Source organism: Paenibacillus polysaccharolyticus, from assembly GCF_023714295.1.
Classification (GTDB): domain Bacteria; phylum Bacillota; class Bacilli; order Paenibacillales; family Paenibacillaceae; genus Paenibacillus; species Paenibacillus polysaccharolyticus_A.
On sequence record NZ_JAMAUN010000014.1, the window covers coordinates 1 to 57,671 of the forward strand.

A 57,671-nucleotide genomic window follows, 5' to 3' on the forward strand; every position below is an offset into this window, starting at 1 on the left:
CTGTGGCTCCGGTTACTCCAGCAATACCGGTTGCACCCGTTACTCCTGTTTCCCCAGTGACACCAGATATTCCTGTCGCCCCTGCACTTGCTAATAACGTATAGTCTGGAGAGGTGCCCGGCGTGCCCGTTGGCGAGGCTACATTGGTGACATACGTACTACCGTTGAACGTAACAACCTGACCGGCTGGATACGTTGGGGCTAATGCTGGGTCAAATGCCACGATGCCGCTTAACCCTACGCCGGTAGCTCCCGTGGTCCCCGTTATTCCCGTACTACCAGTTACCCCTGCCCCAGTAGCCCCTGTTCCTCCTGTGGCTCCTGCACTTGCTAATAACGTATAATCCGGGGAAGTGCCCGGCGTGCCCGTTGGCGAGGCTACATTGGTGACATACGTACTGCCGTTGAACGTGACAACCTGACCGGCTGGATACGTCGGGGCTACTGCTGGGTCAAATGCCACGATACCGCTTAATCCTACACCAGTCGCTCCCGTTGTACCCGTAACTCCTGTTGATCCTGTAGCGCCTGATGGCCCTGCTCCAGCAAGTAATGTATAATCTGGGGAACTTCCTGGTGTACCTGTCGGTGAAGCGACATTTGTAATAAACGTACTACCATTGAATGTGACCACTTGACCTGCTGAATACGTTGGCGCAACAGCCGGATCAAATGGTACAACTCCCTCCAAACCTATACCTGTTGCTCCGGTGGAGCCTGCTCCTGCAAGCAACGAATAATCTGGGGAACTTCCTGGTGTACCCGTTGGCGCAGCGACATTCGTAATATATGTGCTACCATTAGACGTTACAATCTGACCTGCTGGATATGTTGGCGCTTGAGCAGGATCGAAAGGTACAATCCCAGTGAGCCCCACACCTGTAGCGCCGGTAGCCCCTGTTGGTCCTGCACCAGCGATTAATGTATAATCAGGTGAATTTCCAGGCGTACCTGTTGGTGAAGCGACATTTGTGATATAGGTACTGCCATTGAACGTCACCACTTGGCCTGTTGAATAGGTTGGCGCTTGTGCTGGGTCAAAGGTGATAGCACCGTTAAGACCCACCCCAGTAGCTCCTGTAACCCCTGATGCAGCGATCAATGTATAGTCCGAAGATGTACCTGGTGTACCTGTCGGACCTGCCACGCTCGCAATATAAGTACTGCCATTATAAGTAACCACTTGACCTGCAGCATATCCAGGTGCAAGAGCCGCATCAAAAGCAACAGCTCCAGAAAGTCCTACACCTGTTGCCCCGGTTGTGCCCGTAGAACCAGCGGCAAGTAAGAGCGTGTAATCAGGTGAACTTCCAGGTACACCCACCGGGCCATTTACGTTAGCCACATAAAGACTTCCATCATAACTAACTACCTGGCCTTGCGCGTAAGTTGATCCAGCTGCAGGGTTAAACGTTGTAATATTGTTTAATCCTACTCCAGGAATTCCTGTCGCGCCTTGTGGACCCTGTGGACCCTGCGGGCCTATAGGGCCGACAGCACCCACAGATCCAGCTGGTCCTGCTGCACCTGTTGGACCAGTAGCTCCTCTCAATCCAGGAACTCCAGGGACCCCTGGTACGCCCGGAGCACCGGGAGGACCTGCTGCCCCCGTAATCCCCACCGTACCAAAAGTCGTTGTGGCTCTGCTTAACGAGATCGATATGGAACGAATTAATCCGACTAACCGATCCTTTACTTCGGAAGGTACCTCCAAAAGCAACGTTACACTCAACAAGTCATCCAACAGATTTTGCAAATTCCCTGAAAGATTAATTAAAGCAACAGGAATGACTTCAGAAGAAGCAATGGTAAGTTCTAATACAGCTTGAAGCTCCGCTTTCACCCCAGCACGAAACTCAGATTCGTTAACAAATGTAAGTAATTGACGTAATCCGTTCTGCAGCGCAAGTATATTTGCCGCACTCGGCTGACTAATTGCAGCGGGAATGGTTACAGCAAGAGAACGAAGAATCGACTCATATTGCTCAAGTTCACTAGCTGTTATGGGTATAAACGGCGAACCTGCCCGGAATGATCTCCCTTCTAAAAACGCTTTGATATTTACTCTTTTACGTCCATCGGACATACTTTAATCAATCCTCCTTAGACATCTTATTTTTCAATCTTATGAAGGAGGAGTTCAAAAATTATCTTGGACATTTTTTTGCGGACAAAAAAGGATACGACCTTGTTCCACGTTGAACAAGATTAAACGGAATACTTCAACAAAAAAACACCCTCTATCAGAGGGTGTTTCGGCACATTTTGTTTAAAATCAACCTATTTCGAAGATTCTACCGGAAATTGTAATATAAACTCCGTACCTTCACCAAGCACACTATTGACATGAATCGTGCCCTGATGAGCATCTACGATGTTTTTTACGATCGCCAGCCCAAGCCCAGTTCCCACGCTCTCTCCCCGTACTCGGGCTTTATCCGCTTTATAAAAACGTTCAAAAATAAAAGGCAGGTCTGATGTAGGAATACCCACCCCCTGATCTTTTACACTCACTCTGGCAAAAGGAGCACGTAAATTAGTGACAAGCTCAGCAGAAATTTTTACACTTTTACCAACAGGTGTATGTCTAAACGCATTATCCAGTAAATTCGTGAATACTTGCTCTAACCTGTCTTCATCTGCTTGTTGAAGTGAGATCATCTGCTGTTTACATTCGAATTGAAGTTGAATCCCCTGTTCCTTCGAGCGCACCATAAATTTGCGATAAATGCGTTCGAGAAGTTCGCCGAGTTCAACTTCCTTCATGTTCATATCGGTATGCCCTGCATCCATACGGGCCAAATCAAGTAGATCCTTTACCAGTCTACCCATCCGCAGTGACTCATCGTGAATGACTTGAATCAGTTCTTCACTCTCTTCAGGCGATGTTGCCATCCCGTCAAGTAAAGCCTCACTGTATCCTTGCATCATGGATAACGGTGTACGAATTTCATGAGATACATTGGCAACAAAGTCCCGACGCATCTTCTCCATTTTCACTTCTTCGGTAACATCTCTCAAGACAGCCACCGCCCCCCGCACCACACTATCTGCATACAAAGGGGCCATTTGCACCGACCATACTCCTTGTTGCACGTGTACATTGGAGTTCTGGTCCCCTCCTTGCTCCATCACCAGTCTGAATAAGGGTACAAGCGGTTCAGGAACATCCCGAGAAGGATTAACAGACGGAAACCCGTCCAAGCCTTCATCCTCCTGAGCCCAATCGAGAGCATACCAGGCCTGCATAATTTTCTCACCGGGCGGATTCGTCAAGATAACCTTGCCCTCACCATCAAAAGTAATCACGGCATCCGTCATGCTTCGTAGCACACTCGCCAAATGTTCCTTCTCATGATTCAAATTTCGAATAGTATCTTCCAATTGAACAGCCATGTGATTAAACGTATTTGCCAGTTCACCAATTTCGTCATTCGTACGGAGAGAAAGCCTCGTTCCATAATTACCTTTGCGGATGGCGTTTGCTGCTTGAATTAACTGCTGCATCGGCTGTGTAATTTTGGTGAACAAAAATAATGCGAAAAACGTTGTCAAACTGAATCCAACAATGCAAATATAAGTAAATAACCTTTTAATGTCTCTAGACTCAGATTCAGCAAAGTTTGTATCAATGTAGGGCAGCAAAAATAGACCCAACGCGATAAGTACACAACCCACAAGGCATATAATCGTTATCCATAACTTTCCAACCAGTGATCTCCAGAAAGCAAAGTTATTTCGGTACTTCCAGTTTATAACCGACACCCCACACGGTTGTTATCATCGCTGCCGATTCAGGTGATACCTTGTTCAGCTTCTCGCGGAGACGCTTCACATGGGTATCCACGGTACGAAGATCACCAAAAAATTCATAATTCCATACATCCTTGAGCAATTCTTCTCTGGAGAAAACCTTATCCGGAGATGTTGCAAGGTAATGCAACAACTCATATTCTTTAGGTGTCAAACTGATCTCTTCACCACCCGCAGTCACGCGGTGTGCATCATGCTCAATAACAAGATGTGGAAATACAATGTTGTTGCTTGAATTGCTCTCCTTCGAAAGATACGCTGTTGCCGAAGAGCGACGCAGAATAGCCTTCACCCGGTAAATCACCTCACGCGGACTGAATGGCTTTACCACATAATCATCTGCCCCTACTTCAAAACCTTGTACACGGTTAATCTCTTCCCCTTTTGCGGTAAGCATCAATACAGGGGTAGATTTTACCTGACGAAGCCGAGTGCAGACCTCAACACCATCCATACCTGGTAGCATAACATCCAGCAAAATCAGACCGTAATCTCCGGCGGTTGCTTTACGAAGCGCTGTTTCGCCATCCTCTGCTTCATCAATTTCATAACCTTCTTTTTCAAGATACATTTTAAGCAGTCTGCGGATTCTTTCTTCATCATCCACGACCAGTATACGATTCTCATGTTCTGACATGCCCACTCAAGCCCCTTTACAATAACTCCTTATCACTTCTATTATGTTCGATCTTGCGAACAATATTTGAATACCCGTTTTACGGGAACGGGTATATCATGAATTTACCGTTGTTTTGCCACCACTTTTAACGGACTTTACTAGTCTGCTCCAGCATAGGAATGCAATCCTGCAATAATCAGATTCACACCGACCAGCGTAAACATGACAACCAGGAACCCGAGCACGGCTAGCCAAGCGGACTTCTGCCCCTGCCATCCTTTGGATAAACGTAAGTGCAAATAGACACTATAATACAACCAAGTGATCAGTGCCCATACTTCTTTGGGGTCCCAGCCCCAAAAGCGACTCCAGGCAATTTGTGCCCAGATCATAGCAAAGATCAGAGCTCCCAGCGTAAAAATAGGGAATCCAATCGCAATAGCGCGATAACTGATCTCATCAAGGTCATCTGCGTCAATGCCGTTCATCATCGGCTGCAACGCTTGTCCAAGCGGTCTGCGTACAATTAAGCGAATGATTCCGTACAGAATCAGACCCGTAAGGATCGACCAAATGACCGTATTCAGCTTACGTCCTGCATTCACGCCATTCATCCATGAAGGTGTTTCAAGCAACGGTTCCTTCATTCCAAGGAATGGTTTCAGGCTTTCCACTTCACTATTATATGGAGCAAAAATAGGAGGCATGCGATAAATCACTTTCTCTATTGTACTATTTTCCTCTCCCTTTGTGTCAATGGTGACTGTTTTCTGTACGAAAACGGCCTCATAACCGGAAGCACGGAAGGCAAACACGGTTCCAATAAATCCGATCACCACAACGATGGTAATGAGCGTAAACTCCACCCATCCGCGCTGACGACGAGAAGACTTGTCTTTTCCACTAAAATCAACGGTACGAAGCAAATACATGAATCCCGCAGCAAAACCTACTGCGAAGAACGCTTCACCCAAAGCAGCCAGCGTAACGTGGATCTTCAACCAAATCGATTGTAATGCGGGAATCAATGGTTGAACTTCCTGTGGAAATACGGCTGCATATGCCATAATGATAATCGTGAGCGGAAGTGCAAACAAACCCAGCAGAGATTTGCGGTAAATGGCGTACACAACGATAAACGCTACCATGATCATCATGGATAAAAAGGACATGAATTCGTACATATTACTTACCGGAATATGGCCTGCACCAATCCAGCGGGTGATAAAGAAAACCAAATGTGCTGTCAACGCAACCGTAGATGCGATAAACGCCCGTTTACCCCAACGATTCATATGATCGATCGGATCGCGGTTACTCCATTTCTTTCCCATGACGGCAACAGCATATAACAAAAATGCGGCACAATACAGAAAAAAAGATACGATAAATGCATCGCTGCTGAAATCCAGTATACTCATGCTTGGTTCCCCCCGTTATCCAACGACTTCTCATCCACTTCCAGATTCATCTGTTTCAAAATGCCGGCAACTTCTCGCCTGAAGCCGAACCAGTTTTTGTTGGTATGTCCGCCAAGCGTCATTCGCTCATCGTCGAACCGAATCCAAATGCGGCGATGATGCCAGTAGAAGCCCATGACAAGACCTAGCATGACAATACCAGCCCCTACCCATACAAACGGCATCGCTTTGTCAACGCGTATATTCAGGTAGCTCACCGATTGAATTAGATCTACCTTATCCATACTATCGACCTCCAGTTGTAATGGAAGTTCCCCTCCTACAAGCTGACGGTTGATTTCATCCTGTTGAAAACGCTGCTTGTCAATTTGTTTGGCAAAATATAAATATTGAATCCCTTTCTCCGGCAGGTCTGGACCTTCGATATGAAAAAGGAATGCAGGTGCATTGGGTGAAGGTGATTTTGATTTGGGCACCCCTTTATCATCCAGCGCAAAATCCATAAATTTTTCTTTTACCGTCAATGTATAAGGTCCTGCCTCAAAGGAGCGTTGCGTGTCCATCATATCAATCTTCAAAGAACCGTATACTTCGCCAGTTTTCGCATTAACCAGATCCGGTGTTACCGAGCGAATCGTTGGCGTCAGGTCATAGTCAAACTGGTATGCTTTAAGACCTTGGTAATTCAGTGGCTGATTCACGCGCACATCATGCCTTGCAACCTCTGCAAGCTGAGGTTTTTTGGAGAGATCTGAACAATCGGCTGTGCATTCGTACAATACAACCTTGGTTTCAAACAACTTGGGAACCGTTTTATTCAAATTTTTGAACTGCTCAGGGACCTCATCGTCACTATAAAACTCCACATTAAACTTCTCGTTTTTCAGATACATGGACGTGTTTGGGATTTTTTTGATTTCCCCCTCGGGAAAAGCAACATGTTCGTCCAAATTTAAGCCTGGAAGTCCGCGGGCGAGAACAGCGAGTAGAAAAATGATAAGTCCGATATGAATTACATAAGGGCCCCAACGGCTAAAACGTTGCTTCTCAGCAAGCAAAGCATCTCCCTGAGTGTGAACACGATACCCTTTCTTACGTAACGGCGTAACCGCTTTCTTAATCCACTCTTCAGGGTCCTCTTTCACAGTCCCTTGATACACAAGTCGCTGCCGCGTCAAGAATTGCAAATGTTTCCGTATCCGTTGCTTGTTCAGCGCTTTGTATAGTGGGAGCACGCGATCCAGACTACAGATCACAAGCGATGCTCCGATCATCACTAGCAGTAGAATAAACCACCAGGATTCATATGTATGAGACAGACCGAGGAGATAATAAATATGGCCGAACTGACCATAGGTTTCTTTGTAATAAACCGAAGGATCAATATTCAGAAAAGTACTTTCTTGCGGATAGATCGTTCCTAGCATGGAACCAACGAGCGTAAGCACTATCATATAAACTGCGATTTTAACAGATGAAAAGAAATTCCATATGCGATCAATAATATTGGGATTGCTTCGCTGTGAACGCCGAGCCATCCCATCGTAACGCATTTCTAAAACTTCATTCGATTGAGCGGTTTCCTCCAGAAGCGGCTTACCACATGCCTCGCACAATACGGTCCCTACCGGATTCTGATGACCACACTCACATTTTGTATTTTGAAACACAAGTAGACCTCCTGTCAGGGCTGCTTCGCCAGCTGTGAGATTTGAGCGTCAAGCGTGTCCAAATCCAATTGCCCGATATGAATAGTGGAGATTTTACCCGTTTCAGATACGAAAAACGTTGTTGGCATCGGAGAGATTCCATAATCCCGAACGGAGTTTTTCTCCCGGTCTAACATAATCGGAAATGTAACACCCACCTGCTGCACAAAATTCTCTACCGTCATCTGATCTTCTCCAACGTTGATTCCAACAAATTGAACACCTTTGTCTTTCCACTTGTCAGCCTGAGCTTGAAGTGCAGGCATTTCCTTCACACAAGGCTCACACCATGTGCCCCAAAAATTGATAACCATCGCTTTTCCTTGATACTCATCAGACTTATGAACTTGACCATCTAGCCCTAGCAGTTCAAAAGAAGGGGCTTGATCCCCTTCCTTTGGCTTGCCATTCGAGCCGGATACCGATGTTGTAATCGCGTATCCGCCCAACACCAGGATCAAGCACAAAATAACGATTTGCACCGTTCTTCTTGATTTTCCCATGTGCTGCTCCCCTTTAAAGTGACGATTTCATTGGCTATATAAGTTGAACTAAAGATTTTACACAGCCCACTCCAATGACAGCATAACCTTACAAGCGCTGTTATCCCCAGATTTTTTGAATTGCTTTTTCTAAAGAAGAGAATCCGGTGATAAAGGCGAGCACTTCGCTTTTCAGGTTTTTTCTGTCCTTTCCGTTAACCGTGTAAATGAATTGTTCCACTTATTTAGACTCTTGTCATAGAAACTGTGAACATCCTATGAACAATTATAGCGAATTTCGTCACAAATCTGCGGCGGTTTTATGAAAATTATGTGTCCTCACATTACCTTTTTTTCATTTTTTTGGCGGGTTCGGATTTTGCGAGCGTAATCAGATTGTTGACTTCCTCTTTGGTCAAATTACGAGTCAGTCCTCGTTTCAGATTTTGCAGCAAAATGCCACCGAACGAAATTCGTTTCAGACGTGTAACGGGATGATTGATTGCCTCGAACATACGTCTTACCTGGCGGTTCCGACCCTCATAAATCGTAATGGAGATCACGGACTCTTTGGCTGCCGTATCCACATCTTTGTACTCAACTTCTGCTGGAGCAGTCATACCATCTTCAAGCATAATTCCATTTTTGAGCTTTTCCAGTTCTGTACCATGCGGTACCCCTTTAACTGTTGCTAGATACGTCTTGGGCACGTGATGTTTGGGGTGCGTCAGCAGATGCGCAAATTCGCCATCATTGGTCAAAATAAGCAACCCTTCGGTATCATAATCGAGACGCCCTACCGGATACACACGTTCCTTAACACCTTTCAAATAGTCGGATACAATTTTCCGGCCTTCCGGGTCTGATGCACTTGTAATAACCCCTTTAGGTTTATTGAGCATCAAATACACTTTTTTCTCACTGCGGATCGGTTTTCCATTGACCGTAATGATATCCTCTTCGGGGTTGGCTTTCGTACCCAGTTCGGTTACGACCTCCCCGTTAACTTCCACTTTGCCGGACAGGATCAGTTCCTCACTCTTGCGGCGGGATGCAATGCCTGCCTGCGCGATAATTTTTTGTAATCTTTCCATGTTTGTCATGTCACCTCACACTAATGATACCCATCCAACCGGGAAATCACAAGGATTATCCAATGTTTTTGTGAACGTTCGAGCTTTATCGCTAATTTGTGTAGTAAAGTATAGATATTTTATAGCCTCGATATACAAAAAAAAGCTTACCCTCGCCGCAGCTGAATTCATTCAGACTGCGCAAAGGTAAACCTTCATCATTTATATTATTATGTCGATTTAGTTCGAAACTTTACCTGTAACCACAACCGGCTTTTTCGCAGGAGTTACGGCTTCTTTCACAAAAGTCTGCAGTGTCTTTGAAGAAATAAAATACGTCCGTCCACCGTATACAAACGTCATCATGCCAATAACCTGTTTATTCTGATTAAGTACAGGTCCTCCTGAATTGCCTTGAGCCATCGCTTTGACAATGCTTCCGATACCTACTTTTCCCGGTACATCAGCCGCCAGGGAACTAAACACCCGACTCTTAGCTATCGTGTTGTAAGTCGTGGGGAAATCATCATCTAATATGACAAGATCTCCCGATGGATTTTTAGGAAATCCAATGGTATAAACGACCTGGTTGTCCCTCGCATCGGCAAACTTCACCGGTTCAGCGTCAATCGGTTTATCCAGCTTGAGTAGAGCCATATCCGTTACCGGATCCGTTTTAATAATTTTAGCTTTAACCGCCTGATTGAGCGATCCTGGGCTCGCAACCGTTAATGTCCCTTTATCTCCGCCAGACAGCTCAGCGAATTCTTGAACAACATGGTAATTAGTTAACACTTCATCTTTGGATATCAAAATCGAAGTTCCGACATCATAATAAACCATATCTGGTTCATTCGCTTTAATCAAGCGCACGTTAACAACCGGAAAAGAATCCGCCGTAATCGCCATTTGAGCACGTAATGCCTTGTCAAAGTAACCCGTAAAATGGATCGTCTGTTCAGCTTGAGCACCGGCAAACCCTGTCGGACCTGCAAGCATCGTTATAGCGAGCATACTTGTCAACCCGTAACGGAGCATTCGTTTCCAACTCTTTTGCATGTCTCACTCTCCTCCGTTATTATTCTAGCATAACTAGTATATCGGAAGGAAAGCGGCAATAGTTTATCCAAAAACAATCAAACAAATGGCAAGTGCAGCGATGAATCCAACAACATCTGAAAACAATCCAACTTTAAGCGCGTACCGGCCGTTCCGAATGCCCACGGCTCCAAAATACACAGTTAGCACATATAACGTCGTATCCGTACTTCCTTGAATGGTAGAGGCCATTCGGCCAATCATGGAGTCAGGGCCATACGTTTTGATCAGATCCGTTGTAAATGCAAGGGAGCCTGTCCCCGTTAATGGACGTAATATACCTAACGGAAGCACTTCTCCTGGTACACCCATCCACGAGACGAGAGGAGTGAAGAACTGAATCACAAAATCCAGTGCACCCGAGGCACGAAAAACACTAATGGCAACCATCATGCCCACCAGATGTGGGATGATGCTGATTGCAGTCGAGAAGCCATCCTTGGCCCCATCAACAAAGGATTCGTAGACCGGGACCTTTTTGGTAAACGCATATAATGGAACAAACGCGATAATAACCGGAATGGCCCAGACAGATATCCAGTTAATGAAGGTTAACAAGGTTGCTCATCCTTTCATGCCAGGATTACCGCTTTTGGATATACGCGGCGATCTGCGAAGAGTTCGATTTCGATACCAGCGATCTGCCATAATCGCAGCAAGTGTAGCGATAATGGTGGCCATTAACGTTGTGCCTACAATCTCCGTGGCGTTTGCCGAATGATAGTTCAACCTGATTGCAATCAGCGTTGTAGGAATAATCGTAATACTCGCCGTATTCAGTGCCAGCAATGTACACATAGCGGGGGATGCAGTCTGTTTGTCAGGGTTCAGTTCCTGCAGTTGCTGCATCGCCTTGATTCCCATAGGGGTAGCTGCATTCCCTAATCCAAGCAAATTTGCGCTCATGTTGGATAAGATGTAACCCATAGCTGGGTGGTTTTTGGGTACATCCGGGAACAGAAATCCGACCACCGGTCCGAGCAATTTCGCAATCCGTCCAAGTAGGCCGGCATCTTCGGCCATTTTCATCATTCCCATCCAGAATACGAGCACACTGATCAGACCGAAACATACCGTCACACCGGTTGCCGCACCATCAAATGCTGCCTGGGTGACCACTTCAATCTTCCCGTTTACTGCCGCAAAAACAAAGCCGATCAAGATCATCATTAACCAGATCAGATTGATCATTGGAATCATCCCTCCCAGTAACAGCAAGCACAACAACGATCTCTATCCTTCAATCAAAATCAAGGTGATAACAGTCGAGTTAACACGGTCTTCCATGCGGAAATCCAATTCGTGACCTCTCCTACACCACCTATAGCAGCATCTGCAATGGGCGGCTCTGGCGGAATATAACTACCTTTGTAATACACAGGTATAGAGCCGATCGGTCTGCCTTTCAACTGCATTTCAACTCGTCCGGCCAGTCCGAACGAAGGATCTGTGGATTGTTCATTCTCTGTGACTGCATCCTGCGAACGTTTATCGAGCAGAACCAACTTCTTGGTGATGTCTTCCTCTTCCCCTTTGGCAAGCGGGTATTTAAAACCACGTCCTGTTAAGAGTTCCATGTTCTGAACAGGCTGTTCCTGTTTGGCAATTTCCACAAGTGGAAAATGTTCAAAACCGAAATCCAGCATCTTCGCATGATCGTTCCAGTCATCGCCATCATTCAGTGTCACCGCGGCTAGCTGTTGCCCGTCCCTTGTCGCTGAACTGACTAGGCATCTGAATGCCTTTTTGGTATATCCGGTTTTGACCCCATCTGCTCCCTCATATAATCGAAGCATTTTGTTTTTGTTGTGCCAGGAATACTCCCAGCTTTCATTCGGATTTGGAGCAGATTTGTTTTCTGTTGCCACGATTCGTTTAAATACCGGGTTATGGAGCGCGTAAGCCGTTAACTTCGCCAGATCATTCGCGGTAGAGTAGTGGCCTTCGGCATCCAAACCATGTGGATTCATAAAATGGGATCTCGTTAAACCGATCTGCTCTGCCTTTTTATTCATAAGCAAAACAAAACCTTCTTCCGAGCCGCCGACATGCTCAGCGATTGCCGAAGCTGCATCATTACCTGAGCGCAGCATCAGACCGTATAACATATTTTCTAGTGTCATCTCCTCGCCCAGCTTAAGATATAGCGAAGACCCTTCTTTGGCAAAAGCTGCGGGCGTCACCTTGACTTTGGCATCTAACTTGCCTTCTTCAATTGCAACGATGGCGGTCATAATTTTAGTCAAACTCGCGATGCGTAGTTCCTTGTCCCCATCTTTGCTGTAGAGGATTCGCCCTGATGTCACATCGATAAGCGCTGCACTTTGAGCATGAGTAGAAGGCCCAGCAATCGTTGCCTGGACTGACGGTACGCCCATCGTAGATAAGAGCAATACAGGCATAAACATACCTACAATAGCTTTCATTAATTTTCGCATCCACATTCCTCCGGGTCGCTTGGAATCTTGTACTATCCTATGTCCGGACAACCTAGAGTATGTCCCGCACAGGCAAAAACAGCAAAAATCCCCCTGCACTTTGATGTGACGCGGGGGGATTGGTATGTAAAAGCTCTGTCGTTTCCACTGAATTTATATGCCTATGATCGTTCTACATATCCACTTTATTAGACTGATCTAGCATTTTAGCGACTTTCCTCATAATTCTGGATACTTTCATCTGGCTAATATCTTCTATGTCTGCTGTCTGTGTCTGGTTGAGTCCGTCTACTCGATGTTTCAACACCGCGGCTTCTTGTGCACTAAGCTTACGCTTCACTGAATCAAGCACAGCATCAACGTACATTTTATCTAGCACAGTCTCTTCCATATCATCTCCACTATAGATTGTATCCATCAACGTAACAGATTGAGGATTCTGATCATCCGACCCTACAGGCTCATCTAGATACTTGACCCCCTTGCCCACCTGAAGCGCCTTGTTCACTTTTTCTTCTTCCTCATCAAGTAGAACTGCAATATCATGCGCAGCTGGGAGATAACCCATATCATGTTCCAAACGATTGATGCGATGAATTAAATCTGTGGCTGTACGTGTTGGACGAATAATATTCGCGCTATCCCTCAGAAAACAACGAATCTCTCTAACGATAGCTGTAACAGCAAACGAACTGAACTTCACACCTCGGGACGTATCAAACGCTTTAACAGCTTTCAGAAATCCCAATCGGCCCAATTGTAGAATGTCATCTTTCTCCACACAATGGTTTCTAGTCAACAGTTCAGGTTTACCAATGTATTTGTGCACTGAGTGCCATATTAGATTTTCATTGACCAGAATGCATTCTCCAAGAAAGTGTTCATCCGTCTGACAACGTTCTATATTATAACTTTCGTCCATACTATAATATTTCTTATTTTCTTTTAACTTGCTATGAATATGTTCTGAGTATTTTCCCATTTGGATCTCCTATGTACGAATCTTAATTCATTCACAATAATTTTCTGATATAAGCTTTATACGTAGTATTTCAGCTAAGGTAAAGTCTGATATCCAGAAAAAGTTTCCCTAGCGGAAGAATCGAAGAATGCCTGCGCGATTTCAGAATACATTCTCTATACGACATATAAAAAGCACCCAATTAAGGGTGCTTTTCGTTATATGTAGGTATTCATTCTAAAATGTTATTTTCTGTAGCTCCGTTAAAACTAAAGGCTATTTATTGCCACTATATGACTATGATATTATAAGGCTTCGTATTTATTGCGAATTTCTTTCCATATTTGAGATATTCGTGCTTTGGATACTCCCTGAATAGAGGCAATTTCTACAAAATCATAACCGGACATACGCAGTTTGAAAATTTGCTTCTCACGATCATTCAGCCTCATATTTTCCATAATATCCGTAAGAAATTCGAAGTTTTCATAAGCAAAGCCAGTATGTCCCAGCACCAATGCCATATCTGTGCCATCACTTTCTTCTCCGCCATGGTCCGTGGTCATAATTTGAGCTGCGTTAACGACACTGAGATTTTTTTCTGACATGCATTTGCGGTACATATCTTTGACTTTATTATCAATTAAATGATCCACAAACGTCGACATTTTTGCTTTGTCCGAATCATACTTATCCAAAGAACTCATTAGTTTGATCAAAATTTCTTGAGTAACATCTTCCTTTTCCATCCCAGCGAACGTTTTACCCCTCAACTTGTGACGACATTTCTCCTGAGCCTTGTTCAGGAACATGTCCATATCCCCCATTTCGAATAATGCATCAAACCCCATAGTTGTTGTAGCAGATATCATACTTATCCCCCATTAATAAATTAATAATAATCAGGCCTCGAAACACTGCCTTAGTTCCCCCACTCTAGTTTCAAGCAATCCTAAAAATAAATCTGATCATGCTAAAATCATCATATACCTCGCAAACCTATGTAATTATGTTACTCCAAAACATTTGAACTAATCTATTTACTTCTTGAGCTTACTTAATATAAACCAATCATAGGTCCTCCTCTTCCATTAGATTACATTCAGGATAACAAACACGAACTAATGTTCGCAAGTTATTTTTTTATCATTACTCTCTTCCTCTTTTACACCCTATATACGAAACAACTCGCTTAAGGTTAAGAAACGTTCAATCACACTAAAAAGACCAACACAGATCACACCACTGGGATAACCCAGAAGGGTGGAATGTGTCGGTCTTGGTCTGACTTCTTATTTCGTTCCAATTACCGAGAGTATGGTCTACAATACGTGGTACATTATTGGCTTCATCAAGATTATTAATCTCTCCAATCGCCATAAGGGTAGTATAAGGAAATATGTAGGATAATGTCAACAAGAAAAATAGTTCCCAAGAACCTGAGCACGATTATTTAAGCAATTCAGCAGTTCTCAAGGCATACTTATCTCATCATTTTTCAGCAAAACTTCAATATCCTTATTCATCTTGAAGACTGTCACTTGCTCAGTAAACTCATGTCCAAAAAATGTAGTTTCAATGTCTTCAATCATTAGCCCCATATGGATATAAGAGAAGACAGGATTAAAATTTTCTTTCATCAAAAGTGAAAGCTTTATTTTATAGTCCGTGAAAACTTGACTTGAGTGTGAGTGCATATGTTCAAGCATGAATGCTTCAGGCTTCGTGAATTTTGCCGTAAACTTTAAGATGATGAAGTGATTCATGATGGAGACCCTGGTATCTACCGGCCCGCGCTCCGTAATGTTTTTTCTAACTCTCGATGCCAGTTTAGCGAGCTCTCTTTCCAAGTCCTTTATATCAATGTTTCCATCGCCTCCTGCCTAACCTCCCGGCCTTGTAACTACCCTAAATACATGAATTCAACCTAATTTAATCAAAAGTCCTTATCCAAGACAAGTTTCTCGCGAATCAATGAACCAACGAACGATCATATTTACACGAAAAAGGAATTCACCCCAGATGTAGGCTAAGTCAACCTGTATAACAGCTGCATCAACCTCCGGATTGCCAATGAATACAATACTCACAGTTCTGTTGATAAAATAAACCATCTGCCTTATTATTGTTAAGACTCCTAATCTAACCTGATTTAGAATTGTATCTGGGGAGCTCTGCTAAGATATTCGAACTGTTGGAGGGAAATGTAATGGCTTACTCGCAGTCAAAGACCGAAAACGTAGCAAATCATTTAAAAATGAGATTCATGGAAGGCAATGTTGAAGGACACGAGATCGTCGTTGCTTTGATTAGTATGGTAAAAGCTGAAAAAATTGAACTGGATGAGGTAGCTCCCATTCTTCAAACTGTTTTTTTTGAACAGCCTCAGGGCATCTTACTCGCTCTGAAAAAAGCAAGCTCGCTGATTGATGATCAATTGATTGATTCCATCCTTCAGGAAGTTAACGAATAGGATTAAACGTACATAACACGCCTATAAAAAGCAATAGCTTCATGTCTGAATACATCCTTGGCACAGCGTCCTCTATCAACTTCCTGTTAGTTTTTTCTCCCTTAACTTACTCTAATCATATGTGAAGAAATCATAAACGAATAGGAATAAAATCCAAAAGAGGGAAAAACCATCGATCCTATTCGTAAAGTTATTTTGCAATTAACCGTTATCGAAACCATCTTTGAAGTTCTTCCATATCAGGAAGTAGATCGATCAGAACTTGTAGTTTACCAATAAAACAGAGCATTTCAACAAAAATATGCTAAGCTTTTACTGTCTTAACATGTATGATTATCACAGTATTCAGGTTAGAGAACGCAGAACTCCACATCGATGTGGGGTTCTGCTTTTTTTATCTTGGGTTAAACAATGAAAGACAGAAACCGTATAAAGAACAAGAGATCTCAAGTTCATCTCAAATTGCTCCGCATTAAACGCGTTTTTATCAGAAAGGTTGATTGTACTGTTTTATTCCAAGATACCAGATGAGCCCTTAACCATTGATCCCCTATCCGCAATCGGGACGATGGATTCTTCTTCCATCCATCTCCAATATGAGAGAGAGTACCCAGAGCTGATTATTATTATCCAGGGATTTTACTTCCTGAAGGATGCAGCTCACTTTAACGCTTGGTTACCTAAGCTTTAAAGCTTTGAATAAGCTGCCTTTAACACCAAAACCCCTCTTGCACCTTGAAGTGCCAGAGGGGTTTGGAATTAACTATATGACTTTAGCTATACGTTGTATGATCCGTTGTCACTCGAACATCATGTTCGGTTGTGCCATGATTACGGTGCCGGAACATTTCCTGAATGCGATCTAGGACATAAGGCGTTGAATCAATCAATTTTTCAAACAAGTGCGTCGAATTATCAAGCGGCACGATGTGTACACCTTGCTTGCCAACGACCAGAAAAGCGATTGGGCGGATGGATACACCGCCGCCACTACCACCGCCAAATGGAGAAGCAACCTTTGCTGAATGAGCATGTTCCGTTGTGCTTGATGTACTGTTGCCTTTTCCATCACTTACATTAAAATCACTTCCGCCTGCGGCGAAGCCAAATCCCACTTTACTAATCGGCAGAATGACCGTACCATCCGGTGTTTCTACAGGATCGCCAACAATTGTATTGACATCCACCATGCCCTTGATATTTTCCATTGCAGTTTCCATTAAGCCTTGAATTGGATGATCTGACATGTGACTTCCCTCCAGTTTCAATATAAGCTATATCGTTGAAATTAAGCAGATTAACACAAATACGTTGTGTCAATGATCAATCAACATATATAGGTTTTTGATCTAACCATATCATCCCCAAACTTGCGGGACTTATGTAATCAATGCAGGGAACCGTTGTTGCACATTCTCGTTCCAGAACTTTAACACAATATAGAGCATTCAATCTCAGGTTAGTTAAGCTCCGCATTACCGAGCTTCCTTTTCCACAATGTGCCTGTGCTTCTTCTTTTGCTTCGACTTGCGGCGTTGCTCCCTAAGGAGTTTAAACCACATTCGCCAGCCTCCCTCGACCTGCAGCACGCGAGTAAGCAGTCTCAATCCTGCAATTAAGATGGCCATCATACGGATCCTCAGTTTGAAATCCAGTTCTGTTCGAAATTCCATCTCCTCGGACCATACCGGAAGTACCTCAAGATCAGGCAGCGTTTTGAAACGCATTTTGTACGTTAAGAACCCAACAATCATCGACTTAATACTCCACAACCAGCCTGAAAGCATTGCTGTATAAGCAGCATCACCTACACCAACCGCAGTAGACCAGAACAGATTCGTTATATATACTCGTCTGAGCGTCTGTCTGACCCATATCTTCAGAGCCTCTGTTGCTTTAAGCATTACCTTGACTTCTTTTGCCCAATTTTTCACTTTTCGTTTATTCACCTGCTGACTTCCCAAAACTTCTCCTCTGGAATGGTTCATCGACTGTTCTGTTTTAAGTAAGAAGCCTTCTTTCATATTTCGGAAAACAATGCTCGGAATCTCGTAATTCATCCGCACGAAGCCATACAACAGTCGAACATTGATATTTGCGTAGTCATCGCTCTTATGTTTGCGAAATATAACATGAACATGAACATTTGAGATGAGGACTGCGGCAATCAGCAGTGCGATGAACAAACCGATTCCTCCAAGCCAGATCCACACAGGCCTTACCTCCAAGCCCTCGATTCTTATCATGTCTAGTATGGCATTCCTTGCTGGAAAAAATTCACGAATGACTGAAATACTCCAATTTTTGCCGAAAAGCTCTTGAGTAGACGATTTACCTATCGAATACCTTCACAGCCGGTCTAGGAAAAACACAAAGAGACAAAGCGGATCGATCTCCACTTTGTCCCCATACATTCTTACCTATGACTTGTGTCAGGACGAGAAACCCGAAGAATCATCGTCTGGATCTACGGCAATATCTTCTTTTGGGAATGCTTCTTCCTCTTCAAAATCAAACACACTTTGCACGTCTGTATCCGAGACATCCGGCTGCTTCATGTCCAACTTGTTGAATAACAACTGCGTTTCCTCCTCCAAGTTTTCCGAATCTTCAAACAACCCCGGTTCGGGAAGATCTTTAATCGAAGCTAGTCCGAAATAATCGAGGAATGACTTCGTTGTTCCGTACAAAATCGGGCGTCCAATCGCTTCCGCTCTCCCCACTTCAACAATCAGATCCTTGTTCACAAGTGTATGGATCGCGCGTTCCGATTTCACACCACGAATCTCCTCAATTTCCACACGTGTAATGGGCTGACGGTAAGCTACAATGGCCAATGTTTCCAGAGCCGCCTGGGATAACGATGTACGTGCAGGAGAATAAGCAAGCTTCTCAAAATACGCTGCATGTTCTGGTAACGTTCCCAGTTGCACGACACCCGCAATTTTCAGAATCTGCACCCCTCGTCCTTGCCGAGCAAAATCGCCGATCATGTCCTCAATGGCATCCGTGACCAGCTCTACGCGCTGGTCCACGATTTCAGCAATCTGTTTGACACTTAGACCTTCTTCTCCGGACAAAAACAAAAGGCCCTCAATAATCGACTTCAATTTCGGAAAATCCATGATTCGTTGTTTCCCCTCTCCACTCCATAACGATATCCTCAAACAACCGTTCCTGGTAACAAACAATCTGCTTCATCTTCATCAGCTCCAATACCGCTAGAAACGTAACCACGATCTCATGGCGATATATCTGATCATCCATAAGCTTGGAAAATAACAACCGCCCCCCAGGACCTAAATGCTCCAAGGCACCAATAACTTCACGTATGCGATCCTTGACCGAAATTTCGTCCCTTTTGATCCGGGTGACCGTTGTACGCTTCTCAGCCTTTCGAAGTGCTTTCTGAAACGCCGCGATGAGATCAGAAGTATGCAGACCTTGCACCGGATTCGTTTGTTCCTCCATAGGCATATAAGGTCGCAAATCTTCGGGCTCTTTGGAAAAAATAAGACTGCGTTCCCATTCCCGTTCATGCAGATGCCGCGCTATTCCTTTATATTTGCGATATTCGATAAGGCGTGCAATCAATTCGGCACGCGGATCATAATCCTCATCTTCCATATAATCATAATCCTCGAAATCCTCGATTACCGGTGGTTTGGGCAGTAAAAGTTTGCTCTTGATGGACAGCAGCGTAGCTGCCATCACCAGAAATTCACTTGTTATATCCAGTTCCAGCTCCTGCATGGAATGCAGATACGCCATGTACTGATCGGTAATATCGCTGATGGGAATATCCTGGATGTCGATCTCAGCCTTATCAATCAGATGCAACAACAGATCCAAAGGCCCTTCAAAAGTCTCCAGTTTGTATGTAACTACCGTCACTAGACGAATCCTCCCGCCAGAAAAATACAAAACCCTGCCAGCCGTCCGAAACCGCTCTCCCGATTTCGTCTGCGCAAAGCAGGGCACTACTATTAAATAAGCACTATTTTAGCTGTTTCGTCAAGTTCGCCATTTCAATTGCAGCTGTAGCAGCATCCCAGCCTTTATTGCCGGCCTTCGTTCCTGCACGCTCAATCGCCTGTTCAATGTTCTCCGTAGTAACCAATCCAAAGATGGTCGGCACCCCTGTTTTCAGATTAATTGCCGCTACCCCTTTAGCCATCTCGTTGCAGACATAATCATAATGTGTTGTTGATCCACGGATAACCGTTCCGAGTGTGATGACCGCATCGTATTTGCCGCTTTCGGCCATTTTCTGAGCGATAAGCGGGATTTCGAAAGCTCCCGGTACCCAAGCTACATCTACTTCATTATCTTGCACACCGTGACGTTTGAACGCATCCAGCGCCCCGCTAAGCAACTTGCTCGTAATAAATTCATTAAAACGTCCAACTACCACGCCATATTTTAAACCTTCCGATACCAAATGTCCTTCAAAATAGTTAGGCATTATCGTCATCTCCCTGTCGATATATAATGTTATAGGTGCTGCAATTGAACATGTGAAATCTCCAATATTTACATATCAGAAAATCATCGTGAGTAGCTGAAATTACTGTTCATTCTGCTCGATATCATCAAACTTGAGCATATGGCCCAATTTGGCTTGCTTGGTGTGAAGGTAAGCTGTATTATCTTCATTCTCCTGCATCTGAATCGGTACACGCTCTACCACTTCCAGACCATATCCTTCCAAGCCTTTAATTTTCCGTGGATTATTCGTTAATAATCGAATCTGACGAACGCCAAGATCCTTCAAAATTTGTGCACCGATCCCATAATCGCGCAGATCAGCAGCAAAACCAAGCTTCAGATTGGCATCCACTGTATCCAGACCTTCTTCTTGCAGCTTGTAAGCCTTGAGTTTGTTGATTAAACCGATCCCACGGCCTTCTTGTCTCATATAGAGCAGTACGCCATTACCCTCATCATGGATCTGCTTCAGCGCCGCATCAAACTGCGGGCCGCAGTCACAACGGTGAGAGTGGAATACGTCGCCAGTCAAACATTCGGAGTGAACACGAACCAATACAGGTTTGGAACCGTCAATATCCCCTTTGACCAAGGCAACATGTTCTTTATTATCCACTGCATTCGTATACGCCACTGCCTGGAATTCGCCAAAGTCCGTCGGCATACGAACGGAAACTTCACGTTGCACCAGCTTCTCCTTCTCATTCCGGTAACGAATCATGTCCTGGATACTAATCAGTTTCAGATCATGCTTACGTGCAATCTCCTGCAGGTCAGGAAGTCTGGCCATCGTACCATCTTCCTTGATCACTTCACAGATGACACCTGCGGGGTAAGAGCCGCACATGATCGCCAGATCAACTGCCGCTTCCGTGTGTCCGGCACGACGCAACACACCGCCGTCTTTAGCAATGAGCGGAAACATGTGACCCGGCTTGCGAAAATCACTGCTTTTCGCATTCGGATCAATCAAACCTTTAACGGTAATGGAACGCTCATGCGCCGAGATTCCCGTCGTTGTATCTTTGTGATCCACAGAGACCGTAAAAGCTGTCCCATGGAAATCCGTATTCTGCTGAACCATCGGTTTCAAATTTAATTCATCTGCCCGCTGCTGCGTAATGGGAACACAGACGAGTCCTCGACCTTCAGTAATCATGAAATTGATAACCTCAGGGGTTGCTTTTTCAGCCAAAGCAATAAAATCCCCTTCATTTTCCCGATCTTCGTCATCAACCACGATTACGGGTTTACCACGCATCAAATCATAAATAGCTGCCTCAATTGAATCCAGAATGGATGGCTCGGATTGTTCTGACATCAGCTGCACCTCCTGTTTCCGGTTTATTTAATATTACTCATTCGTGCGTGTGCACTACAAATCAAATCATTTGGAGCCTTCTGTGGTTTATACTTTTCTCTCGCTAAATTATGCAAATCCGTGATTGGAAAGAAACTCTTCACTGATGCTGCTTGGCTTGCCTGATTTCGTTTCCGGATGACCCTTGCCGTATTGTAACAAATGATCTACATATTTCCCCAAAATATCGCATTCAATGTTGACGGTATCTCCTGTCTTTTTAACATTTAACACCGTTTCTCCAATCGTATGAGGAATAATCGAAACCGTGAAGGAACTGTGAGTCGTCTGTACCACCGTCAAGCTTATCCCATCCAAAGTGACCGAACCTTTTGGAATTAAAAATTTGAAAAGTTCATGGTCATCGGGCTTGATTTCGAACACAACCGCATTCTGATCTCGCGTAATGTTGCCAATCACTCCGGTTCCATCCACATGACCTTGAACGATATGACCACCGAATCGTCCACCGGACAACATGGCTCGTTCTAGATTAACCTTGCTGCCGGATTGAAGCTGGCTGAGATTGGTGTGGCGATACGTTTCCGGCATGACGTCTGCTGTAAAACCTCCGCCTTCCAGGGTGGTTGCGGTAAGACAAACTCCGTTAACCGCTACACTGTCACCAATCTTCAGATCCTCCATAATGACGGAAGCAGCGATATTCAGAACCAGAGCCTCGCCTTTACGGCCAATACGCCGGATCTGACCGACTTCTTCCACCAAACCCGTAAACATGCTATCGTCCCCCTATTCTGGCCAAACCGGAATACCGCCAATGCTGATATTATCTCCAATTTGCTCAATTTCCAGCTGATGCAATTGAATCGCTTGACTCATACGCTCTACGCCTTCAAAACGGAAACTTCCCGGTGTATCATATCCACCCACAATCTTAGGAGCGATAAACATCAGCAGACGATCTACCAACCGAGCTTCCAGCATTGCACCATTTAGTGTACCGCCGCCTTCTAGCAGAATGGAGCCAATCTCCCGTTCTCCGAGCTTGCTCAGGCCATGTAGCAAATCTACGCGTGGCCCAGGTCCGCAGCGAATGACTTCAACACCGTAAGCTTCAAGACGCTCAGCGGCTTCCTGGCTGGCTTCATCCGTTGTAAGTACCCACGTTGGGGCCAGACCGTCCTTGACCATTTTGGAGCCTACAGGCAACCTCAGCTTGGAATCCACTACGATTCGTACCGGACTGATGCCTTCCACCTGCAAACGGGTAGTCAGTTCGGGATTATCGGCAATTACCGTATCCACGCCAACCATAATGCCCTGATGACGGTGACGAAGCGCATGCACAATTTCACGCGCCGGCTCGTTGGAGATCCATTTGCTGTCACCGCTACGCGTAGCAATTTTACCATCCAGCGTAGATGCTGTTTTGAGGGTAACGAAAGGAAGGCCCGTAGTAATAAACTTAATAAACTTTTCATTCATACGTCTTCCGCGTTCGCGCAAAATACCCACTTCAACTTCAATGCCTTGTTGACGAAGCATACTAATGCCTGTACCAGAAACCTGCGGATTCGGGTCTTCACAACAGACCACCACTCGTTTAACCTTCTCGTGAATCAAACGTTCGCTACAGGGTGGAGTTTTACCATAGTGACTACAAGGTTCCAATGTGACGTAAACGGTGCTCCCCACCGCGTCGCTTCCAGCCATATTCAAGGCATGCACTTCCGCATGACCTGTCCCCCGTTTCAGATGGCTTCCCAGGCCAACAACCCGTCCATCTTTAACAACGACACATCCCACGACAGGATTAATTCCAGTCTGTCCTTGTGCCCGTTCTGCCATATCCAGTGCTAACGCCATATAAAATTCATCATTGATCATTTCCATATCCGTTCACCCCACGGTTATAATCTTGAACTAAAAAATCCCTACCGAACAATCTGTTCAGGTAGGGATGATGGAAGACTACTGTCTCTGCAGGAGAGATGAAACACACTAATACCGACACTTCACCATAACCATTGACAGGTACGTGAAAACAAACACATACCCTGCTGCATATCCATTCGAGCAACAGAATGATATACATAGAATCAGGTGAAGAGTTCTATATAACGGTATTATGTACCAGAAAACTCATTATAAACAAGCCTTCCACACACAACATCTGAACGAGCTGGATGTTATGTGACACCACTCCTGCGGAGTGCAGCCTCATTGGCGTGCACCCACTCCTTCTCCCATCCAGACTATACTGTCGGTTCTGGAATTACACCAGATCAGCCATCTGCTATAAGCAGACAGGTCACGGACTTTGCGATGTCGTGGAAAATAGTTCCCCAACACGCATCACCGCCGGTAGGGAATTACACCCTGCCCTGAAGGATCGCTTTCGTTATTAATTGGATGTTAGCACTTTAATGTCAAAAAATCAATTCATTTTTGTTTCTTTTTGTCACATACTAACTTTTAATAAGCATTTATATTACAAAATCCGCATCTCATACGAGATACGGACTTCATCCAATAATGAAGATAATTTCTAAAGGTCTGGAAAACACCAGCTTGCCATGTGCCTCAAATCCTTTGCAGCGTGGAAAGGAACACTCTCAGGCTTGGGCTGGGAAGCAGCAGGAGCTGGCATATCCCGAGCTACTCTTCTAACCCAACTGGTCGAGTCCATTCCGATGGCCGAGCACTGCCAGCGCTCATCCGGCCTTGGACGAACGGTCAGAATAAGGTCTTCTTTTCCCGGCATTTCGGGGAACACGCCATCCAAATATTCAACGACGGCACGTTTGTCCCTCACTTCATGACAGTATACTGTAACCCAAGAGCCACTCAGTACCTTCACTGCATATACATCTCCAGGCCGCACTTCACCCGTACCGGCATCCGGAGATTTTTTCGGTACCTTCGCCTTGGTACCTACACCTCGTCTGCTTTCAAATGCACCAATAACGGTCTCACTCACCGGTGGACTTGGTTCAATCTTGTCCTCAAATAATACATCACTGCAGTCGAATTCATTAAAAATCCGGGCCAGATTGTCGTCGTTGATTCCTACAGATGAATCCCACCATGCCAAGGGCGCTTGTACCTCAACGCGGGTATTAGGTCTCTTGTCGCGTTCTGCATATGAGGTGAAGGCTGTAATCATTCCTGGCTGTTCTGGCGTGTCCAGAATACCGATCAGCGCCAGCGTTTCAAGCAAATCGCGGTAAACATATACTTTTTTCGTAGGCAGGAATTGTTCTTTTTTGAGTGCATCCGCAGCCTTGCTGTACCGAGTTTTAGGTGGCAGATTACGCAGCACCGTTAACACCGCGCGCAACGTCCAGCGATCATACTCATTAGGAACAGGAAGCTCCTGCGAAGCAGCCATCTCTCTCAGAGCCAGTACATGTCCAAAAACGTCTCCATCCAGCGGTGTGCCGTTGGTCATTCGCCAGTACCACTGTAGCGAAGTATCTACTCCGTCATTGACATCCAAACCACAGATCTGGCACTTACGACTGGAGGGATATGGACTATATTCATGGTCAGGTATACTGCTTGCAATCAGTTTTCCTGTAAGAAGTGAACGCCAGATCATTGGCGCTGACCATAGAGAAGCCACAAACGCCTGTGCAGCCTCCTGAAGAGTCCAACGCTCAGCCAATGTTCTCAATTCTCGGATCGTCTCCTCATGCTGCGGTCTTACAAAGTGATTTGGCTCATGTCCGGCAGCCTTTAGTGCCTGCAATTGCTCCGGCGATACGTCCTCCGGCACAGTCTGTCTTGAAGCACCCAACTCCTCGTCCCAAATCGTGCTCTCACTATAAATGTGTTGAAGTAGTTTAAGCTGCTGTACAACATCTAAAGTCAAAGTTACAACATCCTCTCACAGTAGTTCTGAAAACATGTAAGCTTGTAAGCTCAGTATATTCGGTGCGCTGTGAAACCTCATGTATTTGGTTTCAACAGTCTGTACCTAGCTAGAATAACCTACGTCCAACTCATCCCGCCAGTTCCTTTAAGCTTATTTTCGATAACACATCGCAAGGCAATTATGCAAAAAGGTAGTACAATGCACAAAACCCCTCGTACTTCCGTAATAGGAATGTACCAGGGGTTAACTTGATGCGCTTAATCAGTTTAGTTGAAATTAAACTTCTACAACTTCAACTGTTTCCATTTTGTCGCGGCCTTCAAAAGCATCAACAAACTCCATGCCTTTGCTTACTTTTCCAAATACCGTATGTTGTCCGTCCAAATGTGGCTGTGGCTGGTAGCAGATGTAGAACTGGCTTCCGCCTGTGTTGCGGCCAGCATGTGCCATAGCAAGTGTTCCACGCTCGTGTTTGTTCGGATTGATCTCACAGTTAATTGTGTAACCAGGACCGCCAGTACCGGAACCACTAGGGCATCCGCCTTGAGCCACGAAGCCCGGGATCACACGGTGGAAAACGAGACCGTTATAGAAACCGGAGTTTGCCAGCTTTTCAAAGTTTGCTACCGTATTTGGAGCTTCCTGATCGAACAGGTCAATCAGAACTTCTCCGCCGTTTGCCATTTTAATTTTCGCTTGTTTCGCCATATGTAAATGACTCCTTTCAATTTTGAGCAAAGTAATTGTGACGCAATACCGAATTTGTGGTCGAGCATTACAGCACTTTTCTTAGTTTACACCGAAAAGAGCCGAATCGCAAAAGAAAGAGCTATTTTTTTTGATTTTATACTCTCAACTACAAGCCTATAAGTGTGCCGAATAGATGCCACATTCATGACAAAGGACGGATAGGGCAAGCCCGTTCCGTCCTCTTCTGATGGTATTTGGAACTTATGATACAGAAACATGGAGTATTTCTTTTCCAGGTCCCTGCTTGATGAATTAACGAGTAACCGGCTGTTTGCCAATACGTGCTGGCACGAGGTCATTTTGGATAATGTCCTGATACGACTCACGACGTACAACTACATCGCCTTGACCGTCTTTGACAAACACAACGGCCGGACGACGAATCCGGTTGTAGTTGCTTGCCATGGAATAGTTATATGCCCCTGTGCAAGCTACGGCAAGCAGATCACCGCTCTCCACTTTTGGCAGATCCAGATCCCAAATCAACATGTCACCGCTCTCGCAGCACTTACCCGCTACAGATACCGTTTCTGTTGCCGCTTCGTTTGCGCGATTTGCCAGTACGGCCTCGTATTTGGACTCATACAACGCAGGACGTGGGTTATCCGTCATACCACCGTCTACAGCTACGTATTTACGCACGCCTGGAATGTCTTTGCTCGTTCCAACGGTGTACAGCGTTGTACCTGCTTCACCTACGATGCTGCGGCCTGGCTCAACCCAAATCTCAGGCACTGCATAGCCGATTTGTGCGAAATGATTTTTTACCGCATCGGTAATGGCCTTCACATACTGAGCTACTTCAAGCGGTGTGTCACCATCAATATAACGGATTCCGAATCCGCCTCCCAGGTTTACGACTTTGAATGCCACATTCAGGCGCTCATATACACTTGCTGCAAATTCAGCAACACGTTGAACCGCCATCTGGAATCCTTCCACCTCAAAAATCTGGGAACCGATGTGAGAATGTACACCGAGCAATACCAGGTTGGATTGTTTGGATGCAAGTTCAATTGCTTCAAATGCTGTACCGTTGCCGATATCAAAACCGAACTTGGAGTCCGTTTGTCCTGTGGAAATATATTCATGCGTATGTGCCTCAACCCCTGGCGTTACACGCAGGAGGACGTTTACTTTACGGTTTTTGTCCGCTGCGACAGCTTGGAGCAGGTGCAACTCGTTAAAGTTATCTACCACGAAGCATCCAATCTCGGCGTCAAGCGCCATTTCGATCTCTTCGAGCGTTTTGTTGTTGCCGTGGAAATGAATGCGTTCTGCCGGGAAACCTGCTTGCAATGCCGTGAACAGTTCGCCGTCAGAGACAACATCCAGAGAAAGACCTTCCTCTGCCGCGAGAGCACACATCGCCATAACACAGAATGCTTTGCTTGCATATGCAACTTGGAAGCCCAAACCTGAAGCACGGAATGCGTCCATGTACTCTCTGCAGCGCTCGCGAACCAATTGCTCGTCCACAACATAGAGCGGTGTTCCAAATTGCTCTTTCATATCCGTAACGTCTACTCCGCCAATCTCTAGGTGACCTTGCTCATTTATTCTGCTTGTACCGTGTAAATACATCGTTTGCATTCCTCACTTTTTGTATACTGGAACAGTTACTATTCCATTGATTTTACACCAGTATATCAAATTAAGCCGGGAGATGAATGGATTTTTCGGCACATCATTTGTGTTTTTTACTTTTTCGCAATTCACCATCGGGATCTTCAGACATCTTGGTGTTGTCACGTGTTTTGTTGAAGGATGGACGTTTCTTGCTGACAAGCAATGGAACCCTGAACAGGAAGTTGCCAAATGCCTTTGCATTAAAAGGTATAAATGGCCAAAGATAAGACGAGTTATATGAACGGTGAATGGTCAACGCCACAACCAGCAACGTGGTTCCAACGACCAGCCCCGGCACCTTAAATATCGCAACCGCGATAAGCAGTAGCAACCTGACGAGTCGATTAGCGAGTCCTAACTCGTAACTCGGTGTTGCGAACATTCCGATTGCCGCAATAGCCATATAGAGCACTACCTCATTGACAAAATACCCCGTTTTCACCGCGATATCTCCGACCAGTATTGCCGCAATCAGACCCATGGCTGAGGCCAGCGGGGTCGGCGTATGAACCGCAGCCATCCGCAATAAGTCTACACCCAGCTCGATGAGCAGAAATTGCAAAATAATCGGTAACTTCACGTTTTCCTGTGGACCGATGAAATCCAAACCGACCGGTTTGAGCGAAGGCTCGATCACCATCAACATCCATAGTGGCAGTAGAAACAGAGAGATCAATATGCCTGCAAAACGCACCCAGCGCAGATAGGTTCCCATAAGAGCAGTTTGTCTGTTCTCCTCTGCATGCTCGCATAGATCAAAAAAAGTCGTCGGCAAGATCATTACGCTGGGGGATGTATCTACAAAAATAACGACTCGTCCTTCCAGCAAGTGGGATGCTGTAACGTCAGGGCGTTCCGAATAACGAACAAGGGGAAATGGATTCCATCCTTTGTTGATGATTGCTTCCTCCAACTGTTTATCGGCAGCCGGAATACCGTCGATATCGATTCGTTGTATTTTTTCCTTTACCGAATCCACCTGCACCTTATCCACTATATCGTCAATATAAACCACACATACATCGGTTTGGGTTCTCCGTCCTACCTGCATGAGTTCAAACTTTAGTCCGGGGTCCCGTATTCTGCGGCGCACCAGCGCTACATTGGTCAGCAATGTTTCGGTAAAACCATCCCGTGAACCACGAACCACGCGTTCAAGCGAAGGCTCTTCGGGCGATCGAACCGGATAACTCCGGGTGTCCATAATAAGCACGGTCCGGTCTCCCTCGACAAACATGGCACTCATGCCCATCAGAACCTTGCTGATTACAGCACTCATCTTCTCGACTCGTTCCACCTGGATATGGGGAATGTAACATTCGAAGTAGGACTTGAGCGCATGTTCCGATATCTGATCCGGCGTAAGGTACGTTAATCTTTTTAATACTTCGAGCAAAATTTCATCTTTGGCAAATCCCGTAAGCAGCAGCAATCCTACATGTTTGCCGCCAAGCACCATCTCTCTCATGTCCACATCAAAAGACTCGCCTAGGCCAAGCACTTGCTTGAGCGTGTTTTTGTTATCATCCATGCGTGGAGAAATATCATCGTTGTGTTGCCAATAATGAACGGATTCCTCAATGCTGTCGGACATCTCGTTTTGTTTTTTCTTCTGGTACGCCTTTTTCTCTTCTTCCCGCTGGATCTCGTAAGCCGACTTGTGCATCATCTCTTCCGTTATACCGTCGCTATGTTCATGCTTCGCCTGATCCGTATGATCGTCCATGTCCATCCTCCTTTTACCTGTCATGCCGCTTTACCTTTGGTATATGAAAAAGTCAAATAACGAGCCTGTCATTTTGCCAAGAATCATCGCCAGCAACAGTCCAAACAAATATGATCTCATACCCAGCCTTTTTGCTAAAATAGGTAGTACATTTAAAACTTCGGTCAGCGCTGCAGCCAGCAGGCCAATAAACACACCGCAGAACAGCCCAACAATGGGGCTGAGAAGCATAACACCATTCATTTTCCAATGCCAGAAATCAGCAACCGTGCCCAGCAACGAACCTCCAATGAGAGCTCCCTCATACCAATGCGTTTTGTCATAAGAATGCGTAACCTGCGCCAGTCTGGGAATCATGTCAAGCACAAGGATAAGGGCAATAACACCGCTCCCCACAGCGATTCCCCCGGCAATGCCAAGCACGATGCTAATCGCTCCGTTAAGCACGCTCATCGTCGTTCAACTCCCGTTGATTCTGCTCATGCATCCGTTCTGTCTCTTCAATGACGACATATTGGTCTACATTTTGCTGGTAAAGGAACATTTCCACTTCGAGGGGTGTAGGCTCTTCATTCCATTTTTTCTTAAACAAATGGTTGAAAAAGACGGCCATGCCAAAGCCGATTCCAAGGGAATAGGCGAGCTGAAATAAGTACGGATGCTCATCTCTGTGTCCTGTCAGCATCTCAACAATACGGATCTGCACTTCTTGCATGTTTACGTCCGCGTGAAAATTCATAATCGTTAGCGCTGAGCCGAAGAACAGCAGTAGCCATACCAGGATAAACAAGGATTTTGAAGCCTGACTCTTTCTCGCCATCACTTCGACTAACGTATGCCCGGGACCCATCAGCTCCACATTTACATCCGGTATCAGTTGCCGAATTCGGGGAATAACCTGCAAAATGTCAATAAGGATCAGGTTGCCGTCCTCCGGTCCGGGCCGCAGCAGTTCCAGCTCCAGCAGCCTGTCCTCCTGATCCTCGGATGAGGCCAGTACGTGGGCAATGTCCCGCAGTTTGACCGCTCGCCCTCTCTGAATGCGAATTCGGCTGCGCATGCGAACGTAGACCGTTGGAGTGGGTATCTGGGACATCCCAAGCACTCCTTTACTGCGTAATTTAGGTTAGTATTTGAAGAATGTGCAAATTTATTACATTTAAGTTGGAAAAGAGCGTGGACGGGGCGCTGAACGCTCCGGGATGGATCGGTATCGGGCGCTGGTTATCCCCGGATTTCTCGTTTTCTCCTTTTCAAGGAGGAAATCCCGTGATAAACGCGCTCGCTTCGCTCCTTTTACCGATTCCTTCCCTCCGCTGGCTTGCCTCCTCTTTTTTCCAAACCAAAGGAAAGAAACTTGCGGGGGGAGGGCAGGGGATAAAAGCTGGAAGTCTGGTCGTGGAGGAAAAGAGTATGGAGGGCGGTGGGCGATCTAGATGGGATCGGCTTAGGAAGAAATGAGAAAGGCAAGCCAATATACTTTATCTCTCCTCCTCTAAATATACTTGGCCAGATCGTATTTGTTGTATCAATGTAAAGGCGTTCTTTTCATCATTTTTCGGAACTGTTCAATGAAGTAGCTGGTACTGTTGAACCCAACCTCGTAAGCGATTTCGGTGACACTGCGCTGTGAGAAACGTAGCAACTCTGTACTTTTTCGAATTCGATAATCCAGCACATATTGCATCGGTGTCGTACGCAGTATTTGCTTAAAGGTTCTGCATGTCTCTGCACGACTTAACTGACCTACCTTTGCGATATCCTCCAGCCTGAGCGGTTCAGTATAGTTTTGATGAATCCACATCAGCATCTGTTTTATACGCCGACTTCGGATCATCTCTGTTTCGTTATGTTCCAGAAAGTAACCATTCTTGATTAGACCTTTCCAGATCTCCAGCACAGCTGCTGCAACGTTCAATTCATAGTAAGGAACCTGCTTTTCAATCTCCTGTCTCACAGCCGTGATGTTTCCAAGTACCTGCTCTCCCCATGAGTTAGATTTCTCAATCATTAGAAATGGTAAATTCGTTGCAGTTACATATGGATGTACGTATTTCATGTCAAGTTCGGCAGGTGCCAGTGATTGCGGAGCCACGTTCAAACAAAGATAAATGCCTTGCTCCTCCGCACTAAAATCCTCTGCCATGTGCATCATGCCTCTGTTGATGAACAACCCATTCCCCTGTAAAACCGCTACTTGCTGTTCATTAATATGAAATAATACCTTACCTTGAATGACCGCTACAAACTGCAATTCATCATGCCAGTGCAAAGGAATATATCCTTGTACATGCTTTGCAACGGTTGTCCGGTAACAAGCAATAGACAGATCATCTGTGCGATGCTCTGTCATTTCTTTTAGCTTTTGATTGATTTCAAATTTTATTTTTCGCATCGCTCTCATCTCAATATTGTTATATTTTTTGTGTAATTTTTGATAGTAATCAAATCAATACAAACAGCCCTGCCATTTATTATCTTTGGCTTGGTCGGCATGTTGGCTGTACAGTACACTTACATGGCTTCCATTGATCACGGCAATGCAGCTGTCGCCACACTTTTGCAATATCTTTCTCCTGTCATGATCATGGTATATATGGTACTGCGCAAACAATCCCTACTTACAGCCAAACTTATAATCTGCGCTACTCTGGCGCTTGTGGGATGTTTTCTTCTGCTTACAAATGGCTCTCTGCATCAGTTATCCGTCTCGCAGCCAGCAGTGATCTGGGGATTGTTATCTGGTGTATCTGCTGCATTTTATACATTGTATGCGGTCAGATTACTTAACGAATTTGATTCTCTCGTGGTCGTTGGCTGGGCCATGGTGATTGGTGGAGTGGGTATGAGCTCTGTTCATGCGCCATGGAAGATCCGCCTTACACTGCTGACATCAGAGACCTGTAGTTATTTGTTGTTTTCCATATTGATTGGAACGTTACTCGCATTCTGGTTCTACATTGCCAGCCTGAAATACCTCACGCCTCAGGAGACCAGCTTGTTAGGGAGCGCGGAGCCTTTAGCAGCAGTAGGTACCATGGTCTTTTGGTTACATGAACCCTTCGGCATCTATCAATGGTTAGGTACTGGCTGTATTATCCTTTTAATTGTCATTTTACAGTTCAACGTTCCTCCTCCGTGTCCGCATAAAATATTAAAACGACAAATAACCTCATCGCTAAATAACGCGAATTGAGGTTGTTAGTTGTCGTATTATGATGAATCTATACCCATACCGGTGGATGGAATCAGCCCTGAATCAATCCTGAATTACTGCGCGATTTGATCGCGAATCGATTGCAGTATTTTTTTCTCCAACCGTGAGACTTGTACTTGGGATATCCCCAGCCTGCTTGCCACTTCGGATTGAGTCTGATCCCTGTAATACCGAAGGTATACGATAAGTCGCTCCCGTTCACTCAGGCCACCGATTGCTTCATTCAGTGCCAGCTTGTCAAACCACTTCTCCTGAGACTCATCCGCGATCTGATCCATCAGTGTAATCGGATCACCATCATTCTCGAATACCGTCTCATGAATGGAGGTTGGCGGTTTGTTAGCCTCCTGGGCGAATACCACTTCCTCCGGGGTAACCCCGAGTTCAGCAGCAACTTCCTTAATTGTGGGCAATCGATCCAGATGTTTGGACAGTTCATCCCTCTTCTTGCGAACTTTATTGGCCATCTCTTTCAGCGAACGACTGACCTTCAAGGTTCCGTCATCCCGCAGGAAACGCTGGATCTCACCAATAATCATCGGTACCGCATACGTCGAGAACTTTACGTCATAACTGAGATCGAACTTGTCCACTGACTTGAGCAGGCCGATACAACCAATCTGGAACAGATCCTCCGGTTCATATCCCCTGTTCATAAAACGCTGCACGACGGACCAGACGAGTCTGATGTTGCAGTTCACCAGCGTATCCCGTGATTCATGGTCACCCGACTGACTGAGCGCAATCAGCCGTTTGACCTCGGCATCGTCCAAATAGGTCTGTGAAGATGGTTTCACTTCAGCATCCATAAGAACACCAACCCCTAATTATACAATGCTTTCTTGGATTCAATCCTTTTTTTCATCTTGATGGAGGTGCCTCTGCCGGGCTCACTGCTGACTTCGAATTCATCCATAAAATTTTCCATAATGGTAAAGCCCATGCCCGACCGCTCGAGTTCGGGTTTGGACGTATACAGCGGCTGTTTAGCCAGATCAAGATCTTCGATACCTTCGCCACGGTCCTCTACAATGATCGTGATCATATCGTCACGAATCTCGGCTTGAATGGTCACAACACCTTCCGGATTGTTATTGTATCCGTGGATGATGCTATTGGTCACCGCTTCGGAGACGACCGTCTTTAGATCACTAAGCTCGTCCATCGTGGGATCAAGCTGAGAGATAAAAGCCGCAACGGTGACCCGTGCAAACGATTCATTCTCCGACTTGGCCGCAAATTGCAGATTCATGAAATTTGCCCCTGTTCCTTCATTCATGAGACGACCTCCAGACCTGAGAGAGCAGTGCCCTCATTTTCGTATATCGGCATGATCTTGAACAATCCCGACATTTCCAGCAAACGGTATACCGGCGGATTTACATCACAGACGACCATTTTGCCGCCTTTATTTTTGATCAACTTGTATCTTCCCAAAATAACACCTAGTCCTGAACTGTCCATAAACTCGAGGTCTTTTAAACTTAGCACCAGATGTTCACATTGCCTGCGCTGTATCGCTTCATCCATCTGCATACGTACCATATCAGCTGTATGGTGATCCAGCTCCCCGGATAATCGCACAATCAAAATCCCGCGGTGATGCTCCATGTCCACATTCAAGTTCACGTTTGCCCACTCTCCTCCCTGTCTTAGAACAAAGTTTTCTACGTTGCCAAAAGCTTTTCCTGCCCCCCGACAAAACTAGAAGAAAACTCCTATTTAACTACAAAAACCGTTCCAGCCCCAGGGAGAATGGCGTTTCCTGCCAACTAATCGAACAAGTTCGAGGTTGTGCGCTTGAACAGCTTCCACCAGCCTGCCTTACCCACGTCTTGCGGAGCCTGGATATCGAATTCCTTAATCACTTCGTTGCCTTGATATACGACGAGCTTACCCACACTCTGACCCGCTTTGACTGGAGCTTTCAATTCTTTGGCTACAATCAGCTCATGCCGGATATCTGTCGACTTGGCTCCTTTGCGCATCAGAACACTGTAGTTTTGCGCAGCATTCAGCGGCATCTCCGCGACATCACCTTTTTCAATTTTCAGACTGCCTAGCAGATCACCTGCTTTGTACAGTGCCTTCATCGTGTACTGAGCAAATGCATAATCAAACATGGAAGATACTTCACTGTTCCGTGTTTTCGTATTCGGCTCACCAAGGACTACCGCAACGACTCGCAGCCCATCTTTAGAAGCTGTAGCCGACAGACAGAATTTCGCTTCGGACGTGTACCCCGTTTTCAAACCGTCCGCCCCTTGATAAAAACGCACCAGTTTGTTTGTATTCACGAGCCAGAAGGGCTTCTCGGAGTCTTTACGCAAGTAGTCTTGATAAGCACCCGTGTACTTCGTAATGCCCTGATGTTTTAGCAGTTCGCGGCTCATCACCGCGATATCGTGCGCAGAGGAATAATGATTATCCACCGGCAAACCGTTCGCATTGGCAAAACGTGTATCCTTCATACCCAGTTCTTGTGCACGCTCATTCATCATCTGTACAAAAGCCTCTTCAGAGCCGGCAAGCTTCTCGGCCATGGCCACAGATGCGTCATTGCCGGAGGCCATCGCAATGCCTTTTAACATATCATCCACGCTCATCTCTTCTCCCGGCTCCAGAAAGATCTGTGAGCCCCCCATAGATGCCGCATATTCACTCGTTCTTACCTTATCCGTTAATTTCAGCTTGCCTGAACTAATCGCTTCCATGGTAAGCAACATGGTCATAATTTTCGTTATGCTTGCCGGAGGCAGCTGATCATGGCTGTTTTTCTCATAAATAACAGTTCCCGTATCTGCATCCATCAGAATAGCAGAACGTGCCGATGGAGCCAAATCCGCTCCGCTAGCAGTTTTAGGTGTTTCCTCTGCCAAAGCAGGAGATGCCATTACGGGTAGCAGCATACAAAGGGTCATGAACGATGCCATTATTCTTTTTTTCACTAGGTTCCCTCCTCAAATGAATAGCGCGGTGGTAAGTCCTCGCATGTACTGCTATCCATTGTCGGCGGGTTTGAAGTAAATTATTCCAATCTCAGCAGGTTTTCCCTAACTTTTTTTACTATATAAGTTGAACTAAAAATTTTACACGGTCCACTCCGATGACAGAATAACCTGGAGAGTAGCGGTTATCCCCAGATTTTTTGGATTCCCTTTTCCAAAGGGGAAAATCCGGTGATAAAGGCGAAGCCTATGCTTCCGATGTAGCTTTCTTTCAGAAAGCTTTCAGCTCCGCTTTTTCAGGTTTTTTCTGTCCTCTCCGTTATTGTGTAAAAGAATAGTTCAACTTATATAAGAAGAAAATTATTTATAGGATTTACCTATGTTATTTATTATTTATATATATTTCTCCTATTAGAGAAATCAGATTATGATGTATATGTCACCATTGAAATAACGGAGGAGGAGGATTCTGATGTCTTTTTATGATAATAAGGTCCATTTCATAGATGGCAGGCTAGCTGATCTAGCTATATACCGAGGAAAGGTACTCCTTGTTGTAAACACAGCCATCAAGTGCAGCTACTCTCGTCAATTTGAGACCCTTCAACAGTTGTACGAAAAGTACCAGCGTTATGGTTTCGAGATTCTTGCATTTCCGTGTAACCAGTTTAATGAGAAAGAGCCCGGGAACAATTCGGAAGTGAAAGCTCATTGTGAAAATCGATTGAAGTTAACGTTCCCGTTATTTGAGAAAATCGAAGTCAGGGGGCTGAACGCTCATCCGATCTTTCAATTTTTAACCGAACAAGCACCATTTCTAGGCTTTGACACCGAAACGGCTAGCGGGGAATGGATGGACCATTTTCTAAACGAAAAATTCCCCGATATTTATCAAGGTGATGGGGTCAAATGGAACTTCACTAAATTTTTAATCGATCAGCACGGCCAGGTGCGAGGAAGATTTGAGACAACGACGGAACCCTTTGACATTGAATCAAGCATTCAATCATTGCTATCCATCTAAAGTGAATATCATCATTCTCCTATTTCATATTATAAAAAAAGGAACAGCTCATTGAGAAAACATCATTCAATGAATTGTTCCTTATTGAATCCTTCAAACTAAAGATCGCTTTTGTTCATTCTTCAGTTCATCATTACATCTTAGGAATAACAGCCAGCACGAGCGCCAAGAAAGCTTCACGTACACGCTCCGTCGTTTCCATTACCTCATCATGAGACAAAGGCTGATCCAAGATCCCCGCTGCCATGTTACTGATGCAAGAAATGCCGAGCACTTCAATGCCCGCATGACGCGCTACGATTACTTCGGAAACGGTGGACATTCCTACTGCATCGGCACCAAGAGTACGAAGCATTCTGATCTCTGCTGGAGTTTCATAGTTAGGTCCGAGCAGACCAGCGTATACACCTTCTTGCACATTAAAACCTTGAGCTGCCGCTGTTTCCTTAGCAAGCACACGCAGACGACGGCTGTAGGCTTCGGACAAATCCGGGAAGCGTACGCCTAGCGCAGCATCATTCGGACCAATTAGCGGGTTTTTGCCAGTCATATTCAAATGATCGGAGATGAGCATCAAGTCGCCTGCTTGATAAGCAGTATTTACGCCACCAGCTGCATTCGTTACTAACAGGCTGCTTACGCCCAGCGCTTTCATGACACGTACCGGGAATGCCGTCAATTCCGGGCCATATCCTTCGTACATATGAAAGCGTCCTTTCATCATCACAACCGGACGACCTTGAATCGTGCCAAGCAGCAGTTCGCCTTCATGTCCTTCTACAGTGGACACCGGGAAATGCGGAATATCCTGGTACGCAATGTTAACACCATCCTCAATTAGTTCAGCCAGAACGCCGAGCCCTGACCCGAGAATCAAACCGACTTCCGGCTTGATGGAGCTTTTGCTTTGAATGTAGGCTGCCGCCTCTGTAATCATCTGTTGGTTTAGTGTTGTCATAAGTTGTTATTCCTCCTTGAGTCGTAAAGAACCGTTTATGATTCAGCGGGGTTGTTATGTCTTGAACCTGTGTTGGCTTAAGAAATCAGACATTGAACATGCATCCGCATATGTATAACGGCATAGTTAGTTTCAAATATAAATTAACTTAAAAGGCTACAGTATCCCTTTTTGCATGCATAGTGCAAACCATAAGCTAAGCCTTATTTTGCACGTGGATGATGGGTCTCATAAATTTCTTTCATCGTCTTGCGCCCATGCTGACTGTATTGCTGTCCGGGCTGTTCGACATGACCAAGCATGTCCTGCACCGCACGAGTGTCAGCTCCGCTCGCAATAAGGTGAGCCGCAAATGAATGGCGTAGCGTATGTGGGGTGATCTCACCCGAGATCCCCGCGTCCACAGCAGATTTTTTCAGCAACTTCCAGAATCCCTGACGGGTTAATCGTCTGCCGGATACATTCACAAATAATGCCTGCTCGTCCGTTCCTGCTTTAAGCAATTGTTCACGGAACTCGTCTATATATACGCTCGCCCAGTGGGCAGCCGGTGCACCAATCGGAAGAATGCGCTCTTTACCCGCTCCGCCGCAACGAATGAAGCGCATACCAGGCTGGACATCCCGTACATCCAGCGCAATCAGTTCCGACACCCGAATGCCCGTAGCGTATAACAACTCCAGCATGGCTCGATCTCGAACGCCTTGGGGTGAGCTGACATCTGGAGAAGCAAGCAACAGTTCGATCTCCGGAATCGTAAGAACTTGGGGAGGTGTCTTGTCGGCCTTGGGTGCTTCCACATCAAACGTAGGGTCCTGTACAATCTCGCCACGCCGCATCAGAAAATGGAAATACGATCGCAAAGACACGATGCTGCGAGCAATCGTTGCATTCGCACGGCCGTCCTGTTTGAGCTGACCTACAAATAAGACAACATGTGTTCGTCTAACCTCACTCGCCTCGCGGATTCCATATTCCTTTTTCACAAATTCAACGAACTTGTCCACATCTCGAAGATAGGATTCCAGCGTACTGCTCGACATCCCTTTATCTTCTTCCAGGTATAAAGCATAGGCGTGTATGGTCTGATTCATGTACAACACTCCTCATCTGACAGCAATGCCAAACGGCAGGCTGCTTCCGTATTTGCATCCCTGACTGTCGGAGCTACTCTTCACGCCTTCAGCTACTCACCGTACCAATAGAAGAGACGAAGCCGCTCCGCCATCGTAGGACGTGCTTCTCCAGTGCCTGGCCAATCCGTTTCCTGAAATACCTTAACCGCATTGCCCGTTGGCATCTGATACTGATCCACAGGTGAAATCCAGCCGTTAAACAGATCGAGTACGTGGTAGAAAAGATACACCAGCGCAGCAAAAAATACAATAAATCGTATAAAACGGAGCCCTCTCCGCACAGATATAATCATTGGAACTGTCCCCTCCCGTATTTCAAGTCCAGTATCGTTCTTGAAACAGGGTATGTCCAAATGTCCGGGAATATGCCTTGAAGAGTCAACCATAAGCCAGGTTCGTGACCAAAAAAGCTCCCCCGTCAAAACCGCCGGTGAGAGCTTGAAGATAGGCTATGTTATTCTTCATCTTTGGGCTTTTGTTCATTTTTAGCTTTGCAACGATAACAAATTCCATGAAAGTCCAGTCGGTGATCTACGACCGAAAAGTTAAATTCCCGCTCCAGTCGTTCTTCAAGCGGTCCAAGCCAGTCCTCACGTATTTCATCCATACTTCCGCATTGCACGCAGATTAAGTGATGATGGTGATGCTTGGATGTATCTCCGCGCAGATCATAACGCGCTACACCGTCGCCGAAGTTGATTTTCTCTACAACATGCAGCTCACTCAATAGTTCGAGGGTACGGTACACGGTTGCCAGACCGATTTCGGGAGCCTTTTCTTTAACGAGCATGAATACATCCTCTGCACTCAGATGATCTTCTTCATTCTCTAAAAGTACTCTTACGGTGGCTTCCCGTTGGGGCGTTAATTTATAACCTTGGGACTGTAGTTGCTGCTTAATTTTATCAATCCGTGCTTCCATTTTCTCCCTCCCCCTAGGAAATCACTGCACACTGCAACTTAACCCACTCTTTTCATTATAGGGGGAGTTCAATATCAAAGTCAACATTTTAGGACATGCAGTGCATGCTAAACAGGAAGCAACATCGGCGTGACCCAGCGCATCATTGCGGGGGTAATCCACGTTTCAAACGAAGCCACACCAAGCAGTAATACCGCCATAACTACCGTCAAAATAACATAGGAGGCAAACGGCCTTTGACGGCCAGCTGCACGGTGCATTAAAACGCGATTGCGTATGATATATAACGAGAACGTCATCGCAGCCACACTACAGATCAGCAGGATTGGAATGACGAACAGATTATGCGGCGCTACGGATACAAGTGCAAACAGCAGCCCTTTCCACGAGTACTGTCCGACGAGATACCCTACGGTAAAACCGATTAATACCCCTTTTAAAAAATCCAGAACCAGTATGCCTGGTAAACCTACAACAGACAAGCCGAGAATGAAGATCAAACCGACCCATTTTAGATGAAGCATGGCGATATCCCAATAAGCGGTGTGCTCCGTCCCTTGCGAACTATGCTGCACCGTCATAAAGAAGTTGCCCAAATAACCTTCAAGATCCTGTCGCTGTTCCAAGGAAAGCGCGTTGACCATCAGTGCACCAAAGATGACACCGACCAGAAACAAGACAGCGACGAATACATATAACGAGGTTTGCCCTTTGAACGTAAAATAAGAAGAACGCATACAGGTACGAGCCCCCTTTCCGGTTATCCTGCTGCAAGGAGATATAAGACATATCAAACGTTAGACTTAATCATCCTTATGATTCAGCTTATGAACCGGGGCTCACCTGTATGACTTCTTGTCCGAATTATAACAACCCGCTCTACTCATCATACTCGTTCTACATTTTCTGAGATGTCTGCTCTTTGGCCGCGACCTTGCCGTATGTGCCCCCACCGCCAGAGGACAATGTCAGCCCACCATTACGAGCCGCTACGATCAATTCAGCGAGCACCGAACCAACCACCTCGGCTAGCTGAGCTTCGTCTGTACGATGCAAGACAGCCATCTCTGTTCCGAAACGATCCAGTAGTTGACGCAGCTTGGCTTTGCCAAGCCCTGGAATGAATTCGAGTGGAACTTGATAATAGTATGGCGGCCTGTCTGCAGGAAGCTCCGGTTGCTTACGATCAGCAATAGCCAGAATACGATCGAGCACCCCTTGAACCAGCTTGGGGCTACCACACAGCGGACACCGTTCAGCGGACAGATCCTTCTCATCCATAACGCTACCACATGCTCCACAATACGTCCGATGATATTTACCAAGTTTTGGATTCAAACCATAATTGGCCGCAATATGTCTTCCCTCTTCCCCTCGCAAGGCCATACGGAATTCGTCAAACGAAGGCGATGCAATCTGTAACTCATTGTATTCCCGCCCGATTTTACCTAGTGAATGCGCATCCGAATTCGTTAGAAACGGAACTTGATCCAGTTCCCGAATGTAACTCGCCATAGAGGAATCCGAGCTTAGACCCAGTTCAACCGCATCCACAAGGCTTGTATCCAGCACATCCGCCATACGTGGTGCTGTACTGCCATAAATGCCCTTGTGCGGGGTGAACACATGAGCGGGAACAATCAACCCGCCGCGCGCTTTGATCTCCGCTTGCATCTCAAGAGCCGGCACGTAGACCCGCTGGGAGCTTAGGTTTACATTTTTCATATAACGTGTCATCCAGGTTGTAAAAGACTTCATGGTACCCAGATCCCGGAAGTAGGCGAGCATGTGGAACTCACGCATCTCAGGCTCGCGAAGCTCGATTTCGGTTCCGAGCAGAATGGTGGTGTCCTGATACGCAATACCGCCGCCCTCAACCTCAGACATCGTACCGTTCTCCAGCAGCTCCTCAATATCTCTCTGCACAACCGGAGAATGGCAATCAATGACCCCAAGCAAATGAATTCCTTTACGAGTGGAGGCCTCCCTGGCTATATTCTCAAAAGTTAAGTCACGGCTGCCGCTGATTTTAACTGCCTCACCACGGGACGTGCGTCCGATGTGGATATGCAGATCCGCATAACATGGCTCCCACAGCGGTAGCGTTCCCTTTTGATTTTGCATGATTAAAACCGTCCTGTCGTTTTGTAAATATCCCAGGCATACACAGCCATCATCGTTTTGGCATCACTGATTCGATTTTCGTCCATCAGCTTGTACGCTTCCTCTAGCGTGATCTCCGATACTTCAAGAAACTCATCTTCGTCCAGAGCCATCTCTCCAGCTTCCAGCTCTTCGGCGATATACAGGTGAATGATCTCATCCGCGAAGCCTGGTGAGGTGTAGAAAGACCGCAGATGACGGAGCGACTTGGCTTCATATCCCGTTTCTTCCTTCAGTTCACGCGCTGCTGCCACCTCCGGCTCTTCACCCGGATCAAGCTTGCCCGCAGGAATTTCCACTTCGGTACGTCCCATCGCCTGACGATATTGATCCACGACCAGCATACGATCTCCCCTCAATGCCAGTACCGCTACTGCTCCCGGGTGTTTGATAATCTCTCGGGTCGCCGTCTGTCCGTTCGGTAGCTTCACTGTGTCTACCTGAAGTGAAATCACTTTGCCTTCAAAGATTGGCTTGGTGGATACCGTCACTTCGTCAAGCTTGGGATTCGCAGGTTGAGGTGCATAGATGGATGCAGCAGATGTTTTGGATTTCATGTGTGCTTCAGCTCCGTTTCTATTTGTGATGGTTCAATTGAGCCGAGTTGATTTACACGGACACTCCGATGACAGAAGAAACTTCCAATCGCTGTTATCCCCAGATTTTTTGATTCTCTTGTTGCAAAGGTAGAAAATCCGGTGATAAAGGCGACCGCTTCGCTTTTCCAGTTTTTTTCTGTCCTCTCCGTTGATGTGTAAAAAATTCGTTCAATTGAACTAAGATGTATAAAGTGGTGATTTCAGGCATATGGTGAGCCTATAAGAATTTTATCGTGTGTACAAGTCTAATGCGTACAGCGAGAACCAAGGGGGACTCACCAAATGAAAAGTTATCTCACACCTCAGTCTGCGCACGTGGTCGGACAAGCCAGACAAGTACAGCTTATCCTTAGACAGTGGATGCGTGAATGGGGCCCTGATACCAAACTCAGCGACATGCTTGCGGGACGCAAAGGCTAGAGCTTCACCATTGTTCAAAAAGTCCGAACCCGGTCTGCACCAAATTCGGACTTTTATTTCTTTTTTTCAACCAACGCTCCAATTACATCATCTCATAGACTATCAAATATCCCAATCACTTATTTGCCTTTTGCCGTTTCCTGCACAATCGCGATAACGACCTGGGACAGTTTCACAATGTCTGCTGCGCGAATGCGTTCTTTGGTCGTGTGGATATCTTCATACCCTACAGCCAGATTCGCCGTCGGAATGCCGAACCCGTTAAAAATGTTCGCATCACTGCCACCGCCAGAAGCAAACGTGCTTGTTTCCAGACCCAGGCTTCGAATCGCACGCTGGGCAAGTTGCACTACCTCATGGTCATCATGGAAGCCAAATGCAGGATATTTAATCTCACTGCGGAACTCTGCGGTTGCGCCATATTTGCGACATGTCGTCTCCAATGCTTCACGCATTTGGGCAATTTGCTGTTCGATTTTCTCTTGCACAATACTGCGAGCCTCCGCATCGATCTGAACAAAGTCACATACCACGTTCAGTGCAGAGCCACCTTGGAACTTACCAATATTCGCTGTCGTTTCGTCGTCAATGCGTCCAAGCTTCATAGCCGCAATCGCTTTGGCTGCAACCTGAATGGCACTGATTCCATCTTCCGGATTCACTCCGGCATGCGCCGATTTGCCATAGATTTTCATCTCAATCTCTGCTCTTGCTGGAGCAGCCACACAGATCGTACCCACCGCTCCGTTAGAATCCAGCGCATAACCAAAGGAAGCATCGATATCTCTCGGATTCATTGCTCGTGCACCGACAAGACCCGACTCTTCTCCGACCGTAATCACAAACTGAATTTTGCCATGCGGAATGTTGTTCTCCTGAATAACACGAATGGCTTCAAACAGAGCTGCAATGCCCGCCTTGTCATCCGCTCCCAAAATTGTTGTGCCATCACTGCGAATCCATCCGTCCTCACCAAGCTCCGGTTTGATTCCCTGTCCGGGGGTTACGGTGTCCATGTGACATGTGAAGAGCATCGGCTCTACACCTTCTACACCTGCCACACCTTCAGCTTCCAGTGTAACGACCAGATTGCCCGCTCCATGACCTGTCTCGTTCATTGTATCGTCCTCATAGACATGAAGACCAAGACCCGCGAATTGTTCTTTTAACACCTTGGATATATTCTGCTCATTTTTTGTTTCGCTATCAATCTGCACCAGATCCATAAAATGCTGAATCACACGCTGTTCATTAATCATTAGACTTTCCTCCCTATCGTAGATACGGTACAATACAGGTACTATGGCTTGTTCAAAAGTTCTGAAAGGAGTTCTCTCTTCATGCAAAATAAGAAATGGTTCAAAATTGTGATCTATCTCATGCTGGCAGCTATGGTTGGCTCCACTCTTTTCATCGCACTGGAACCGTTGCTGTTTGGATAGTCACCCTGACCTGAAGCTCTTCTAACGCGCTGTCTACAGACGATGGAGGGCTTCTTTTTCTGTACTCCATATCAGATCATATGGGAATATACGCTGAAAATAAGGTACAATATCCCGGGCTACCTGCTCAACCGTGTATGACTCCCCCGTGATATCCTCCAAAGAAGTCACTCCATACTGTTCAATTCCGCATGGAATGATACCCTGAAACCCAGCTTCTTGAATGCCTGAGGTAATGTTAAAAGCAAACCCGTGACTCGTCACAAATCCACGTCGATGTTTACACCGATTAAACTTAATGCCGATGGCCGCAATCTTCAGATCACCGATCCATACGCCTGTATATCCCTCTTTGCGCTCGGATTCAACGCCCTGATCGGCAAGATAATCGATCATCACCTGCTCCAGTTTACGCAAGTAAGCATGCAGATCCAGTTCCTCATCCCGACCAAGTACTAACAAAGGGTAACCTACCAATTGACCCGGTCCATGATAAGTAATATCACCGCCGCGATCAATTTGAAACAAGGAGATGCCCTGTGCTTTCAACTCTTCCTCACTCCAAAGCAGATGCTCCGGATGGTTCTGCGAACCAATGGTATAGGTTGGTGGATGCTGTAAAAGCAACATCTGTTCCGGACCTTCGCCTTCGTCCAGTTGCTGCACAATTGATTTCTGAAGATTCCATGCCGCTTCATAATCAAGCATCGGTATGTATGCCACATTCAGCGGTCTGCCCATGTTTCCCCACATCCTTCTGCCCATGGTTTAATATATGAAAATAAGTCTGTCTCTAGACAGCCAGAAAAGTGCACGGCCTGAGGCACATACACTTTCCCGTGGTTCTATCATAAACTTAATACACTTTTGTTTCCATGTTGTAGCCTTCCAGGTTCTCCTTAACACGTTGCAGGAACCGTCCACAGATGACCCCGTCCAGAATCCGATGATCCAGAGAAAGACACAAGTTAGCCATGGACCGCACCGCGATCATATCATTAATGACCACTGGCTTCTTCACAATGGATTCAAAGGTAAGAATAGCGGCCTGTGGATAGTTGATAATGGGCTGGGACAAGATCGAACCAAATGAACCTGTATTGTTCACTGTAAATGTACCGCCTTGCATATGATCCAGCTTCAGCGTACCTTCACGGGTCTTGCGAGCCAGATCATCAATCTCGCGAGCGAGACCTGCGATATTACGCTGATCGGCCTGTTTGATGACCGGAGTAAGCACCGAATCCTCTGTACCCACAGCCATGGACAAGTTAATATCCCGCTTCACAATAATTTTATCAACAGCCCATACCGAGTTCATGATCGGGTAATCTTTAATCGCATTGACGACACCCTTCATCATAAACGAAAGATAGGTCAGGTTGATGCCCTCTTTCCGTTTGAACTCATCCTTCAATTTGTTGCGCAACATGACGAGGTTGGTTACATCCACTTCAATCATCGTCCACGCATGAGGGATTTCAGATACACTTTGACGCATGTTACGCGCTATGGCATTACGCACAGGGGTAACATCGATAAAATATTCTGATCTTCCTTGTCCGCCGCCTTCCACTTCAATCTGTGGAATTTTCGGACTTTCGGTCAGGTGGATTCCGGAATGACGCACAGGAACGCCCGCATCGGATGCAGGAACTGTCTGTCCAGTTACACCGTTCATAGATATCGATGACGTAGTTGCACCGGTATCTCTGATTCCACTGAACGGAGAAGACGATGAAGCCTGAGTAGCAACATTAGATGTTTGTACGGACGCTGATTCTGTATTTGCCTGGCCACCCTGTGCAACATAAGAAAGCACGTCTTTACGTGTAATCCGGCCGCCTGCCCCTGTTCCCTGAACATGTTGCAGATTCAATCCATGCTCTGCTGCAAGGGATTGTACCGCAGGAGAATAACGATGGCGCATCGGCTGATTCGGGTCAAAAGCCGCTGCGTTTGATCCGCCAGCAGGAGATTGTCCTGCATTACGCTGTACCTGAGCTTGCTGCGATTGTTGCTGCTCGCTCGCAACAGGTGTCACTTGTTCCGCCGTATCTTCATCCGTAGCAACGACTTGCATACGGCAGATGGCCTCACCCACCGCAATGGTCGTTCCTTCTTCCACCAATAGATCACCCATAATGCCATCCACCGTAGACGGTATCTCGGCATTCACTTTATCCGTAATGACTTCACAGATCGGCTCGTACTGCTCCACGCGGTCACCCGGTTTTTTCAACCATTTACCTATGGTAGCCGAGACCAGAGATTCCGCGAGTTGCGGCATAATGACCTCGATCCATTTCATACGTTCAGCCATTGATTTATCACTCCAAACTTTGTTCTATCTTTATCGATTAATACGCTGCAAGTTCGCGCATGGCTGTTTTGGCTTTATCCTTGCTCAGCATATAAAATTTCTCCAGCGTAGGACTGATTGGCATAGCTGGTACATCTGGACCGCACAAACGCTGAATAGGGGCGTCCAGATCAAACAGACATTCCTCACTGATGATCGCCGCCACTTCTGCGCCTACACCACCGGTTTTGTTATCTTCGTGCACGATCAGCACCTTGCCTGTCAACCGGGCAGAATCGATAATCGCTTCACGGTCGAGCGGTTGCAGTGTACGCAGATCCAGTACGTGTGCCGTGATACCTTCTTCCCGTTCCAGCTCCTCAGCGGCCTGCATAACAAAATGCAATGGCTGACTGTACCCGATAACTGTAATATCGGCACCTTCACGAAGCACATTGGCCTTACCGATTGGAACGATGTAATCATCTTCAGGCACATCTTCCTTGATCAGCTTGTAACATTTTTTATTTTCGAAAAAGAGTACCGGGTCCGGGTCGCGGACAGCCGCTTTCAGCAAACCTTTCGCGTCATACGCCGAGTAAGGAGCAATGATTTTGAGTCCCGGTGTACCAAAGAAGATGGATTCCGGACATTGGGAGTGGTACAAGCCGCCGAAGATCCCGCCACCGATTGGCGCTCGAATCACAATTGGACAGCTCCAATCATTGTTGGAGCGATAGCGGATTTTGGCCGCCTCACTAATAATCTGATTTGTTGCCGGCAACATAAAGTCCGAATACTGCATTTCCGCAATCGGCTTCATGCCGTACATGGCCGCACCGATGGCTACACCGGCAATCGCCGATTCAGATAGTGGCGTATCCATGACACGCATCTCGCCAAATTGATCCTGCAACCCTTTGGTTGTGGTGAACACGCCACCTTTTACACCGACGTCCTCGCCAAGAACAAAAACATTCTCGTCCCGTTCCATCTCTTCTTTCATTGCGAGACGGATTGCATCAATATATTCCATCATAGCCATGATTACCGTCCCCCTTCTTCGCTGTCTGCATAGACATGCGTCAGCGTGTCCTCAGGTTTAGGATATGGCGCATTGTCTGCATATTCAGTTGCTTCTTTCATTTCCAGCGCAAGCTGGGAAGCCAGATCCGCATCCCGGGCTTCGTCCCAGATGCCGCATTCAATCAAATAATTTTTCATCCGAAGTACGCCGTCTTTCTTCCAGTTCTCCTCAACTTCTTCCTTCGTCCGGTAGGCCAAATCATTATCCGAAGTGGAGTGTGGAGACAGACGATACATCATCGCCTCAATCAGCGTTGGACCTTCACCAGCAATAGCACGCTGACGCGCTTCTTTCACAGCCGCGTACACTTCGAGTGCATCGTTGCCATCTACGCGAAGTCCCGGGAAACCATAGCCCAGTGCACGATCCGAGATTTTGCCGCTAAGCTGTTTGTGAATCGGAACCGAGATTGCATATTGATTGTTCTCACACATAATGATGACAGGCAGCTTATGCACACCCGCAAAGTTTGCGCCTTCGTGGAAATCTCCCTGGTTGCTTGAACCTTCCCCAAAGGTAACAAAAGAAACAAATTCTTTCTTCTGCATTTTGGCAGCAAGCGCAAATCCGACCGCATGAGGAACTTGTGTAGTCACCGGACTGGATCCTGTAACGATACGCAGTTTCTTATAACCAAAGTGGCCTGGCATCTGCCGGCCGCCACTGTTTGGATCTTCCGCCTTGGCAAAAGCAGACAGCATCAGCTCACGCGGTGTCATACCTACGGCCATAACGAAACCGTAATCGCGGTAATAAGGCAAAAAGTAATCATGATCACGGTCCAAACCAAAAGCCGCCCCGACTTGCGCTGCCTCCTGGCCTACACCGGAAACGTGAAAGTTAATTTTGCCAGCCCGCTGCAGGAGCAAGCAACGTTCATCAAACTTGCGTGCAAGCAGCATGTATTTGTACATATCTAAAACTTCTCCATCGGTAAGTCCCAGTTGTTGATGTCGATGAACCGCATCTGCAGTACCTTGTGAACTCATATGAGGTACCTCCTTTTAATCAAAGCCTTTTGCAAGTCCTACTACCCACTCTTATAACCTGGTACTAAGACTTGGCTTAACCTTATTATAATCCCTTTTGCCCAAAAAAGGAAAGTACCTTTCTCAATAGGGCATGTCCGGCTTACATTCCAATCGCTTTTCCGTCCACGGCTAACATCGCTTCGCCCATGATTTCCGACAATGAAGGATGCGGGTGTATGGTCTGTCCGACTTCCCATGGCGTTGCATCCAGCATTTGTGCCAATGCAGCCTCAGCGATCAATTCCGTAACATGGGTACCAATCATATGTACCCCCAAAATATCATTCGTTTTGGCATCCGCAATGACCTTCACAAATCCATCGCGACTTCCGTGAATCAAAGACTTGCCGATGGCCTGGAATGGGAACTTGCCGATTTTGATCTCGTATCCGTGTTCCTTAGCTTCTTTCTCGGTGAATCCAATGCTAGCAGCTTCTGGGCGTGTATACACGCAGCGCGGAATCCGATGTGCTTCAACCGGATGCACCCTCTCACCAGCAAGATGATTGACTGCAAGGATGCCTTCGTGACTTGCGGCATGAGCAAGCTGTAACCCGCCGATACAATCACCAATCGCATAGATATGGCCTTCTCCAGTCTGCAGATGTTTGTCAACCGCAATAAAACCTCGTTCCACTTTGATATCGGTATTCTCAAGTCCGATATTTTCAACATTAGCTTGACGCCCAACAGACACCAGCATTTTTTCAGCCGTCAGCGTTTCTACCTTATCTCCCGCAAGCTGCACGTCAATGTTCACGTTCTGATCATCGGTGTGGTAACTGTCGGTCATCAGCTTAGCGCCAGTCAAGAAACGCACGCCTCGTTTACCAAGTAAACGTTGCATTTCTTTTGCTATATCCTCATCTTCTGCAGGAAGCACATGAGCCGCTGTCTCAACCACCGTCACACTCACGCCAAAGTCATTCAGCATCGAGGCCCATTCCAGACCGATGACACCACCGCCCACAATGAGGATTGAAGCTGGCAATTCGTCCATGCGGAGCGCTTCATCACTGCTCATGATGTATCGACCATCCGGTTCAAGACCCGGTAGCACACGTGGACGTGAGCCCGTAGCAATAATCAGGTTCGTTGGAACAACCGTGTCCATCTCGCCGTCCTCATACTCCACCGCTACAGCCCCGCTCTGTGGTGAGAAGATCGACGGCCCAATCACACGTCCTTTGGCGTGCACGACTTCGATTTTATTTTTTTTCATCAAATATTGAACGCCCTGATGAAGTTGCTCCACAATCGCATCTTTACGCGCCTGGACCTTCGGGAACACAAGCGTTGTTCCTGTTGTCTCGATGCCGTAGCTCTCGCTATCCAGAATCTCAGCATACATCTCGGCACTTTTTAGCAGCGCCTTGCTTGGGATACATCCACGATGCAGGCAAGTTCCACCTAGCTTGTCCTTCTCAATAATCACTACCTTTTTGCCCAGTTGCGCGGCACGGATGGCAGCAACATATCCGCCCGTTCCTCCTCCTAGTACGGCAACATCACATGGTATTGGCATCTCTGTGCTCTCCTCTATATAGTCATTTTTAATATAAATAATAATTAAATGATCGGTGTTACCTTAATATATTGCCTACCCTCTATATGCCATTGTACTCTCCTTGCGCAGTCAACTCAAAGTTTGACCATTCTCGCATGGACAGTCTGTACATTCCAAGCTATGATATAAGCAGGGATTCCCTGTAAGCGTAACCTTTATTTTATGTCTACTCGGCAGAAAGGGTATAATGCTCATGAATACAAAAGTAGTTTTTGCGCGATTTCTCGCAATTGTTGTACTCGTTATACCAGGCTTAATGGCCATGAAGGGTTTTCTCATGATGAAAGATGCCCTGTTTCTATATTACGCCGAACATGGAAACGACATGATCGCCCCCGGCTTTCAGTGGCTCTCATTCCTGGGTGGACTTGTCCTTTTTGCCGCAGGTATGAGTTTTCTAGGGGGCTGGATTCTGTTCCGTGACCGCAAGCGCAATTATGTAGGACCACGTTTCCGCTCGAAAAAACAGTCCGAACAGGTTGAAACACCCGGAAGCAGTTCATAATTCCGGGCTTTTTTGTTTTTTCACACACTTTATACAGACAGGATGGATCATGATGGTTTCCTTTTTACTGACATTAAAGCGTCTGCTTAAAGGCATTTTCCATGCATTCAAGGACCCGAAATTTTTGGCTTTGTTCGTATTGACAGCAGCTACCTTACTCTCTGGCACCCTGTTTTACACCCGTGTCGAAGGGCTTCATTGGATTGATGCCTTGTATTTCTGTGCAGTTACTCTGACAACGGTGGGACATCCCGATTTCGTGCCCTCAACCGGATTTGGCAAGGCTTTTACCGTAATTTATATGTTTGCGGGCATTGGCCTTACCTTTGCCATGATTGCCAGAATCACAGCTGGTATTCTATTCCCTCACAGGATCAAGTCAGAAAAAGACGCAAAGTAATTATGCGCATCTATCGTGTTCTCTTCATTCATACAAAGCATCCCGAAGTTTAGTCGACATGCGTGACTCTTTTGACGAGGATTTCAAGATCGTTCTACGTAGCGTTAGATTGCTAGCCTGTAGCCGTTCTGCTTCTTTCAATAGTTCGGTAAATAATGTCCGGGCAGCTTCATCTAGCTTGCCTTGTTCATTCAACTCTTCATAACGCTGCTTCAGTGAAGTTAATGCTTCGCTCATTGATAACACCTCTTTTCGGATGAATCCAGTGGCTCGGGCTTTCGGAACCAACATCGTAACCATCCATATAGTAACACAAACCGATTCATATTAGTTCTGGCTCTTTCCAAAGAAGATGTGGTAATCTGTAATGGTCGCTTTTTTTTGAATTCCGTATGCGAGAGGGGTAGCAGCACCGTGCAAACTGGACGTATTACCGTAATTACTGGACCCATGTTCAGTGAAAAATCTGGTGAACTTATTCGCCGTTGTCAGAAACTTATTCAATTTGGCCGTAAAAAAGTCGTTGCCTACAAACCAGCCGAGGATGATCGTTTCGCTCAGGACGAGATCGTAAGCCGGATCGGCTACAGACTTCCTGCCCATTCCATTCCCCGGCAATTAACGCCGGAATCTGTAGAGACTATTCTGAATCAAACCATAGATGCCGATGTTGTAGCCTTTGATGAAGTTCAGTTTTTCAGCAGTGCCATTATGGAACTTGTCTCTGAACTGGCCTACTGTGGCAAACATGTGATTGTGGATGGACTGAACATGGATTATCGCGGAAAAGAATTCGGATATATCGGTGGCCTGCTCGCCATGGCTGATGATATTGAGAAACTTTCTGCATTCTGCGCGGTATGCGGCAGCCCGGATGCTGCCTTTACCCAGCGAATTGTTAACGGAGAACCTGTTACCTTGGGTCCAGTTGTCATGATTGGCGATTCGGAGGCTTATGAGCCCCGCTGTCGTTGCTGCTTTATTCCTCCCCACAAAGTGGAATGCCCATCCTAAGATACACTCAGTACCAAAGCCCAATCGGGCTTTTTTTATTGTCAGCAAAAGAATAGGCACAAAAAAGCACCGCTGTGTGCGATGCTCTCCAAATCACTTCCCGCTAATCACGGGAAACAAAATATTTGTTGGTCATGTAATATGCATCGCCACGTGACGTTTCGACCATTCCTTTTTTGGCGTCCAGAAATACAATCTCTTTACATTTTGTGCAATACCATTTGGTTCGCTTATAAGGAGATTCCGTGACGTAGGCTGTGCCGCATTTACAATCAATTTTCATTAATAGCTCGGTGGATTTATAAGCACTTGACAGACGTTCCAGGTTATCCTGCTGTTGCGTTGGCATGATCGTCTGCTGATAATCGGATAAATGATTTTGAACTTTAAAATCCGCGACCAAACCTGCATTTAATCCAAAAAACTCTTTGCCGATCTCCGTTACAAAGCGTCTCTCATTTCTATAACAATCGAGCCATTCAACAATCTGCTTATTAGACAGTGGAACCGTACCCTTGATACCGCTATTTAAGGTGTAGGTCATGATGTATAAAGTATCGTCTTGTCTTCCTGAGTACATTAGAATCCTCCTTCGAATACATTTGCTAATGTACTACAAAAACGCGCATAAATCAAAAAAATATTGTTTCCTGAGCGCATTTCTTCTTATTAAATGGGATACATACCTCTCTCGTCGCTATTGACTTACAAGAACTGCATACACCTGTAACATTTCCCTGCGGAGCAGCATAATACACAACCCTTCTCACAGGCTTTCTGCAAACGGAACAAAAGTTCCTCCTCTCCTTTTTTGGGGTGTAGTCCGATAGCTTCACTACGTTTTGCTGCCTCCGAAATCTTCGTAAGAAGCCCAGCCCATTCATATTCGCTTCACTCTTTCTTGTTCGCCTACCTTGTCGTCGTTTTTTCCTTGGACTGCAAAATCGCGCCACCTGTTATGTATACGATTCCAAGTTGTGCGTGCCGATCTCATATTTTATTCGACGTTTCGAGTGTTTTTCCTGTTTTAATCTCAGTACATATTAAAAAAAACCGTAGACAACAGTATTCTCTACACCCGAGAAACAGCGGCCTAATCGGTTTTTTCAGTCATCGTTTTATTTATAAAATGTGCCCAGTACGTCCAGATCGGATGAACGTTCAATTCGGAAAGGATAGATGAACCCCTGCTTCAGTTTAGCGAACTTTCGTCCCCACAGATCCAGTCCGGATGTAAACTTATATGCCTGATATATGAATTTGGAACAATAATTTCGCTCGATACTTAGAAGGTTCGTTTGCAAGCGGTAGAACTTCACCTGCTTGTAATGTTCTTGAACCCATTCTGCTGCCCGCATACCCACCTGATGGAGCTTGGAACGGAATACAATAAAGCGATCCCCTTCATAAAAGCGAGTGAGATACCAGTCCAATGTATCCGCAAAAACCGGCCCGTAAGGATGCACATGATACACCTTTCCGTCCAGACCAATAATGCCCATATGCCCGGCATAATAAGTTGATTCCGAGCTTGGTGTATATACGATGTCTCCTGGCTCGAGCTTTAACATTTTTAATTCACTAAGAGGCATGTCCTGTTGTTGCCTGTTTACAGCAGTTCGTTTACGGCGGCCCTCGACCAATAAACGATGCAGTGCTCCGGCAGTAGCGAGATAAACCTCGGACCATTTCACTCTTTTCATATTCATATGATGAAGTAATCGCTGAATGAACGTAGTATTTTGTTGTCCGGATGATGAACTTTTTTTCATGTGTTGCACTCCACCCTTGTCGAATTGTAATTCGGTTTTGAGTTTGTAAGCTAACAAGCAGGATGTGAAAACTTATTATTATTCGCGCAAGCCTGTTGTAGTTTTTGATTATAGACGGTTTAGAGCTGATCTTCAATTCAAAACCTGTTCGAAGACTGTTCTATCTTGTGCAATTCTACCTACTTCATACCCGCATAAAGCAAAAAATAACCCCGGAAAATGGAAATACCCGAAGTTATTTTGAGTTCAGATCTTGTTTTGACGTAATATAACCTACTCTACAACGCCAAGTGCTTTGTTTTTCTCTTTGAAGCGACTGTTGTGAGAAGAGACATACGCTACTTTCTCGGCTTCTGGATCCATATACAACTTTGCACTGTTGACGGCCAGAGCTGCATCCGTAAATGTACCCGCGATCAGATACAACTTGCTCCCGTAATCGACGAAATCACCCGCGGCAAAAACGCCAGGTATGTTCGTCTGCAATCTTTCGGTCGTGCTCACATGCCATTCACCCAAGTCTAATCCCCAATCACGAATGGGGCCAAAATCACTCTTCATGCCATGATTGACAATCACCGCATCCACTTCGAGCATCTCCGTCTCTCCGCTTTCCATATGTGTAACGGTTACCTGTTCGATCATATCCCCGCTTATGCTGTGTAATTTCTCAATTGCATACGGTGTCCGCACGTCAACCGAGGATTCTTTCATACGCGACACGTTCCGTTCCAGTCCTCCGAAATGATCACGTCGATGTACGACCGTTACCTGCTGAGCCAAGCTCTCTAGCTCATTCGCCCAATCCACAGCGGAGTCTCCCCCGCCTGAGATTAACACTCGTTTACCGCGAAATGGCTCGAGCTCTTGCACCGTATAATGTAGATTGGATACTTCATAGCGATCTGCGCCTTCAAGCCCCAGTTTTGCCATTTTGTATATCCCATATCCTATTGCCAAAATGACAGTGCGTGTCCAGTGCTGCTCACCTGTAGCAGAAGTGAGCAAAATGGTGCCATCCGGTTTACGCTCAAATCCTTCAATTTGTTGTTCAAACACAAGTGTCGGTTCAAATGTACGCGCCTGCTGCTCCAGCTGTCTAATCAGATCTTCGCACAGGATGGGCGTTACCCCTCCAACATCCCAGATCATCTTTTCCGGATAAAATAGCATGCGTCCTCCCAATCTGTCGCGTGCCTCAATTAATTTCGTTTTCATATCTCGCATACCGCTATAAAAAGCAGAGTACATGCCCGCCGGGCCGCCTCCGATAATCGTTACATCATAAAGCTCCAACTCCTGATTCATATCTACAGGACCTCCATCCACTCGACTATGGTAGTTATTATTATGATATTGATTCTCATTATCGTTTAAGTCTAAGGGAAATGAGTTCAAATTACAATGCCTATATTATTTTACCTTCCTGCTTAACCAACCTTATGTGCACGATTTCCACTCCAATTAGTGTGCCCTTGGAGCAGACAACAGTTTATCTACAACAAAATCAAGTTGTTTATTGATGGAATAGATGTCTGAATAATAAAAGAAATCAAAATCAATCTCGATTAACCGACCTTCTTTGACCGCTTTGATGTTACGCCATATCGGATTATCCGTTAGAACATCTGCCCCTTCATACACAGAGCGGAACACATAGTCACCTATGTATTCTGGAAGAACTTCCATTGAGATTGTAGAGCCATCTTCGTCTGATACGACATCGATTTTGTCTTGTACTACTTTAGGAGCTTTCATCTCCAAATACTCATAGACTGCCTGAGAACCCCGACCAAATTGCTTGCTCTCGACAACGACCATACCTTTTAGTCCGCCTTCAATAATGGAAATGGTTTTATCCAATATACCAGCGTCTGCAAGAGTTTTTTTACTCTCTTCCACTTTGCTGTTAAGGTTGTTAATCAAGACTTCAGCTTCCTTCTCTTTGCCAAAAATGCTGGCTATGCTGTGAAGCCGTTCTTCCGTTGTCATTTTCTCGTACGGAATGTACACCGTAGGTGCGATATTTTTTAACGTGTTATACGTTTCTTCCGACGGAACAATAATCAGGTCAGGATCAAGGTCAATGACCGCTTCAGGGTTCGGTTCGAACCAGGTACCGAGTGAATTCACACCTTCAAGCTCACTCTTGTAAGCAGCCCCGTCGTATACATCTGATGTAGCGATTGGCTTGACTCCAAGTGCAACCACATCACCTTGAAGATACAGCACAACAACTCTTTTCGGATTAGCCGGAACGATAACATCTCCTTTTATGGTGGAGACCGTGCGTGTTTCATTATCTTTGTTTTCTTGACTTCCCGTCTCTGCTGTTACTGATGAACTACTGTTAGTGGAACTGGCACCCGTTCCTTCTCCAGCTGAAAGTGTATTGGCGGTACCTGAAGAACAGGCCGTAAGAAGCATCGTTAAACTTAATATTGCAATCATGATCATGCTGGCGCTCGATTTTTTTCTTTTCATCGGTGTAAACCCTCCGTCTTTATATTGATAATGATTATCATAATCAATATATCTCGGCTTCAAGGTCCAGCCAATGGACGATTCGGATAAATGCAATGGACGATCTTCAGTTCTTCCTTCTTCCCTCATTTTCTTTTGATATAGGCTTGGAGACATGCCTACATATTTCTTGAAGATACGGCTGAAGTAGTACACGTCCGAATAACCGACCTCTGCTGCGATAGCACCGAGCTTTGCATCAGAGCGAACGAGTAACTCCCTAGCCCTGCCAATCCGTGTTTGAATTAAGTAATCGATGGGACTATATCCCGTCTTTCTTTTAAATCGCATGGATAAATGACGTGAGCTATAATTAAATTGCTCTGCTAGCAACTCAAGTGTAACCTGTTCTCTGTAGTGATTCTGGATATAACGAATGGTTTGTTTTATCGGGTCCGCAAGTTCTGTTCGAACCTCTTGTTCGGCCAGTTGCACCATCATTTCATGAATGAACTGATAAAATAGACTTTTGGTGTGAAGCATATCTAAATTGGTTCGCAGTGCCCAAGCTTTCTCCATCTCACTAAGATATCGTAACAGCCCCATCGGACTGCTCGGTGAAAATCCATACTGTAGGGTGAACGGTGCACCCTCAGGCTGTGCCGATAACATTTTTTTTCGAAAACGAGGAAAGGCAATGAATGCTCTGTAATAAAGCAGAATATATTCAAAATCAGAATTCGCTTGGATATCCAGTGAAGAACTTTTAGCCCCATGAAGCATGTAAAATCGCTCCGCCTGGTATACTTGTCCATCTAATTGA

The 57,671-nt window shown here is 45.8% G+C and carries 59 protein-coding genes, 1 pseudogene and 1 riboswitch (1 of these 61 running past the window's edge); of the genes and pseudogenes, 9 read left to right on the forward strand and 51 right to left on the reverse strand.

Annotated elements, in window-relative coordinates; all coding sequences use genetic code 11:
* The 14 genes from M3629_RS24585 to M3629_RS24650 all read right to left on the reverse strand — a co-directional run.
* A partial coding sequence (locus M3629_RS24585; protein ID WP_251511052.1) for a collagen-like repeat preface domain-containing protein occupies positions 1–2,086 on the reverse strand: 2,086 nt, incomplete at its 3' end.
* A gap of 194 nt (positions 2,087–2,280) precedes the next feature.
* On the reverse strand, positions 2,281–3,678 hold the full coding sequence (locus tag M3629_RS24590; RefSeq protein WP_251511054.1) for an ATP-binding protein: 1,398 nt from the start codon (positions 3,676–3,678) through the stop codon (positions 2,281–2,283).
* A 55-nt stretch (positions 3,679–3,733) separates the two neighbouring features.
* Positions 3,734–4,450 (reverse strand): response regulator transcription factor, encoded by a 717-nt coding sequence (locus M3629_RS24595; protein WP_110894386.1) that lies wholly within the window; start codon positions 4,448–4,450, stop codon positions 3,734–3,736.
* A gap of 140 nt (positions 4,451–4,590) precedes the next feature.
* A complete protein-coding gene (ccsA, locus tag M3629_RS24600; protein WP_251511062.1) occupies positions 4,591–5,853 on the reverse strand; it encodes a cytochrome c biogenesis protein CcsA in 1,263 nt (420 codons plus the stop codon).
* Positions 5,850–7,523, reverse strand: coding sequence for a cytochrome c biogenesis protein ResB (gene resB, locus M3629_RS24605; RefSeq protein ID WP_251511063.1), 1,674 nt, complete (start codon positions 7,521–7,523; stop codon positions 5,850–5,852). The genes ccsA and resB overlap by 4 nt, the downstream gene beginning before the upstream one ends.
* Positions 7,524–7,537: 14 nt before the next feature.
* On the reverse strand, positions 7,538–8,065 hold the full coding sequence (locus M3629_RS24610) for a redoxin family protein (protein ID WP_251511064.1): 528 nt from the start codon (positions 8,063–8,065) through the stop codon (positions 7,538–7,540).
* Between the two features lie 323 nt (positions 8,066–8,388).
* Positions 8,389–9,138, reverse strand: coding sequence for a pseudouridine synthase (locus M3629_RS24615; protein WP_251511065.1), 750 nt, complete (start codon positions 9,136–9,138; stop codon positions 8,389–8,391).
* Positions 9,139–9,357: 219 nt separating this feature from the next.
* Entirely contained in the window at positions 9,358–10,176 is an 819-nt protein-coding gene (locus M3629_RS24620) for a S1 family peptidase (RefSeq protein ID WP_251511066.1), read from the reverse strand.
* A 63-nt stretch (positions 10,177–10,239) separates the two neighbouring features.
* Entirely contained in the window at positions 10,240–10,773 is a 534-nt protein-coding gene (locus M3629_RS24625) for a spore maturation protein (RefSeq protein WP_090922318.1), read from the reverse strand.
* A gap of 6 nt (positions 10,774–10,779) precedes the next feature.
* Positions 10,780–11,406 carry a nucleoside recognition domain-containing protein gene (locus M3629_RS24630; protein ID WP_090922320.1) on the reverse strand — a complete coding sequence of 209 codons (627 nt, stop codon included), beginning with the start codon at positions 11,404–11,406 and terminating at the stop codon, positions 10,780–10,782.
* A gap of 59 nt (positions 11,407–11,465) precedes the next feature.
* Positions 11,466–12,653 (reverse strand): serine hydrolase, encoded by a 1,188-nt coding sequence (locus M3629_RS24635; RefSeq protein ID WP_435368271.1) that lies wholly within the window; start codon positions 12,651–12,653, stop codon positions 11,466–11,468.
* A gap of 172 nt (positions 12,654–12,825) precedes the next feature.
* The gene (locus M3629_RS24640; RefSeq protein WP_251511067.1) at positions 12,826–13,635 is read right to left on the reverse strand and encodes a sigma-70 family RNA polymerase sigma factor; all 810 of its coding nucleotides are present in this window, start codon (positions 13,633–13,635) and stop codon (positions 12,826–12,828) included.
* 284 nt (positions 13,636–13,919) lie between these two features.
* The gene (locus M3629_RS24645) at positions 13,920–14,486 is read right to left on the reverse strand and encodes a sigma-70 family RNA polymerase sigma factor (RefSeq protein ID WP_251511068.1); all 567 of its coding nucleotides are present in this window, start codon (positions 14,484–14,486) and stop codon (positions 13,920–13,922) included.
* A gap of 600 nt (positions 14,487–15,086) precedes the next feature.
* Positions 15,087–15,464, reverse strand: coding sequence for a Na-translocating system protein MpsC family protein (locus M3629_RS24650; protein ID WP_251511070.1), 378 nt, complete (start codon positions 15,462–15,464; stop codon positions 15,087–15,089).
* A gap of 359 nt (positions 15,465–15,823) precedes the next feature.
* Here M3629_RS24650 and M3629_RS24655 point away from each other — a divergent pair, with 359 nt between their 5' ends.
* Positions 15,824–16,087 (forward strand): hypothetical protein, encoded by a 264-nt coding sequence (locus tag M3629_RS24655; protein ID WP_251511071.1) that lies wholly within the window; start codon positions 15,824–15,826, stop codon positions 16,085–16,087.
* A gap of 773 nt (positions 16,088–16,860) precedes the next feature.
* Here the strand turns inward: M3629_RS24655 and ytfJ are convergent.
* From ytfJ to M3629_RS24725, 14 genes are all read right to left on the reverse strand, one after another.
* Positions 16,861–17,334 carry a GerW family sporulation protein gene (gene ytfJ, locus M3629_RS24660; RefSeq protein ID WP_251511072.1) on the reverse strand — a complete coding sequence of 158 codons (474 nt, stop codon included), beginning with the start codon at positions 17,332–17,334 and terminating at the stop codon, positions 16,861–16,863.
* A 228-nt stretch (positions 17,335–17,562) separates the two neighbouring features.
* A complete protein-coding gene (locus M3629_RS28765; protein ID WP_251511073.1) occupies positions 17,563–18,300 on the reverse strand; it encodes a DUF2953 domain-containing protein in 738 nt (245 codons plus the stop codon).
* 219 nt (positions 18,301–18,519) lie between these two features.
* A complete protein-coding gene (gene scpB, locus M3629_RS24670; protein WP_251511074.1) occupies positions 18,520–19,212 on the reverse strand; it encodes an SMC-Scp complex subunit ScpB in 693 nt (230 codons plus the stop codon).
* Positions 19,181–19,981: a segregation and condensation protein A gene (locus M3629_RS24675; protein ID WP_090922401.1), complete on the reverse strand. Its 801-nt coding sequence runs from the start codon at positions 19,979–19,981 to the stop codon at positions 19,181–19,183. The genes scpB and M3629_RS24675 overlap by 32 nt, the downstream gene beginning before the upstream one ends.
* Positions 19,982–20,084: 103 nt before the next feature.
* Complete coding sequence (gene ribH / locus M3629_RS24680; protein WP_090922403.1) at positions 20,085–20,552, reverse strand: 6,7-dimethyl-8-ribityllumazine synthase; 468 nt, start codon at positions 20,550–20,552, stop codon at positions 20,085–20,087.
* 102 nt (positions 20,553–20,654) lie between these two features.
* Positions 20,655–21,896: a bifunctional 3,4-dihydroxy-2-butanone-4-phosphate synthase/GTP cyclohydrolase II gene (locus M3629_RS24685; protein ID WP_154888507.1), complete on the reverse strand. Its 1,242-nt coding sequence runs from the start codon at positions 21,894–21,896 to the stop codon at positions 20,655–20,657.
* A 108-nt stretch (positions 21,897–22,004) separates the two neighbouring features.
* Positions 22,005–22,673: a riboflavin synthase gene (gene ribE / locus M3629_RS24690; RefSeq protein WP_251511075.1), complete on the reverse strand. Its 669-nt coding sequence runs from the start codon at positions 22,671–22,673 to the stop codon at positions 22,005–22,007.
* Positions 22,674–22,685: 12 nt separating this feature from the next.
* A complete protein-coding gene (gene ribD, locus M3629_RS24695; RefSeq protein ID WP_251511076.1) occupies positions 22,686–23,789 on the reverse strand; it encodes a bifunctional diaminohydroxyphosphoribosylaminopyrimidine deaminase/5-amino-6-(5-phosphoribosylamino)uracil reductase RibD in 1,104 nt (367 codons plus the stop codon).
* A 341-nt stretch (positions 23,790–24,130) separates the two neighbouring features.
* Positions 24,131–24,292: riboswitch (FMN riboswitch) on the reverse strand.
* A gap of 152 nt (positions 24,293–24,444) precedes the next feature.
* Positions 24,445–25,770: a hypothetical protein gene (locus tag M3629_RS24700; protein ID WP_251511077.1), complete on the reverse strand. Its 1,326-nt coding sequence runs from the start codon at positions 25,768–25,770 to the stop codon at positions 24,445–24,447.
* A gap of 279 nt (positions 25,771–26,049) precedes the next feature.
* Positions 26,050–26,481: a peptidylprolyl isomerase gene (locus M3629_RS24705; RefSeq protein ID WP_123062216.1), complete on the reverse strand. Its 432-nt coding sequence runs from the start codon at positions 26,479–26,481 to the stop codon at positions 26,050–26,052.
* A gap of 294 nt (positions 26,482–26,775) precedes the next feature.
* A complete protein-coding gene (lysA, locus tag M3629_RS24710; protein ID WP_251511079.1) occupies positions 26,776–28,107 on the reverse strand; it encodes a diaminopimelate decarboxylase in 1,332 nt (443 codons plus the stop codon).
* Between the two features lie 103 nt (positions 28,108–28,210).
* A complete protein-coding gene (locus M3629_RS24715; RefSeq protein WP_435368272.1) occupies positions 28,211–29,821 on the reverse strand; it encodes a spore germination protein in 1,611 nt (536 codons plus the stop codon).
* Between the two features lie 87 nt (positions 29,822–29,908).
* Positions 29,909–30,331: a stage V sporulation protein AB gene (locus tag M3629_RS24720; protein WP_251511081.1), complete on the reverse strand. Its 423-nt coding sequence runs from the start codon at positions 30,329–30,331 to the stop codon at positions 29,909–29,911.
* Positions 30,318–30,974, reverse strand: coding sequence for a stage V sporulation protein AA (locus M3629_RS24725; RefSeq protein WP_251511083.1), 657 nt, complete (start codon positions 30,972–30,974; stop codon positions 30,318–30,320). Before M3629_RS24725 ends, M3629_RS24720 begins: the two co-directional genes overlap by 14 nt.
* A 173-nt stretch (positions 30,975–31,147) precedes the next feature.
* On the opposite strand from M3629_RS24725, the gene M3629_RS24730 reads away from it, so the two are divergent.
* A complete protein-coding gene (locus M3629_RS24730) occupies positions 31,148–31,339 on the forward strand; it encodes a hypothetical protein (protein WP_251511085.1) in 192 nt (63 codons plus the stop codon).
* Positions 31,340–31,406: 67 nt separating this feature from the next.
* On the opposite strand, the gene M3629_RS24735 is transcribed toward M3629_RS24730, so the two are convergent.
* The gene (locus tag M3629_RS24735; protein WP_251511087.1) at positions 31,407–32,273 is read right to left on the reverse strand and encodes a helix-turn-helix domain-containing protein; all 867 of its coding nucleotides are present in this window, start codon (positions 32,271–32,273) and stop codon (positions 31,407–31,409) included.
* Between the two features lie 45 nt (positions 32,274–32,318).
* Here M3629_RS24735 and M3629_RS24740 point away from each other — a divergent pair.
* Positions 32,319–33,074 (forward strand): annotated as a pseudogene (locus M3629_RS24740) (DMT family transporter); the annotation flags it as partial.
* Positions 33,075–33,148: 74 nt separating this feature from the next.
* On the opposite strand, the gene sigF reads toward M3629_RS24740, so the two are convergent.
* The 4 genes from sigF to M3629_RS24760 all read right to left on the reverse strand — a co-directional run bounded on the left by sigF (position 33,149) and on the right by M3629_RS24760 (position 36,004).
* Positions 33,149–33,904 (reverse strand): RNA polymerase sporulation sigma factor SigF, encoded by a 756-nt coding sequence (sigF, locus tag M3629_RS24745; protein WP_090922432.1) that lies wholly within the window; start codon positions 33,902–33,904, stop codon positions 33,149–33,151.
* Between the two features lie 14 nt (positions 33,905–33,918).
* A complete protein-coding gene (spoIIAB, locus tag M3629_RS24750; RefSeq protein ID WP_251511089.1) occupies positions 33,919–34,374 on the reverse strand; it encodes an anti-sigma F factor in 456 nt (151 codons plus the stop codon).
* Positions 34,371–34,724, reverse strand: coding sequence for an anti-sigma F factor antagonist (gene spoIIAA, locus M3629_RS24755; protein ID WP_090922436.1), 354 nt, complete (start codon positions 34,722–34,724; stop codon positions 34,371–34,373). The genes spoIIAB and spoIIAA overlap by 4 nt, the downstream gene beginning before the upstream one ends.
* A gap of 143 nt (positions 34,725–34,867) precedes the next feature.
* Entirely contained in the window at positions 34,868–36,004 is a 1,137-nt protein-coding gene (locus M3629_RS24760; RefSeq protein WP_435368273.1) for a D-alanyl-D-alanine carboxypeptidase family protein, read from the reverse strand.
* Between the two features lie 511 nt (positions 36,005–36,515).
* Here M3629_RS24760 and M3629_RS24765 point away from each other — a divergent pair.
* On the forward strand, positions 36,516–37,067 hold the full coding sequence (locus tag M3629_RS24765; protein ID WP_251511091.1) for a glutathione peroxidase: 552 nt from the start codon (positions 36,516–36,518) through the stop codon (positions 37,065–37,067).
* 133 nt (positions 37,068–37,200) lie between these two features.
* Here M3629_RS24765 and M3629_RS24770 read toward each other — a convergent pair whose 3' ends face one another.
* The 7 genes from M3629_RS24770 to M3629_RS24800 all read right to left on the reverse strand — a co-directional run bounded on the left by M3629_RS24770 (position 37,201) and on the right by M3629_RS24800 (position 42,803).
* A complete protein-coding gene (locus M3629_RS24770) occupies positions 37,201–38,025 on the reverse strand; it encodes a purine-nucleoside phosphorylase (RefSeq protein ID WP_251511093.1) in 825 nt (274 codons plus the stop codon).
* A gap of 203 nt (positions 38,026–38,228) precedes the next feature.
* Positions 38,229–39,119: a tyrosine recombinase gene (locus M3629_RS24775; RefSeq protein WP_251511095.1), complete on the reverse strand. Its 891-nt coding sequence runs from the start codon at positions 39,117–39,119 to the stop codon at positions 38,229–38,231.
* Between the two features lie 92 nt (positions 39,120–39,211).
* Positions 39,212–39,454: a DUF4227 family protein gene (locus M3629_RS24780; protein WP_090922446.1), complete on the reverse strand. Its 243-nt coding sequence runs from the start codon at positions 39,452–39,454 to the stop codon at positions 39,212–39,214.
* A gap of 161 nt (positions 39,455–39,615) precedes the next feature.
* Complete coding sequence (locus M3629_RS24785) at positions 39,616–40,083, reverse strand: Fur family transcriptional regulator (protein WP_090922447.1); 468 nt, start codon at positions 40,081–40,083, stop codon at positions 39,616–39,618.
* Positions 40,084–40,190: 107 nt separating this feature from the next.
* The gene (gene spoIIM, locus M3629_RS24790; protein ID WP_251511097.1) at positions 40,191–40,820 is read right to left on the reverse strand and encodes a stage II sporulation protein M; all 630 of its coding nucleotides are present in this window, start codon (positions 40,818–40,820) and stop codon (positions 40,191–40,193) included.
* A 160-nt stretch (positions 40,821–40,980) separates the two neighbouring features.
* On the reverse strand, positions 40,981–42,207 hold the full coding sequence (locus M3629_RS24795) for an endonuclease Q family protein (RefSeq protein WP_251511099.1): 1,227 nt from the start codon (positions 42,205–42,207) through the stop codon (positions 40,981–40,983).
* Positions 42,208–42,209: 2 nt separating this feature from the next.
* Positions 42,210–42,803 (reverse strand): NUDIX domain-containing protein, encoded by a 594-nt coding sequence (locus M3629_RS24800; protein WP_090922453.1) that lies wholly within the window; start codon positions 42,801–42,803, stop codon positions 42,210–42,212.
* Between the two features lie 324 nt (positions 42,804–43,127).
* Here M3629_RS24800 and M3629_RS24805 point away from each other — a divergent pair, with 324 nt between their 5' ends.
* Positions 43,128–43,265: a Z-ring formation inhibitor MciZ gene (locus M3629_RS24805; RefSeq protein ID WP_251511100.1), complete on the forward strand. Its 138-nt coding sequence runs from the start codon at positions 43,128–43,130 to the stop codon at positions 43,263–43,265.
* A 119-nt stretch (positions 43,266–43,384) separates the two neighbouring features.
* Here the strand turns inward: M3629_RS24805 and M3629_RS24810 are convergent, their stop codons facing one another.
* Positions 43,385–44,524 (reverse strand): M20/M25/M40 family metallo-hydrolase, encoded by a 1,140-nt coding sequence (locus M3629_RS24810; RefSeq protein WP_251511102.1) that lies wholly within the window; start codon positions 44,522–44,524, stop codon positions 43,385–43,387.
* 81 nt (positions 44,525–44,605) lie between these two features.
* Here M3629_RS24810 and prli42 point away from each other — a divergent pair, with 81 nt between their 5' ends.
* Positions 44,606–44,707: a stressosome-associated protein Prli42 gene (gene prli42, locus M3629_RS24815; protein ID WP_090922458.1), complete on the forward strand. Its 102-nt coding sequence runs from the start codon at positions 44,606–44,608 to the stop codon at positions 44,705–44,707.
* A gap of 33 nt (positions 44,708–44,740) precedes the next feature.
* Here prli42 and lipB read toward each other — a convergent pair whose 3' ends face one another.
* From lipB to lpdA, 5 genes are all read right to left on the reverse strand, one after another.
* Positions 44,741–45,448: a lipoyl(octanoyl) transferase LipB gene (gene lipB, locus M3629_RS24820; protein ID WP_251511105.1), complete on the reverse strand. Its 708-nt coding sequence runs from the start codon at positions 45,446–45,448 to the stop codon at positions 44,741–44,743.
* Positions 45,449–45,563: 115 nt separating this feature from the next.
* Positions 45,564–47,030 carry a dihydrolipoamide acetyltransferase family protein gene (locus tag M3629_RS24825; protein ID WP_251511107.1) on the reverse strand — a complete coding sequence of 489 codons (1,467 nt, stop codon included), beginning with the start codon at positions 47,028–47,030 and terminating at the stop codon, positions 45,564–45,566.
* A 37-nt stretch (positions 47,031–47,067) separates the two neighbouring features.
* Positions 47,068–48,054, reverse strand: a complete 987-nt coding sequence (locus tag M3629_RS24830; RefSeq protein WP_090922464.1) for an alpha-ketoacid dehydrogenase subunit beta — start codon at positions 48,052–48,054, stop codon at positions 47,068–47,070.
* A gap of 2 nt (positions 48,055–48,056) precedes the next feature.
* Positions 48,057–49,085: a thiamine pyrophosphate-dependent dehydrogenase E1 component subunit alpha gene (locus M3629_RS24835; protein ID WP_251511109.1), complete on the reverse strand. Its 1,029-nt coding sequence runs from the start codon at positions 49,083–49,085 to the stop codon at positions 48,057–48,059.
* 142 nt (positions 49,086–49,227) lie between these two features.
* Entirely contained in the window at positions 49,228–50,652 is a 1,425-nt protein-coding gene (gene lpdA, locus M3629_RS24840) for a dihydrolipoyl dehydrogenase (RefSeq protein WP_251511111.1), read from the reverse strand.
* A gap of 229 nt (positions 50,653–50,881) precedes the next feature.
* On the opposite strand from lpdA, the gene M3629_RS24845 reads away from it, so the two are divergent.
* The gene (locus M3629_RS24845; protein ID WP_251511113.1) at positions 50,882–51,199 is read left to right on the forward strand and encodes a DUF2627 domain-containing protein; all 318 of its coding nucleotides are present in this window, start codon (positions 50,882–50,884) and stop codon (positions 51,197–51,199) included.
* A gap of 52 nt (positions 51,200–51,251) precedes the next feature.
* Entirely contained in the window at positions 51,252–51,599 is a 348-nt protein-coding gene (locus tag M3629_RS24850; RefSeq protein ID WP_251511280.1) for a potassium channel family protein, read from the forward strand.
* A gap of 24 nt (positions 51,600–51,623) precedes the next feature.
* Here the strand turns inward: M3629_RS24850 and M3629_RS24855 are convergent, their stop codons facing one another.
* Positions 51,624–51,836 carry a hypothetical protein gene (locus tag M3629_RS24855; RefSeq protein ID WP_251511114.1) on the reverse strand — a complete coding sequence of 71 codons (213 nt, stop codon included), beginning with the start codon at positions 51,834–51,836 and terminating at the stop codon, positions 51,624–51,626.
* Positions 51,837–52,013: 177 nt separating this feature from the next.
* On the opposite strand from M3629_RS24855, the gene M3629_RS24860 reads away from it, so the two are divergent.
* Positions 52,014–52,613 carry a thymidine kinase gene (locus M3629_RS24860; RefSeq protein ID WP_090922476.1) on the forward strand — a complete coding sequence of 200 codons (600 nt, stop codon included), beginning with the start codon at positions 52,014–52,016 and terminating at the stop codon, positions 52,611–52,613.
* Positions 52,614–52,716: 103 nt separating this feature from the next.
* Here M3629_RS24860 and M3629_RS24865 read toward each other — a convergent pair whose 3' ends face one another.
* The 4 genes from M3629_RS24865 to M3629_RS24880 all read right to left on the reverse strand — a co-directional run.
* Positions 52,717–53,193, reverse strand: a complete 477-nt coding sequence (locus M3629_RS24865; RefSeq protein ID WP_090922478.1) for a hypothetical protein — start codon at positions 53,191–53,193, stop codon at positions 52,717–52,719.
* 538 nt (positions 53,194–53,731) lie between these two features.
* Positions 53,732–54,385 carry a hypothetical protein gene (locus M3629_RS24870; protein ID WP_251511115.1) on the reverse strand — a complete coding sequence of 218 codons (654 nt, stop codon included), beginning with the start codon at positions 54,383–54,385 and terminating at the stop codon, positions 53,732–53,734.
* A 273-nt stretch (positions 54,386–54,658) separates the two neighbouring features.
* On the reverse strand, positions 54,659–55,693 hold the full coding sequence (locus M3629_RS24875; protein WP_251511116.1) for an NAD(P)/FAD-dependent oxidoreductase: 1,035 nt from the start codon (positions 55,691–55,693) through the stop codon (positions 54,659–54,661).
* A gap of 156 nt (positions 55,694–55,849) precedes the next feature.
* On the reverse strand, positions 55,850–57,671 hold the 3' portion of the coding sequence (locus M3629_RS24880; RefSeq protein ID WP_251511117.1) for an AraC family transcriptional regulator. The gene runs 152 nt beyond the window's last position; 1,822 of the gene's 1,974 nt are visible here — the last part of the coding sequence; the start codon falls outside the window, past its right edge; the stop codon is at positions 55,850–55,852.

Bases quoted from the DNA above. Each gene is read 5' to 3' on its own strand.
- ccsA (WP_251511062.1), bottom strand. From the start codon at position 5,853: ATGAGTATACTGGATTTCAGCAGCGATGCATTTATCGTATCTTTTTTT.
- prli42 (WP_090922458.1), top strand. From the start codon at position 44,606: ATGCAAAATAAGAAATGGTTCAAAATTGTGATCTATCTCATGCTGGCA.
- M3629_RS24620 (WP_251511066.1), bottom strand. From the start codon at position 10,176: ATGCAAAAGAGTTGGAAACGAATGCTCCGTTACGGGTTGACAAGTATG.
- M3629_RS24705 (WP_123062216.1), bottom strand. From the start codon at position 26,481: ATGGCGAAACAAGCGAAAATTAAAATGGCAAACGGCGGAGAAGTTCTG.
- ytfJ (WP_251511072.1), bottom strand. From the start codon at position 17,334: ATGTCAGATCATCCAATTCAAGGCTTAATGGAAACTGCAATGGAAAAT.
- M3629_RS24615 (WP_251511065.1), bottom strand. From the start codon at position 9,138: ATGGAAAGATTACAAAAAATTATCGCGCAGGCAGGCATTGCATCCCGC.
- M3629_RS24805 (WP_251511100.1), top strand. From the start codon at position 43,128: ATGAAAAGTTATCTCACACCTCAGTCTGCGCACGTGGTCGGACAAGCC.
- M3629_RS24825 (WP_251511107.1), bottom strand. From the start codon at position 47,030: ATGGCTGAACGTATGAAATGGATCGAGGTCATTATGCCGCAACTCGCG.
- M3629_RS24810 (WP_251511102.1), bottom strand. From the start codon at position 44,524: ATGATTAATGAACAGCGTGTGATTCAGCATTTTATGGATCTGGTGCAG.
- spoIIM (WP_251511097.1), bottom strand. From the start codon at position 40,820: ATGCGTTCTTCTTATTTTACGTTCAAAGGGCAAACCTCGTTATATGTA.
- lysA (WP_251511079.1), bottom strand. From the start codon at position 28,107: ATGTATTTACACGGTACAAGCAGAATAAATGAGCAAGGTCACCTAGAG.
- M3629_RS24855 (WP_251511114.1), bottom strand. From the start codon at position 51,836: ATGAGCGAAGCATTAACTTCACTGAAGCAGCGTTATGAAGAGTTGAAT.
- M3629_RS24845 (WP_251511113.1), top strand. From the start codon at position 50,882: ATGCTCATGAATACAAAAGTAGTTTTTGCGCGATTTCTCGCAATTGTT.
- M3629_RS24850 (WP_251511280.1), top strand. From the start codon at position 51,252: ATGGTTTCCTTTTTACTGACATTAAAGCGTCTGCTTAAAGGCATTTTC.
- M3629_RS24635 (WP_435368271.1), bottom strand. From the start codon at position 12,653: ATGCGAAAATTAATGAAAGCTATTGTAGGTATGTTTATGCCTGTATTG.
- ribE (WP_251511075.1), bottom strand. From the start codon at position 22,673: ATGTTTACGGGTTTGGTGGAAGAAGTCGGTCAGATCCGGCGTATTGGC.
- M3629_RS24785 (WP_090922447.1), bottom strand. From the start codon at position 40,083: ATGGAAGCACGGATTGATAAAATTAAGCAGCAACTACAGTCCCAAGGT.
- M3629_RS24720 (WP_251511081.1), bottom strand. From the start codon at position 30,331: ATGAGCGTGCTTAACGGAGCGATTAGCATCGTGCTTGGCATTGCCGGG.
- scpB (WP_251511074.1), bottom strand. From the start codon at position 19,212: ATGGATTTTCCGAAATTGAAGTCGATTATTGAGGGCCTTTTGTTTTTG.
- M3629_RS24775 (WP_251511095.1), bottom strand. From the start codon at position 39,119: ATGAATCAGACCATACACGCCTATGCTTTATACCTGGAAGAAGATAAA.
- lipB (WP_251511105.1), bottom strand. From the start codon at position 45,448: ATGGGCAGACCGCTGAATGTGGCATACATACCGATGCTTGATTATGAA.
- M3629_RS24875 (WP_251511116.1), bottom strand. From the start codon at position 55,693: ATGAATCAGGAGTTGGAGCTTTATGATGTAACGATTATCGGAGGCGGC.
- sigF (WP_090922432.1), bottom strand. From the start codon at position 33,904: ATGGATGCTGAAGTGAAACCATCTTCACAGACCTATTTGGACGATGCC.
- M3629_RS24655 (WP_251511071.1), top strand. From the start codon at position 15,824: ATGGCTTACTCGCAGTCAAAGACCGAAAACGTAGCAAATCATTTAAAA.
- ribD (WP_251511076.1), bottom strand. From the start codon at position 23,789: ATGGAAATGATCAATGATGAATTTTATATGGCGTTAGCACTGGATATG.
- M3629_RS24780 (WP_090922446.1), bottom strand. From the start codon at position 39,454: ATGATTATATCTGTGCGGAGAGGGCTCCGTTTTATACGATTTATTGTA.
- M3629_RS24685 (WP_154888507.1), bottom strand. From the start codon at position 21,896: ATGTCAGAACAATCCGAGCCATCCATTCTGGATTCAATTGAGGCAGCT.
- M3629_RS24795 (WP_251511099.1), bottom strand. From the start codon at position 42,207: ATGCAAAATCAAAAGGGAACGCTACCGCTGTGGGAGCCATGTTATGCG.
- M3629_RS24760 (WP_435368273.1), bottom strand. From the start codon at position 36,004: ATGCTGCTACCCGTAATGGCATCTCCTGCTTTGGCAGAGGAAACACCT.
- M3629_RS24725 (WP_251511083.1), bottom strand. From the start codon at position 30,974: ATGTCCCAGATACCCACTCCAACGGTCTACGTTCGCATGCGCAGCCGA.
- M3629_RS24645 (WP_251511068.1), bottom strand. From the start codon at position 14,486: ATGATATCTGCTACAACAACTATGGGGTTTGATGCATTATTCGAAATG.
- M3629_RS24715 (WP_435368272.1), bottom strand. From the start codon at position 29,821: ATGATGCACAAGTCGGCTTACGAGATCCAGCGGGAAGAAGAGAAAAAG.
- M3629_RS24765 (WP_251511091.1), top strand. From the start codon at position 36,516: ATGTCTTTTTATGATAATAAGGTCCATTTCATAGATGGCAGGCTAGCT.
- M3629_RS24865 (WP_090922478.1), bottom strand. From the start codon at position 53,193: ATGTACTCAGGAAGACAAGACGATACTTTATACATCATGACCTACACC.
- M3629_RS24735 (WP_251511087.1), bottom strand. From the start codon at position 32,273: ATGCGAAAAATAAAATTTGAAATCAATCAAAAGCTAAAAGAAATGACA.
- M3629_RS24800 (WP_090922453.1), bottom strand. From the start codon at position 42,803: ATGAAATCCAAAACATCTGCTGCATCCATCTATGCACCTCAACCTGCG.
- M3629_RS24640 (WP_251511067.1), bottom strand. From the start codon at position 13,635: ATGGGAAAATACTCAGAACATATTCATAGCAAGTTAAAAGAAAATAAG.
- M3629_RS24870 (WP_251511115.1), bottom strand. From the start codon at position 54,385: ATGAAAAAAAGTTCATCATCCGGACAACAAAATACTACGTTCATTCAG.
- M3629_RS24630 (WP_090922320.1), bottom strand. From the start codon at position 11,406: ATGATCAATCTGATCTGGTTAATGATGATCTTGATCGGCTTTGTTTTT.
- M3629_RS24835 (WP_251511109.1), bottom strand. From the start codon at position 49,085: ATGAGTTCACAAGGTACTGCAGATGCGGTTCATCGACATCAACAACTG.
- M3629_RS24610 (WP_251511064.1), bottom strand. From the start codon at position 8,065: ATGGGAAAATCAAGAAGAACGGTGCAAATCGTTATTTTGTGCTTGATC.
- M3629_RS24770 (WP_251511093.1), bottom strand. From the start codon at position 38,025: ATGACAACACTAAACCAACAGATGATTACAGAGGCGGCAGCCTACATT.
- ribH (WP_090922403.1), bottom strand. From the start codon at position 20,552: ATGCCTAACTATTTTGAAGGACATTTGGTATCGGAAGGTTTAAAATAT.
- M3629_RS24830 (WP_090922464.1), bottom strand. From the start codon at position 48,054: ATGGCTATGATGGAATATATTGATGCAATCCGTCTCGCAATGAAAGAA.
- lpdA (WP_251511111.1), bottom strand. From the start codon at position 50,652: ATGCCAATACCATGTGATGTTGCCGTACTAGGAGGAGGAACGGGCGGA.
- M3629_RS24595 (WP_110894386.1), bottom strand. From the start codon at position 4,450: ATGTCAGAACATGAGAATCGTATACTGGTCGTGGATGATGAAGAAAGA.
- spoIIAB (WP_251511089.1), bottom strand. From the start codon at position 34,374: ATGAATGAAGGAACAGGGGCAAATTTCATGAATCTGCAATTTGCGGCC.